The sequence below is a fragment of the Kribbella sp. NPDC031520 genome (assembly GCF_055580825.1).
Genome location: NZ_JBVIKS010000005.1, coordinates 469,457 through 524,748 on the forward strand (window position 1 = coordinate 469,457; position 55,292 = coordinate 524,748).

Here is a 55,292-nt window from a genome sequence, read left to right on the forward strand (position 1 = left end):
GTCACGCTGCTCGACCGACGCGTAGAACGCGTCCAGATCGGCATGCAGGATCGTCGCCGCGCCACCTGGGGACACGAACATATGTTCGCATACAAAGCCGACAATTCGGCGTGCGAGCCCCGCGTCGAAGGGACAACGAAGAAAGGAGGGGGGCGTGCGAGCCCCGCGTCGAAAGGAAACAAAAGAAAAGGAGGGGAGGGGGAGGTGGGAGATAGGGAGAATTCCTGAGGCGTCCGACATCGATGTCAGGAACAATGCACGTTATGGACCTGTCGGCGTACCGCGACCTGTGGAAGACCCGTGGCGTGATGGCGCTGCTCGGCTCGGCGCTGATCGCGCGGCTGCCGGTCCTGGCGACGATGGTCCCGTTGTCGTTCCTGGCCAAGGACGCCGCCGGCAACTTCGGCTGGGCCGGTGTGGTCGCCGGTGCCTACTCAGTGGGTACGGCCATCGCCAGCGTCGTCTGGTCCCGCATGGCCGACCGCAAGGGTGCTCGCAAGGTCGTTATCGGCACAGGTATGGCCTGGGGTGCCTCGATGGCAGTCGTAGCGCTCCTGCCGTACAGCTGGTACCGGCTCCTCCCTGTGGCAGCCGCCATCGCAGGAGTCTGCGTAGCTCCCGTCACCTCGGCCCTGCGCGCCAACTGGCCGCGGATCGTTCACGGGTCGCGGCTGCGCGCGGTCTACTCGCTCGACGCGACCGCACAGGAGTTGCTGTTCGTCATCGGCCCGATGTCGGGTGCGGTGATCGTCAGCTTCGCCAGCCCGCGTGCAGGTCTGCTCGTCTGTGCTGTGATCGCAGCCGCGAGCATCTGGTGGTTCGGCATCCTCCAGCAGTCGGGCACGGTCCACTACGACCACTCAGCACCACGGCCGACGGCCCGCGACCTCCTGTTCGATCAGCACCGTACGCCGCTACTCGTGGCGTGGGCCTGCCTCGTCATGGGGTTCGCCGCGATGTCTCTGGGCATGGTGGCTGTCGCCGACCAACACGGGAACCGGCTGATTGCAGGCGTACTCGAGATGGTCGCTGCGATCGGCAGTGTGAGCGGCGGCGTCGTCAACGGCGCGCTGCCGGGGAGGCGCAACTCGTACGTCTGGCGGCGCATGCTGGCCCTGGCGGTCCTCGTAGCGGGCTGCATCTTCGTGACGTCGTCTGTTGCCGCCCTTGCGGTCATGATGTTCGCAGCCGGCTGCCTGATTGCTCCCACGATCGCAGCCGTGTACGAGCGGATCGGTGAGCTCACGCCGCAGTCCGCGCACACCGAGATCTTCGGGTGGGCGCAGAGCGGCGGCATGGTCGGTGCCGCGGTCGGCTCGGCCGTTGCCGGTGCAGTGGTCGAGGCGTTCGGCGTTCGCTACGCGTGGGTCCTCGCGGCCGGTCTCGCCGTACTCGCGACCCTGTCCCTGCTCCGGGTGCCGCCCCACCGGCCGCTGGACATCAGCGTCGTCGACGGCAGTGCGGTCGCCGCGTAGCGCACGCGGTAGTTCGCCTCGAGGACGCCGCCGTCGCGCGCGCACATGGAGATCAGCCGGAGCTGACGGCGGTCCAGCAACGTACCGCGGCCTGCAGCGACCGGGTGGATCAGCAGCGACATCTCGTCGACCAGGCGCCACTTGAGCAGCGAGCGGACCAGGGTGAGGCTGCCGATCACCTGCAGGTCCTCACCCGGTACGGACTTCAGTGCGGTCAGGACCCGGCGGACCTCGCCCTGGAGCATCTCCGTGCCCGGGTGCGCGACCACGGGCCGGGAGCCCACGACGAGGTTCCTGGTGTACTCGAGCCCGCCGAGCGAAGCGGCGTACCGCTCGAACGTCCGCCGGCCGAACAGTACGGTCCCCCCAGCAGGCATCAGCTGACCGAGGGCGTGCCGCGGCAGCCACTGTTCCGGCCGCTCCACGATGCCGTCCTCGGACATGCACAGCCTGGCGACTATGTTCCGCATACCAATCAAGATGCAGACAGTGCGGCAAAGGTTATTCGCGTCGCCCGCGGTGCAGTTCCGTCTCCAGAGCGTCCAGCCGGTTCAGCCAGAACTTGCGGTACCGGTCCAGCCAGGTATCGATCTCCCGCAGCGGTTCGGGGTCGACCGCGTACAGCCTGCGGGTGCCGTCGACGGTGACGGTCGCGAAGCCGTTGTCCCGGAGCACCTTCAGGTGCTGGGAGACGGCCGGCTGGCTGATCCCGAACTCCGCGCCGATCGTGCCGGCGATGCTGCCGGCCGGCAGTTCGCCCTCGGCGAGCAGCTCCAGGATCCGGCGCCGGACCGGGTCGCCGAGGATGTCGAACGCGTGCATCCGCCAATTATTTCAGCGATGGCTTATATGAACAAGGACCATTTCCGGTGTGCGGCGTGTGCCGTCGGGGAACGTTCGGTGTGGGCGGTGATCTGCCGGACCGGGTGCTGGTCAGCCGGTAGGCAACAGTCAGGTCACGGCTAGAATGGCCGACGAGACTACGCCTGGTGCAACGCCGCACGGCGTACCGCAACCAGTGGTTTGAGGAGAGACAACTGTGGGACGCGTCGTACACAAGTACGGCGGTTCTTCGGTCGCCGACGCCGATTGCATCAAGCGCGTGGCCCAACGGATCGTCGCGACGAAGAAGGCCGGGAACGACGTGGTGGTCGTCATCTCAGCGATGGGTGACACCACCGACGAACTGATGGACCTGGCCCAGCAGGTCTCTCCGCTGCCGCCGCCCCGCGAGCTCGACATGCTGCTCACCTCGGGTGAGCGGATCTCGGCCGCGCTGCTGGCGATGGCGATCGCGAACCTGGGCTACGAAGCACGCAGCTTCACCGGCTCGCAGGCCGGCGTGATCACCACCTCCGCACACGGCAACGCGCGGATCATCGACATCACGCCGGGCCGGATCGAGGGAGCGCTGTCCGAGGGCCACATCGCGATCGTGGCCGGGTTCCAGGGCGTCGCCCAGGACACCAAGGACATCACCACGATGGGCCGCGGCGCCTCCGACACCACGGCGGTCGCGCTGGCCGCCGCGCTCGAGGCGGACTACTGCGAGATCTACACCGACGTGGACGGCATCTTCACCGCGGACCCGCGGATCGTGCCGGCCGCGAAGCAGATCCCGAAGATCTCCTACGAGGAGATGCTCGAGATGGCCGCCTGCGGCGCCAAGGTGCTGCACCTGCGCTGCGTCGAGTACGCGCGGCGTTACAACGTCCCTGTCCACGTGCGTTCCTCCTTCTCGCAGAAGGAAGGCACCTGGGTCGTCGATGCTAAGGAACTGGATGAGATGGAACAGGCGATAATCTCCGGCGTGGTCCAGGACCGCAACGAGGCCAAGATCACGGTCGTCGGCGTGCCGGACAAGCCCGGTGAGGCGGCCCGGATCTTCGAGACGGTCGCCGGTGCCGAGACCAACATCGACATGATCGTGCAGAACGTCTCGGCGATTGCCACCAACCGCACCGACATCTCCTTCACGCTGCCCCGCGTCGACGGCGCCCGGGCGATGTCCGCACTCGCCCGGATCAAGGACGAGGTGGGCTACGAGCAGTTGCTGTACGACGACCAGATCGGCAAGGTCTCCGTCGTCGGTGTCGGAATGCGCTCGCACCCGGGCGTTTCGGCGAAGTTCTTCTCCGCACTTGCCAACGCGGGCGTGAACATCGAGATGATCTCCACCTCGGAGATCCGGATCTCGGTGGTGGTGGACGAGAACCTGGTGGATGCTGCCGTGACCGCGGCGCACACCGCATTCGATCTGGACGACGAGCACACCCAGGCTGTCGTCTACGGAGGAACTGGACGGTGACCCCTGTGAGCGCTGTGGAGAACACGATCGAGGACCGGACGGGTCTGCCCTCGCTGGCGGTGGTCGGTGCGACCGGCGCCGTCGGTACGGTGATGCTGGCCCTGCTCTCCACCAGACAGAACGTCTGGGGCGAGATCCGGCTGATCGCCTCCGAGCGCTCCGCGGGCAAACAGCTCGTGGTCCGCGGCGAGACCGTCGAGGTGATCGCGCTCAGCGAGGAAGCCTTCGACGGTATCGACGTGGCGATGTTCGACGTACCGGACGAGGTGTCCGCGCACTGGGCGCCGATCGCCGCGGCCAAGGGTGCGGTCGTGGTGGACAACTCGGGTGCGTTCCGGATGGATCCCGACGTACCGCTGGTGGTTCCGGAGGTGAACGCCGAGGCGGCGCGGAACCGGCCGAAGGGCATCATCTCGAATCCGAACTGCACGACGCTGTCGATGATCGTGGCGATGGGTGCGTTGCATCATCGGTACGAGCTCGAGCAGCTTGTCGTCGCGTCGTACCAGGCGGCGTCGGGGGCCGGGCAGGCCGGGATCGACGCGCTGTACGACCAGCTGGCGAAGGTGGCCGGTAATCGTGAGCTCGGGAGTTCGCCGGGGGATGTCCGGCGGGTTGTCGGGAACGATCTCGGTCCGTTCGCGGCTCCGTTGGCGTTGAACGTCGTACCTTGGGCCGGCTCTTTGAAGGACGACGGGTGGTCCTCGGAGGAACTGAAGGTCCGGAACGAGTCGCGGAAGATTCTCGGGCTGCCGGATCTGAAGGTGTCCGCGACGTGTGTGCGGGTGCCGGTGGTGACTACGCACTCGTTGTCGGTGCATGCGCGGTTCGTGCAGGAGGTCGACGCCGACGGGGCTCGTGAGGTACTGCGGGACGCGCCCGGCGTGCTGCTGTTCGACAACCCGGCCGAGGGCGAGTTCCCGACGCCCGCGGACGTGGTCGGCACCGACCCGACCTGGGTCGGCCGGATCCGCAAGTCCCTCGACGACCCGAACGCGCTGGAGCTGTTCGTCTGCGGCGACAACCTGCGCAAGGGCGCCGCGCTGAACACCGCCCAGATCGCCGAGGTAGTCGCCAAGGAGTTCATCCCGGCGCAGGCATAGCCGGTGACGAGGGGCCTGCGAAGGCCCCTCGTGCAGTTAGAGCCAGTTTTCTCGGGCGGCGTGTAGGGCTAACTGGAAGCGGGTGCTGGCGCCGGTGCGGTTCATCAGGCGTTCCAGGTAGCGGAAGAATGTGCGGCGGCTGATGCCCAGGGTGCGGGCGATGGTGTCGTCGGCGGCGCCGGTGGCCAGCAGGGCCAGGAGGCGGCGTTCGATCGGCTCCAGGCGGTCGTCCTCGGTGCCTACCGACGCGTGCAGCGGCAACGCGTTGCGCCAGCACAGCTCGAACATGCCGACCAGGGCGGTCAGCAGGCTGCTCGGGCGGATGATCAGCAGCGAGCGGTTCACCTCGGTGTCGCGGACCGACATCGACACGTACGCGATCGAGCCGTCGATGATCGTCAGCTTCGCCGGTACGTCGGGCAGTACGCGCGCCTGCTCACCCGCCTCCACGCACGGGAGGATGTTCTCGGTCAGGTACCCCGGCACCTCGACGGACTCCGGCGAGTACACGACCCGGTAGGCGACGCCGCGCCTGAGGTGGTCGATCTCCTCCTGGTTCGGGCCGCCGATGTAGTACGGCGGGGAGTCGATGGCGAGGATCTCGCGCTGGGCGCTGCCCTTGATCTGATGGATCCGCTCGACGATCGCGCTACCGGTGACGACCTCGATCAGGTGCGTGGTCGACTCGTTGTGCACGGTCCGGCGGAACTCGTCGTACGCGTTCAGCACCTCGATCCGGGCCTGCTTCAGCTCGGACTCGCGGCGCAGCGTCATCGCCTCCAGGCCGGCGTCCGGCGGGACCGGCAGGTACCGGGCGTGGTCCGAGCCGGACCGCCGCGCCAGACCCGCCTGCACCAGCCCGCCGAGGATGCTGTCGATCGACGCCTTCCGGTCGGGGACGGCGTCGTCCAGTTCGGTGATCGACGACGGTCCGGTCCGCAGCAGGTGCTGGTAGACCTTGATCTCGTCGTCGTCGAGTCCGAGCACCCGCAAATGGTCGGCACGCTCCGTGTCCGTTGTGCTCACGACCCTCCCCTCCCTGCCGATTGCTGTCACCGCCCGCTACCGTCCCTCCAGGTTAGAGGGGCCGATCCAGCGCCGAAGCCACAGTCCGTGTCGGCGTATATGCACGCAGCGATATTTGTTGTCCTGTCAGCATTGTTGTGCCGTGTCACCATCTGGCCACCACTTCTGCGCAGTTGTGAGCGAGAATTGAGGTCCAGCAGCCCGGCGACGGACCACCTGAGCGCCGCCGGGCTGCTGTTCCAATTCTGGCCCGAGTTGGCTGTCCCGTCAGCGGAGCCTGTTTCGGTTGGGTCTCGATCCCGGCGTATCGGTGCCCTCGCACTTCCGTGCCATCACCGGCTGTGCCGGAGGGTGTACAAACTGTGGCATCTCCAATCGTGAGGCCGATGAGGAGGAGTGCCCGATGCGACCGGTTCCGCCATGTGCCGCCGCCTGTCGTGTCCGGTATGCCGTCCCCAGCGCGAAGGCATCTTTGCAGGGATCCCGCGTAGCGCTGTCCTCCACCGTCAACGGCCTCCGGTCCGTCCCCACACCTGCTGCGCGCTCCTGCCGGCGTCCGCAGCCGCTCTGGGGACGGGCTTCAGGTGCGATGACCGCCGCCCTGGTCATCGTGCCGGCTGATCCGGTGTCACCGTCTGCTACCGCCCAGAGCGGACGGACGGCCGGATCGACGGTGGAACCCCGGGAGGTGCCGGCGGGTGCTCCGTGGATGGTGAGGCTGTCCATGGGGAGTCCGGACGTGCTGTTGCGTGTCACGTCCGGCCCGCGTCCGCAGCTCCCGGGGTGCCGCTGCTGACCCCCACTGCTGAGCCATGGGTGTGCCGGGTCACGTCAACTTCACGTCGGCGCGTAGCGTCGTACCTGTGAATTGACCGCGATTTGACTTGCCTGGCAGGCGTTTTGGCCGTCGCTGGCTGTCAAATGTATATTCCGGATAACGATCGGCGAAGGACGACGCAGGTGTTGTGGATGCGGCGGGGAACGACGTTTGGTAGCCGTCCGTACGTCGTTGCTCACTAAGGAGGACCGCTGTGTCGTCGGCGTCCGAGCGGATCCGCTACTCTGCTTTCCGGTCTGCGCGGCACACCGCCGTACCCCGGCCGGCGACCGCCGAAACCCAGGTGATCGGCCAGCGTGGATCCAACTTCCGGCAGAGAGAGGCATCGCCTGAATGAACGCGACTAGCGTCGACGAGGAGTTCAACCCGTCGGTGCACGTGTACGAACCGCACAAGGTCGGACTGCCGGCACTGCGCCCGTACTTCAAGGCGCTCTGGCAGCGCCGGGAGTTCGCGGCGGAGATGTCCCGGACGAACATCCGGGGTGCGCACACGAACACCTTCTTCGGCCAGGTGTGGCTGGTGCTGAACCCGCTGCTCCTCGCCCTGGTGTACTACCTGCTGACCGACATCATCGCGGGCGGCGGCGCCCGGAAGGATGCCGGCCTTCGGTTCGCTCACATGTGCGGCGGCTTGTTCGCCTTCTACTACTTCTCCGGTGCGATGACGGCCGGGGCGGCCAGCGTGGTCGGCGGCGGCAAGCTGCTGATGAACCAGTCGTTCCCGCGGATGCTGCTGCCGCTGTCGGCGGTGCGGACCGCGTTCTTCCGGTTCGTGCCGACCCTGGTGGTCTACCTGGTCATCCACGTGCTGATGGGCCAGAAACTGCGCTGGCAGATGCTGCTGGCTCCGGCCTTCCTGGTCATGCTGACGGTGTTCGCCGCCGGCATGGGGATGATCTTCGCCGCCCTGCAGGTGTACTTCCGGGACACCGCGAGCTTCCTGCCGTACTTCGTGCGGATCTGGCTGTACATGTCCCCGGTGCTGTGGTTCATCGAGCAGGCTCCCCCGAGGTTCAAGGGCTTCATCCAGTACAACCCGCTGTACCCGCTGCTCGGCGGCTGGACCGACCTGCTCGTCAAGGGACACATCCCGCCCATGCAACTGTGGATCGCCGGCGCGTTCTGGGCGCTGCTGGCCTTCGTCGTGGGTTCGTTGTTCTTCATGTCGAGGGAGCGTGATTTCGTTGTCCGTCTCTGAGACCGAGAAGAAGCCGATGCAGAAGACTCCGTCCGCAATGCCCGCCGTCAAGGTGCAGGACGTCTCGATCACCTACCGGACCACGTTCGAGCGGGTGCCGACCTTCAAGAGCGCGATCGTCCGGCTCGGTCGCGGCGAGCGCGCGGTCCGCGAGGTCGAGGCCGTCCAGCACGTGTCCTTCGACGTCAACCACGGCACCACGATCGGCATCATCGGTGCGAACGGCGCCGGCAAGTCGACGCTGATGCGGGCGGTGGCCGGCATCCTGCCGCCGACGTCGGGCCGGATCGAGGTGCACGGCCGGGTCTCCACGCTGCTGTCGCTGGGCGTCGGCTTCAACGCCGCGCTGTCCGGCAAGGAGAACGTCGTACTCGGCGGGCTGGCGGCCGGCCTGAGCCGCAAGGAGATCGAGGCCCGGTACCAGGAGATCGCCGAGTTCGCCGAGCTCGGTGACTTCATGGAGATGCCGATGCGGACGTACTCGTCCGGCATGTTCAGCCGGCTGGCGTTCTCCGTCGCGGTGCACATGGACCCGGACATCCTGCTGATCGACGAGGCGCTGTCGGCCGGTGACGCATCGTTCAAGACCAAGGCCGCGGCCAAGATGTCGGAACTCGTCACGAACAGCCGCACGATGTTCCTGGTCAGCCACGCGATGAGCAGTGTCCGCGAGATGTGCAACGACTGCATCTGGCTGCACAAGGGCAAGCTGATGATGCGCGGCGAGCCCAACGAGGTCATCCAGGCCTACACCAAGTTCCTGCAGGTCGGGGAAGAAGAAGCTGTCTCACTCGAGGACCTCTGAGCGATGTCTCGCAGCACGGCGCCGGACGTGGGGATCATCACGACCGGCCACGACGTGGCCGATGCGCGCCTGCACAAGATCACCGCGGCCCTGCAGCACCGCGACCTGAGCGTCGAGCTGTGGGGCCTCGGTGATGCCGAGGGTGGTCCCGCGGGCGCGACGGTGCACGCCGGGCCGCGCGGCAACCTGGTGCAGCGGCTCGCCCGTACTGCCGTACTGCCCTGGCGGACCAAGGCCAAGGTGGTGATGACGGTCGACCCGGACATGATCCCGGTCACCCGTCTGGTCACCACCTTGCGGCGGCGCAAGCTCGTCGTCGACGTGCACGAGGACTACGAACGGCTGCTCGCCGACCGGGCCTGGGCGAAGGGACCGGCCGGGCTGCCGGCCCGGTTGATCGTTCGCGCGGGCTCGAAGCTGGCCGCCGGCGCCGACCTCACCGTGGTCGCCGACTCGCACCTCGCACCGCACCAGGCCAAGCACCGCCTGGTGGTGCAGAACCTGCCCGACCACGGCTTCCTGGCTCCGTCCCCGCCGACCGGCGCACCTCGTGCCGTGTACGTCGGGGACCTGCGCACCAGCCGCGGCCTGTTCGACATGGTCGAGACCGTCGCCGCGGCGCCGGAGTGGTCCCTGGACCTGGTCGGCCCGGTCGCACCGTCGGACCGGGACCGGATCGAGGCCCGGATCGCGCAGCCCGACCTGGGCGGCCGGGTCCGGTTGCACGGGCGCCAGCCACCGGCCGACGCCTGGCGGATCGCCCATGGCGCCTGGGCGAGCCTCGCGATGCTGCAGCCGACCCCGGCGTTCATCGAAGCGATGCCGTCGAAGATCTACGAGTACCTCGCCAGCGGTCTTCCCGTCCTCTCCACCCGGCTGCCCCGGCAGTCGAAGGTGATCGAGGAGTCCGGTGGCGGAGTCCTGGTGGACTCGGTGGCGGAGGCGTCCGAGACCCTGCGGCGCTGGTCCGCGGATCCCGGTGAGCTGGAGAAGCTGCGTGACCACGCACTGCAGTGGGCCGCCGAGCACCTGCCCACGACCACGCCGTACGACGAACTGGCCGACGCAATTCTCAATCTCTTAAGAGGGACTGCATGACCGACCGCCCACACCTGTTGTACGTCGCCTGGGGCTTCCCGCCCTGCCGAGGAGGTGGCGTGTACCGGGCCCTGGCCACGGCCAACCGGTTCGCCGCGCTCGGCTGGAAGGTGACCGTGCTGACGGCCGACCGCGACACGTTCTTCCGCTTCACCGGTGCGGACCTGACCCTGGAGGAGCGGGTGGACCCGTCCGTCGAGGTCGTCCGGGTGCCGTTCGAGTGGCCGATCCTCGAGGCCGACCTGCGCCGCTGGTCCAAGCGCCGCGCCGCGAACCCGAAGCTCTGGGCGAAGTGGCGCACCAAGCAGGACCAGATCCCGTTCCCGGAGAGCGGGTACGGCCCCTGGCGCTCGGTGATCGAGAAGGCCGCGGAGCGGATCCACAAGGCGAACAAGGTCGACCTGACGGTCGCCACGGCCAACCCGCACGTCGCGTTCACGGCGGCGTACCACCTGCACAAGAAGTTCCAGGTGCCGTACGTGATGGACTACCGCGACGCGTGGCTGCTGGACGTGTTCACCGGCGACCGGCTGCACGAGCCGAACAGCCGGGCCGCCCGCTGGGAGAAGAAGCTGGTCGAGTCCGCTCGCGAGGTCTGGTTCGTCAACGACCCGATCAAGGAGTGGCACGAGAAGCTCTACCCGGCACAGGCGTCGAAGATGCACACGGTCGCGAACGGGTTCGACCCGGACCTGGTGCCGGACACGCAGGACCGGGGCGCGGTCACCGACCGCCCGCTCGTCTTCGGGTACGTCGGTACCGTGTCGCCGAAGGTGCCGCTCAAGGAGTTCGTCGAGGGCTGGCAGCTGGCGAAGGAGCAGTCCGAGGAGCTGGCCGGCGCTCGCGCCAAGATCTACGGCTATCTCGGGTACTACGCGCAGCCGCGGGCGGACATGCTCGCGACGATCAACGCGGCCGCGGACGCCGGGGTCAGCTACGAGGGTCCGGTCGGCAAGGCCGAGATCGCGAAGGCGTACGACGAGTTCGACGCGCAGCTGCTGATGCTGGGCAAGGGCCGGTACGTGACCAGCGGCAAGGTGTTCGAGTACCTCGCGACCGGTTTGCCGGTGGTGTCGGTGCACGACCCGGAGAACGCGGCGTCCGACGTACTGCGTGGACACCCGTTGTGGTTCCCGGTCAGTGACGTGACGCCGGAGGCGATCGCGGCGGCGCTGGTCGAGGCGGCGCATGCGGCACGGACCGCGGACGAGGGGATCCGGGCGAAGGCGCGCGAGTTCGGTGCGTCGTACCGCCGGGACCTGCAGCTGGATCCGCGGATCGAAGCGCTGGCTGCGAGCGTGCAGGGGGTTGCGGCATGAGCAAGGTTGTTCTGCTGTCGACGCGGCGGCTTCCTCCGACGTATTTCGACCAGGTCCGTGAGGACCTCGGCGACCAGGACGTCACCATCGACGTCGTCGGCTGGGTGGCCCCGTCCGCGTGGGTCGACGACAAGGTCAACACCTTCACGCTGATCGGCCCGGGCCGGATGCCGTCGGCACCAGCTCCCGAGCCGGAGCCGGTCGAGCAGACCGAGCCGACGGACGAGGCGCCCGATGCGGTCGTCGCACCGGAGGCGGTCGCTGCCCCGGAAACCGTCGTCGAGGACGAGGCGAAGGTGGCTCCGGCAGCCTCCCAGGTAGCCGCGGCCGGCAGCGAAGCCACTGCCGCGACCACCACCACCGGCAGCACCTCCACCCCGGCTGCTGCGGCGAAGCCGCGGCCAACTGGCGCCAAGCGGGTCGTGAAGGCTGTCGAGTGGCGGGCCCGGCGGGCGCGCAAGGTGGCCGGGAAGATGTTGCCTCCGGCAATCAAGGGCTCGGCGCCGGTGAAGTTCCTGCGCGGGCAGCGGGCGACCAGCGACCTCGGGAAGACGTACTGGGAGCGCGTGCTGAGCCGCCGCGACGTGCTGAGCACCATCGACCAGGCCGACGTGGTGATCGCGCTGGACGCCGGTGCGATCTGGGCCGGCTGGAACCTCGGGCAGCGCAAGGCCAGCACCCCGGTGGTGCTCGGTCTGCCGGCCGCCCGGCGCGAGCTCGACATGATGAAGGTCCCGACTACGTAATGGGTGACACAGTGACGGTGACGCGTGCGATCCGCGAGCACCTGCCGGCGCCGTTGGCCCGGACCGCGGGAGCGGTCCGGCGGCGTCTGCGCGGCTTGCGGTACTCGTACGCGCAGCTCCCGGCCTTCCCGCCGGTAGCGACGACGCCCGTGCGGATGCTGGTCGGACCGACCAACTCCGCCGGGCAGGGGCACGCCTGGGCACAGGCCGCGAAGACCCTGCCGGACGTCGACGCCGTCTCGTTCGCCCTGCAACGCAAGGGCCAGTTCGAGTTCACGAACGACTACGGCGTACCGCTGGCCTGGTTCGGCCAGCCGCGCTGGCAGCGTGCCCAGCAGCAGTACGTCGAGCAGTACACGCACGTGATGGTCGAGTCGCTGCGCCCGCTGTTCGGCGCCCGTGGCTACACCGACGCAGTACCGGATATCGAGGCACTGCTCGGCAAGGGCATCAACGTCGCGCTGTTGTTCCACGGTTCCGACATCCGGCTGCCCAGCCGGCACGCGAAGCGCGAGCGCTGGTCGCCGTTCACCCCGGGTGACGAGCTGACCGACCGGCTCGAGCCGCAGGCCCGCCGGCACGCGGAGGTCGTGGAGTCGCTGGGCCTGCCGGTCTTCGTCTCCACGGTCGACCTGCTGGACGACGTACCGAACGCCCACTGGCTGCCGGTGGCGATCGACCCGGCGCCGTGGCAGCAGGCGGCCCAGCCGCTGTTCGGCACAACGAAGCCGGTCGTCGCGCACGTCCCGTCGAACGCGAAACTCAAGGGCACGCAGGAGATCGACGAGGTGCTCACCGGTCTGCAGGAGCGTGGCCTGATCGAGTACCGGCGGATCACCGGAGTCGCGCACCACGAGATGCCGGCCGTCATCGGCGCCGCGGACATCGTCGTCGATCAACTGCACATCGGCCTGTACGGCGTGGCGGCCGCCGAGGCCCTGGCGGCCGGGCGGATCGTGGTTTCGTACGTCGGTGAATCCGTGCGCCGGCGGGTGCGTAGTCTGGCCGGGCGAGAGGTGCCGATCGTGGAGGCGGATCCCGAAACGCTGGGTGATGTCGTCTCCGGTCTGCTCGCCGATCGTGAGGCCGCCGCGGCGCACGCGTCCGCCGGCCCCGGCTTCGTGGCGGAGTTGCACGACGGACGCCGCTCGGCCGAAGTACTGAGAAGTTGGCTCATCACTAAGGAGACCCTGTGACGTCCCGCATCGCGCCTTCCGCCGACGTCGACGACAGCGCCCAGATCGGCGACGGTTCGTCGGTCTGGCACCTGGCCCAGATCCGCGAGAACGCGGTCCTCGGCAAGAACTGCATCGTCGGCCGCGGTGCCTACGTCGGGACCGGGGTCCGGATGGGCGACAACTGCAAGATCCAGAACTACGCGCTGGTGTACGAGCCGGCGTCCCTCGAGGACGGCGTGTTCATCGGCCCGGCGGTGGTGCTCACCAACGACTACTTCCCGCGCGCGGTGAACCCGGACGGTACGCCGAAGAGCGGGCACGACTGGGAACCGGTCGGGGTGACGATGAAGGAAGGCTGCTCGCTCGGTGCGCGCAGCGTGTGCGTGGCGCCGGTCACCATCGGCCGCTGGGCGACCGTCGCCGCGGGTGCGGTGGTGACCAAGGACGTGCCAGACTTCGCGCTGGTCGCCGGGGTCCCGGCGCGCCGGCTCAAGTGGGTCGGCAAGGCCGGGGTTCCGCTGCTCTCCGTCGGGGACGGCGAGTGGAAGTGCCCGAACACGGGCGAGATGTACATCGAAACCGACGGGCGGCTGCGGCCGGCCGACGAAACACAGGAGGAGAACTGATGGTGCAGCCGATTCCGGCCGCGAAGCCGATCATCGGGAAGGAGGAGCGCGAAGCCGTCGACCGGGTGATGCAGTCCGGCATGCTGGCCCAGGGCCCCGAGGTGGCGGCGTTCGAGCAGGAGTTCGGCGCAGCGCTGGTCTCCGGCCGGGCGTGCGTCGCGACCAACTCCGGGACGTCCGGCCTGCACCTCGGCCTGCTGGCCGCGGGTGTCGGCCCGGGTGACGAGGTCATCGTCCCGTCCTTCACCTTCGCCGCGACCGCGAACAGCGTCGCGCTGACCGGTGCCACGCCGGTGTTCGTCGACATCGAGCCGACGTACTTCTGCCTGGACCCGGCCGCGGTCGAGGCCGCGATCACCGAGAAGACCAAGGCCGTCATGCCGGTGCACCTGTTCGGTCACCCGGCGAACATGACCGCCCTGCAGGCGATCGCCGACAAGCACGGCATCCAGATCTACGAGGACGCCGCGCAGGCGCACGGCGCGACCTGGAACGGTGCCCCGGTCGGTACCTTCGGCGAGTTCGCGATGTTCAGCCTGTACCCGACCAAGAACATGACGTCCGGTGAGGGCGGCATGAACTCGGTCGCGAACGCCGACCTCGAGCGCCGGATGCGGCTGTTCCGCAACCAGGGCATGCTCAAGCAGTACGAGAACGAGGTCGTCGGCCTGAACAACCGGATGACCGACCTGCACGCCGCCATCGGCCGGGTGCAGCTGACCAAGGTCGGCGGCTGGACGAAGCAGCGGCAGGAGAACGCGGCCTTCCTGGACGCGAACCTGCAGGGTGTCGGCGTCCCGGCGGTGGCCACCGAGGCGACCCACGTGTACCACCAGTACACGATCCGCGTCACCGAGGACCGCGACGGCTTCGCGAACGCGCTGCGGACCGAGTACGGCGTCGGCTGCGGCGTGTACTACCCGATCCCGAACCACCGGCTCCCGTCGTTCCAGCGCGAGCTGGACCTGCCGGAGACCGAGAAGGCCGCGGCCGAGGTGCTCTCGCTGCCGGTCCACCCCTCGCTGTCCGAGGACGACCTGAACCGGATCGTGGCCGCGGTGAACACCGTGGCGAAGGCGGGTGCGTGAGCATGGCGAACCTGCGTGCGGGCCTGATCGGCCTGGGCATGATGGGGCGGCACCACGCCCGCGTCCTGGCGTCCCTCGAGGGCGTCGACCTGGTCGCGGTGGCCGACCCGGGTGGTGACAAGTTCGGTGTCGCCGGCGGCCGTCCGGTGCACGAGAACATCGACCAGCTGATCGCCGAGAAGCTCGACTACTGCATGGTCGCCGTACCGACGCAGTACCACGCCGAGATCGCGAAGGCGCTGGCCGAGGCCGGCGTGCACGCGATGATCGAGAAGCCGCTGGCCGGTTCCTCGGCCGAGGCGACCGAGATCGCCAAGGCGTTCGAGGCGGCCGGTCTGGTCGGCGCGGTCGGTCACATCGAGCGGTACAACCCGGCGCTGCAGGCGCTCCGGGTGCGGCTGGAGAACGGCGAGCTCGGCGACATCTACCAGATCACCACCCGCCGCCAAGGCCCGTTCCCGGCCCGGATCGCCGACGTCGGCGTGGTGCTGGACCTGGCCACCCACGACATCGACCTGACCGCGTGGGTGACGCAGTCGCCGTTCGTCACGGTGGCGGCGCAGAGCGCCCACAAGTCCGGCCGGCAGTACGAGGACCTGATCGCGGTGACCGGCAAGCTGGCCAACGGCACCGTCACCAGCCACCTGGTCAACTGGCTGTCCCCGATGAAGGAGCGGCTCACCGTCGTCACCGGTGAGAAGGGCGCGTTCATCGCCGACACCCTGACCGCCGACCTGACCTTCCACGCCAACGGCACCGTGCAGACCGCGTGGGACGACGTCGCGCACTTCCGTGGTGTCAGCGAGGGCGACATGGTCCGCTACGCGATCAGCAAGCCCGAGCCGCTGAAGACCGAGCACGAGCAGTTCCGCGACGCGGTGCTCGGCAAGGAGGCGGACATCGTCACGCTGCAGCAGGGTCTGACCACCGTCAAGGTGGCCGAGGCCGTTCTGCAGTCGGCGTCCGAGGCCCGGACCGTCGCCGTTGCCGGGGAGACCCTGTAGCGATGAAGGTTCTGAGCGTTGTCGGTGCGCGCCCGCAGTTCGTGAAGCTGGCGCCGGTCGCGGAGGCGTTCGCCGCCGCGCAGCAGGAACACGGCCACCAGCACGTGATCGTGCACACCGGGCAGCACTACGACAAGAACATGTCCGACGTGTTCTTCGCCGACCTGCGGATCCCGGACCCGGACGTCCACCTGGGCGTCGGGTCCGGCAGTCACGGTGTCCAGACCGGCGCGATGCTGGCCGCGATGGACGCCGTACTGGACGAGCACAAGCCGGACTGGGTGCTCGTGTACGGTGACACCAACTCGACGCTGGCCGGTGCGCTGTCCGCGGTGAAGATGCACCTGCCGGTCGCGCACCTCGAGGCCGGGCTGCGATCGTTCAACCGGCTGATGCCGGAGGAGCACAACCGGGTGCTTACCGACCACGCGGCGGACCTGCTGCTGGCCCCGACCCAGGTGGCGATGGACCACCTGGCCAACGAGGGCCTGAAGGACAAGTCGCGGCTGGTCGGTGACGTGATGACCGACGTGTGCTTCCGGGTCCGCGACGCCGTCCAGGGCAAGCCGCTGGACGGACCGTTCAAGCAGGGCGAGTACGTCGTCTCGACGATCCACCGGGCCGAGAACACCGACGACCCGGAGCGGCTGGCCGCGATCGTCGACGGTCTCGCCGCCGCCGGTACGCAGGTCCTGCTGCTCGCCCACCCGCGGCTGGTCGCGAAGTGCGCGGAGCACGGCATCAAGCTGGAGCGCCCGGACGGTTCGCTGCACGTCCGCGAGCCGCTGGCGTACCCGGAGATGGTCCAGGCAGTGCTCGGTTCGGCCGGTGTGGTCACCGACTCCGGCGGTCTCCAGAAGGAGGCCTTCCTGCTCGGCCGGGTGTGCACCACGCTGCGCACCGAGACCGAATGGGTCGAGACGCTGGACGACGGATGGAACGTGTTGACATCCGACGTGAGTAAGCTTCCCGAGTTGGCCGCACGGCCCGCTCCCACGGGGGAACGACCGATGCCGTACGGCGACGGTCACGCTGCAGAGCGTGTCGTCGCCACACTCGCGGAGTAACCACATGACGAAGGCCGCCGAAGAGAACCAGACGCCGTCGACCCAGGAGCTGCCTGGGTCGACAGATGTGGGGACCCCGCCGCCCGGCGCGCCTGTCAGTACCTTCCCCGGGGAGTCCGGCAGACCGCCGGCCTCCCGCGGCGGACGGTTGCCACGAGTCGAGTCGCTCACCGGCCTTCGCTGGTGGGCGGCCTTCTTCGTGTTCTGCCATCACATGACGAACCTGGCGCCGCTGCCGATCTGGGACTTCCTGAAGTACGGCACCTCCGGCGTCACGTTCTTCTTCGTCCTGTCCGGTTTCGTGCTGACCTGGTCGGCGCAGCCGGGGACCAAGATCCGGACCTTCTACCGGCGCCGGTTCGCCCGGATCTTCCCGCTGTACATCCTCACCCTGGTGGCGGCGTTCTTCGTCTTCTACCGGGTCGACCCGCCGGCCGGGATGGGCTGGATCAAGCCGATCTCGGTCACCGTGCTGGTGCTTTCGGCGCTGCTGCTGCACGGCTGGTCGAACAACCCGACCGTCCTGTACGGCGGCAACCCGGCGGGCTGGACGCTGTCGGTCGAGGCGTTCTTCTACGCCTACTTCCCGTTCGTCTGGCGGGCCACCCAGCGGCTGAAGGTGGCCGGCGGCCTGATCCTGTGCGTCGCGGTCCTCGTGATCGGCGGTGCCTACCGGCTGGCGCTGTTCCACTACAAGGCCGACGTACCGGTGCTGCCACAGCCGATCCTGCACTCGGTCGCGTTCCTGTTCGGTATCGGCCTGGCGATCGCCCTGCGGTCCGGGTGGAAGCCGCGGATCCCGGTCTGGTTCGCGTTCCTGGTCACCGGCGGCGGTCTGTACGTGCTCTGGTACTCCGGTAAGCACGCGGCCCAGTTCCCGGGCGCGGTCACCATGGGCCTGTGCCAGAAGGAAATCCTCACGCTGCTGTACGGCTTCCTGATCTTCGCCGTCGCCGCGCGCGACATCCGCGGCGGCCGGTCAGTGCTGCGGAGCAAGCCGCTGGTCGCGCTCGGCCAGTGGTCGTACGCGTTCTACCTGGTCCACGCGACCATCCTGTACGCGATCAAGGAGTACCACGGCGTCGCCGGCCCGATCGGCTGGTCGAACCTGACCTGGTACGCCGGCGTACTCGTCCTTTCGATCTTCGCCTCGGCGGTGCTCTACAAGTTGGTCGAGCACCCGATGGAGCGGCTGCTCCGAGGCCCCCGATGAAGAATCACTACCTAGTGGAGTTCCTGTGCGTGTCAGTGTTGTTGCCTTAGGCAAGATCGGACTGCCGTTGGCGGTCCAGTTCGCGGCCAAGGGCCATCAGGTCGTCGGCGTCGACATCAACGAGAAGTTCGTCGAGCTGGTGAACGCCGGCCAGGAGCCGTTCCCGGGTGAGGCCCACCTGCAGGAGCTGCTCGCCGAGACTGTGGCCGACGGCCGCCTGCGGGCGACCACGGACTACGCGGACGCGATCCCGAACAGCGACGCGGTCGTCGTGGTCGTGCCGCTGTTCGTGGACGAGCAGACCGGTCAGCCCGAGTTCGGCTGGATGGAGAACGCGACCCGTTCGCTGGCCCAGCACCTCACCCCGGGCACCCTGGTCAGCTACGAGACCACGCTTCCGGTCGGCACCACCCGGAACCGGTGGAAGCCGATGATCGAGGAGATCTCCGGCCTCACCGAGGGCACCGACTTCCACCTGGTGTTCTCCCCGGAGCGGGTGCTCACCGGCCGCGTCTTCGCGGACCTGCGCAAGTACCCGAAGCTCGTCGGCGGCCTGTCCGAGGAGGGCGCGAAGCGCGCCACCGCGTTCTACGAGGCCGTACTGGACTTCGACGAGCGTCCGGACCTGGACCGCGCGAACGGCGTCTGGGACCTGGGCTCGGCCGAGGCGGCGGAGCTGGCGAAGCTGGCCGAGACGACCTACCGGGACGTGAACATCGGCCTGGCGAACCAGTTCGCCCGGTTCGCCGGCCAGAACGGTATCGACGTACACGCCGTCATCGAGGCGTCGAACTCGCAGCCGTACAGCCACATCCACCGGCCGGGGATCGCGGTCGGCGGGCACTGCATCCCGGTGTACCCGCGGCTGTACCTGTACACCGACCCCGACGCCACCGTCGTGCGCGCCGCCCGCGAGGCGAATGCCGGCATGCCGGACTACACCATCGGTCTGCTCGAGGGCGCGTTCGGTGAGCTCAAGGACGCCAAGGTCGTCGTGCTCGGCGCGTCGTACCGTGGTGGTGTGAAGGAGACCGCTTTCTCCGGCGTGTTCCCGGCCGTCGAGGCGCTGAAGGCGCGCGGCGCCGAGGTCTTCGTGCACGACCCGATGTACACCGACGAGGAGCTCCAGGGGCTCGGCTTCACGCCGTACACGCTGGGCACGCCGGTGGACGCGGCGGTGCTGCAGGCCGACCACGCGGAGTACGCGCAGCTCGGCCCGGCGGACCTGCCGGGTGTGCAGGTGCTCGTCGACGGTCGTGACCGGACCGACCCGGCCAAGTGGGCGGGCGTTCGGCGGATCGTGATCGGAAGGTCGGTCAGCCAGTGACACATGCCGACCTGCGGGTCGTGATGATGGTCGCCAACGACGTCACCAACGACAGCCGGGTCCGCAAAGAGGCCGCAGCACTGGCCGAGACCGGAGCAGAGGTAACTGTGCTCGGTGTCTCGGCCAGCGGCCTCCCGTCGAGGGAGATGCTCGACGGTGCGCTGATCGTCCGGGTGGCGGTGCCCTTCGCACTGCGTGAGGAACGGAAACGAAGCCGGAAGGCGCGCCGCGACTGGCGGCCGCCGCTGGTGGGCTATCGGTACCGCTCGACCTATGTGGCGCGCAGCCAGCGGATCGCGGCCGAGCTGAAGGAGCTCAAGGCCGACTCCGGGCACGCGATCGTACGGGCCAAGGCGGGCCAGGGGAATCCGCTCAAGTTCAAGGCCGGCGTGGCTACCCGTCTGCTCCGCCGGGCGCGCTGGAAGGCGGCCGAGCGGGCCGCCTGGGTGCGCAAGGGCGTCGGCAACAAGGCCGACGTACCGTTCAAGTTCAGCTGGCGCGCGTACGACGGTGTCCTGCACCGGATGCCCTGGCCGGCGCCGTGGCGCAAGCTGCACCCGGAGGCGCTGGACCTGGAGATCGCGTTCGGCGACCTGATCGACCGGCTCGAGCCGGACGTGGTGCACGCGCACGACATGCACGTGATCGGCGTCGCCACCCGCGCGGCCGGCCGGGCGAAGCTGCGCGGCCGGGACCTGAAGGTCGTGTACGACGCGCACGAGTACGTCGCCGGACTCTCGCAGTACGGCGCCCGCACCCGGCGTTCGATCGCGGCCTGGGCCAACCACGAGGCCGAGTACATCGGTGAGGCGGACCGGGTGATCACCGTCAGCCCGGCGATCGCGACCCGGCTGCGCGCCGAGCACAAGCTCGACCACGAGCCGGCCGTGGTGATGAACACGCCGAACCCTGCTGACGTGTCGGTCGAGGTGTCCGACATTCGCAGCCAGCTCGGCCTCGCCTCCGACGTACCGCTGATGGTCTACAGCGGCGGCGTCACGCGGGCGCGCGGCATCCACACCGCCGTACAGGCACTTGTAGACCTGCCGGACGTGCACCTGGCCGTTGTGTGCGTGCCCGGTGTCGCGAACGACGCGGTCCGGGAGCTGCAGGCGCAGGCCGTGCAGTTGGAGGTGCAGGACCGCCTGCACTGCCTGGACCCGGTGAAGCCGGACGAGGTGGTCGCGTTCCTGCGGACCGCCGACATCGGGCTGATCCCGATCCTGCGCTACCCGAGCCACGAGATGGCGCTGCCGAACAAGCTGTTCGAGTACGCCTTCGCCGGGCTGCCGGTGGTGGTCAGCGACATGCCGAGCATGAAGGAGTTCGTCGACCGCACCAAGATCGGCGAGGTCTTCACCGCGGCGGACGCGCACGGTCTGGCGGCCAAGGTCCGTACGGTGCTCGGCGATCTGGACAGCTACCGCGAGCGGGTCGCCGATCCGGCGTACCAGCAGGAGGTGTCCTGGGCCGGGCAGAAGGTCAAGCTACGCGAGCTGTACGGCGAGCTGACCGGGCGCGAGCTCGAGGTCATCCGGCCGGGCGGCAAGATCAAGAAGACCGGGCGGCATCTGCTGGTCGGTCCGGTGAACACGGCCGGCCAGGGCTGGCTGTGGGCGACCGCGCTCGAACGCGAGGTGCCGGACCTCAAGGCGGAGTCGCTGACCACGGGCAGTGGCGCGTTCGACTTCCGCGTGCACCGGACGGGTACGTACCGGCAGTACCGGTCGGACCTGCGCTGGCAGCTCGAGCTGACGGCGTACGCGTTGCGCGAGGTCACCCACGTGCTGTTCGAAGCGGGCCGGCCGATGTTCGGCCAGCAGCGCGGGCAGATGTGGACGACCGACGTACCGATGCTGGACTCGGCCGGGATCCGGCACGGGCTGGTGTTCCACGGCTCCGAGATCCGGGATCCCGCGCAGCACCGGGCGCAGTACCAGTACTCGCCGTTCCGCAACCCGGAGGACGAGCTGACCAAGCGCCTGCAGGCCGCGAACAACCTGATGCGCCAGCACCTCGAGGGCTACCGCGGGCCGGTCTTCGTGACCACGCCCGACCTGCTCGAGTTCGTCGACAACGGCATCTGGTTGCCGCTGGCCGTCGACGTCGAGAGCTTCGCGTCCACGCAGCCGGTGCTCGAGCGTGAGATCCCGGTGGTGCTGCACGCGCCGTCGGCCTCGGCGCTGAAGGGATCGGCGTACGTCGACCCGGTGCTGACCGATCTGGATGCGCGCGGGCTGATCAAGTACAACCGGGTCCAGGGCCTGCCGCATGCGGAGCTCGCCGAGATGGTGAAGAGCGCCGACATCGTGGTCGACCAGTTCCTGCTCGGTTCGTACGGCGTCTTCGCGTGTGAGGCGATGGCCGCCGGGCGGGTCACCGTCGGGCACATCGCCGACCCGGTCCGGGACCTGCTGCCGGCCGAGTTGCCGATCGCCGAGGCGACGCCGGACAACCTGGCGGAGGTGATCGAACGGCTGGTCGCGGAGCGCGACACGGCCCGGAAGATCGCCGACGCCGGACCGTCGTACGTGCGCGACCTGCACGACGGGCGGAAATCGGTCGCGGAGCTGCTGCCGTTCCTCAACAACGAACTGCCGTACGAGGACGAGAGCGAGTAAGTGCGGATTCTGATGATCGCGCAGTCCCCGATCGCCGGGGACTCGCGGATCCTGCGGGAGGCGACGGCGCTCGCCGCGGCCGGTCACACGCTGCACGTGATCGGCCGGGACGTTCCGGACGGCTTCGAGGTCGGGCCGGGCGTCACGGTCGAGTCCGTCTCCCGCTCCTCCGGCCTGCGGGCCGGGAACGGCGGGCTGACCGTCGGGCACGGTCATACCGGCCCGAAGGTGCTCGCCAAGCGCTTCGGGCGGTGGTTGTTGCTGCCGGAGCACCGGTCGCGTACCGAGAAGCAGTGGCGGATCGCCGCGGCTCCTCGGGTGGCCGCGGCTGGGCCGGTTGATGTGGTGCATGCGCACGACTTCAACACGTTGGAGCTAGCCGCGGAGTACGCCGCTCGGTGGTCGGCGAAGTTGGTGTACGACAGCCACGAGCTGTGGTTCGACCGGGCGTTGCCGGGTCGTCCGACGCCGTTGTGGCGGGCGCGTGGCCGTCGCTACGAGGTCTCGCTGGCGTCCCAGGCGCGGGTCGTCTTCACGGTGTCGGACGGGATCGCCGCGCGGCTGCGGTCCCGGGGGTTGGCGGACGTGCGCGTCGTACGGAACACGTTCCCGCGCGCGGACGACGTACCTGCGGCGCCTTCACAACCCGAGGGCCTGCTGTACGCCGGCCGCATCGGCGCCGGCCGAGACCTGCCGACCGTTGTCGCGGCGGCTCGCCAGCTGGCGCCGTTCCGTACTGTCCTGATGGGCTCGGTCGATCCGAACTACCGGCTGGACCTGGGCCCGGTGGAAACCGTGCCGGAACGCTCCATCGACGAGGTCGACGACACGCTCCGCACGTACGGCATCTCGCTGGTGACACTCACCAACACCTGCGAGAACCACCGCCTCGCCCTCCCCAACAAACTCTTCCACGCGGTCCGGGCGGGCGTCCCGGTGGTTGCCGCTGATCTCCCGGAACTCCGCGCCGTGGTAACGGGTTACAAACTCGGCGGCTTGTACGAGCCGGGCAACGCAGTGTCCCTCACGGCCGCAGTCCGCTCGGTGATCGACAACTACCCCACCTACACCGACGGCGTCCGCACCGCCGCCGCGGAACTCAACTGGGAACACGACGCCGCCACCCTGGTGGCTGCTTACGCCGAGCTCTGAACGACCGCAACTTTCTGCCGTCGCCCGGTATCAAGGGTTCTGAAAGGGGGCGATGACATGAACCGACGACTGACTGCCCTGACCGGAAGTGCCGTACTCGCACTGACCGCTCTGCTACCGGCCGCCGCACACGCACAGGCGGCCGCCAAACCGGACCCGACCAAGCCCGGGGCGACCGTGCCCGGCACCAACAAGAAGATCACCGCCGCACAGGCCGCGGCCTGCTTCGTCTGGCAGGGCGGGGTGACCGCGACCGGCGGCCACCACTTCGCCGACCCGACCGCGACGACACCGCCGCAGGTGCCGGACAACTGGACCACCGCCGGGGTGTACAAGCCCGGGCAGATCCGGCTGAGCGCCCGCCAGGCGATCGAGCCGGACATCTCCGGCACCGACCGTTACGGGTACGTCGTGATCGGCGACGCGCTCTATTACAGCTACTACCAGGTGTACGACGACGGGACGATCGACAACCGCTTCCTCTCCCGCGTCGGCGGCGGCTGGGGCAGCTTCACGTTCCTGGAGACCTCGGAGTACGAGACGCTGGACGGCAAGTCCAACCGGTCGACGTCGTACGCGCTGCGCAACGACGGCGTCCTGTTCCGCTGGAACATGGGGTCGAAGGGGTGGCAGTCCACCGGGTCGTACAAGGGCTTCTCGGCCGTCAAGACGATGACCCTGATCGCCAAGACGCCGACGTACGACACCTTCCTCGCGAACACGCGGGGCGGGGCGCTGTACACGATCCGCATCCCGTCGGCGTCCCCGATGAAGCCGATCGTGAAGCAGGTCCGCACCCGCACCTGGCAGGGCTTCGAGACCCTGTCCGCGATGGGCTGCGGCAACTACGGCAACCTGCTGCTCGCCGTCGACAAGGACACCAAGAAGTCCTACCTGTACGCCGTCGGCCACGCGAATGGTCTGTCGACAGTCATCCAGTACCGAGGCGAGGTCCCCGCAACCCTCGATGACCCCGTCTCCTTCCGCTGGACAACCGTCCCCATCTACGACACCGCCAACGGCGACTGAAACCCGCGGCCGGCCTAACCACCCCGGGACCGCCTCGGTCTGGCGAGTGATCTGGAGACCTGCGACGGGGTCTGGGGACATGCAATAGCTTGTTCCCAGACCCCGACGGGGTGCTCAGTAACACGAGGTCGCCCGCCACGCCACGATTCAGAGCACCAGGTGCAGCTTGACGGCTGCGACGGCGACCTCGACGCGTTGACCCCAGCTGATGCTCAAGGTGTCGGACTCCATCCCGTCGCCGAACACGACCAGGTCCGACTCGGCCGTGATCGACAGGGAGTCCGGTGCCTTGAGCAACCCTTCGGTGTGGTCGGTACCGGTGGCAGGCGACGGCCAGGCCTCGCGGACGAACCAGCACAGGACCGGGTCCGTTGGTGTTGGTAGCGCCAACGGACTGCGCCGTTCCTGCCACGCGGACCGGCACCACCCGGTGGCGCCGGTACCCGTACCGACCAGGATCCCGGACGACGATTGCCGCTCGGGTTGGCTGTCCGGTGAGGCGAGCCGGTAGCGCGCGGACTGGTGGGTGCGGTGGCCGACGTACGCCTCGTTCAACGCGAGCAGCTGCTGGTCGTCATCGGTGCTCGCAGCAACCATCGTGCGTTCGGCGATCTGCTTTGTTTTCAAGAGGTCTGTGATCGCGGCCGGTTCGTGCGGGACGAGTACGCCGGGATTGCGCGACGGCTCCGGGTTGATCCCGATCACCGGCTGGCCGTCGAGGTACTTCGCCACGTTCGCGACCAGGCCGTCCTGGCCGACCGCGATCACCACGTCCTCCGGTCCGAATCCGAACCGGTCGAGGTCGTTGCGCTCGGCAACCGCGCGCCGCCAGTCCAGCGGGATCGCGGCCGACACCGTCGCCAAGGCGTCCTGTTGCGCCTGATGCCGGGCGTCCAGCTCAGCCAGGTCGCGCCCTCGCCCGGCGAGAAAGAATCCCGCCTGCTGCCGCGTCCCGTGCCGGGCGATCAGCTCGGTGAGCTCGGTCGCCCGGTGCACGATCACCGCCCTCGGAGGAAGGCTCATCGCTGATCGGCCAGCCTGGTGAGCAGTGGGGTGATCAGGTCCGGGGTCAGGTTGAGCGTGCCGATCTCCGGGAGGGCGCCCTGCTTGATCGCCAGCGCGAGGATCGTGCCTTGGTCGAGTTCGGTGTACGCGTCCAGCAGCGCCTTCTCGGCCGCTGCCTCCGCGGCGCCGATCACGCGCTTCGCGTCTGCTTCGGCCTCGGCCATCGCGCGCTGCCGGCCGGCCGCGGCCTGTGTCTCGATCTGACCGGCCGCCGCGGCTTCGGTCGCGCGGGTGCGTTCGTTCTGTCCGCGCTGGTTGACCAGCTGCTCCTCGCGGCGGGCGAGCTCGATCTGGTTCTGCAGTTCGTTCTCCGCGATCGACCGTTCCCGCTCGACCGCCATTGCACGCCGTTCGTACGTCGCCTTGTCCGCGGCCTGCTGCACCATCTCGCGGGTCGGTGTCTGGAGCGCCTTCTCCACGTCCCGCTCCGCGCGTACGGCGACCACGCGGACGTCCTCGACGCCGATCCCGAGCCCGGTCAGCCGCTGGTCCTCGCGCAGCCCGGTGCCGACCGTCGTACGCAGCGCAGTCATGCCCTCGGACAGGGCCTCGGTCAGCGTCATCCGGGCGAGCAGGTCGAGCGCGGTCTGCTGGGCGAGCTCGGTCAGCAGACCGCCGAGCTGCTCGAGCGGGGTGGACCGCCACTGCCCGGTGTCCGGGTCGATACCGAAGTCGAGCCGGCTCGACGCCAGCGCCGGGTCGGTCACGCGGTACGTCACGGTCGCCTGGACGACGACGTCCTGGAAGTCCTGCGTCCGTCCGTGGAACAGCAGCGGCTGCTCGCGGTCGTCGACCGGGATCTCGCTCAGCGACGAGTTCAGCGCCCGGAACCAGAACGCCTGGGCGGTGCCGTCGTGCGCGACCTTGCCGTTGCGCAGGTGCCGCACGTGGGTGGTCGGGTTGGCCCGCAGGTGACTGATGAAGCGGAACCGGGTGATGTCTGCCATCTCTTGCTCTCCTTGTCGTCATCTTGACGATAAGGGTCGAGGTGACTTCTCGTCAAGGTGACGATTAGGATGTGTCGCATGGACTTCGTGCCGCTCGGACTGGCCGCCGACCTGGTCATCCTGACCGTCCGCGACGGACGCCTGCAGGTGTTGCTGATCCGCCGCGGCATCCCGCCGTACCAGGGTCAGTGGGCGCTGCCCGGCGGATTCGTCCGGCCCGACGAGGACCTGGAGGCGACGGCCCGCCGCGAACTCTCGGAGGAGACCGGCCTGGCCGCGGAGCGCATCCACCTCGAACAGATCGCGACGTACGGCGCCCCCGACCGCGACCCGCGCGGCCGGGTCGTCAGCGTGGCGTACCTGGCCCTGGTCCCCGACCTACCGTCCCCGGTCGCAGGCTCCGACGCCGCATCCGCGAGCTGGGTAGCTGTCAGCGACATACTCGATGAGGAAGGTCTGGCGTTCGACCACCACCGGATCCTCGCCGACGGGGTGGAACGGGCCCGCGCGAAGCTGGAGTACTCACCCCTGGCAACCGCGTTCTGCCCCCCTGAGTTCACCATCTCCGAACTCCGCGGCGTCTACGAGGCCGTCTGGGGAACTCCGCTCGACCCCCGCAACTTCCACCGCAAGGTCACCAAAACCCCCGACTTCGTCGCCCCGGTAGGCACCAGCACAACCCGAGACGGCGGCCGCCCCGCCCAACTCTTCCACCGCGGCACCGCCACCACCCTCCACCCCCCAATGACCCGCGCCTGACCCCACGAGCGCCGAGTCGTGGCGTTCGGCTCTCCACCCCCACGCCGACTCGTGAGATCCGGTCGGATTTCTCGACCGATATCCACGACTCGACGGCGGGTCAGGGCAGCTGGCGGGTGAGGAGGGCGAGGGACTCGGCGGTGATCAGGTTGGTGTGGGTGCCGGGGGTGGTGCAGGCCCAGGAGGCGGCTATGGTGGCGGCTCGGGCGGCTTCTGGCCAGGGGGCGCCGTCCAGGTAGCGGGCCAGGAAGGCGGCTACGTACGCGTCGCCGGCGCCGTTCGTGTCGACGATCGGGCGGTCGGGGAGGTCGACGGCGGGGAAGTGCTGCACCTTCTCGCCGCGGACGTGCAGGTAGCTGCCGTCGGCGCCCGCCATCGCGACCACGACGTCGGCGCGGCCGTTGGCGAGGATCCACTCGACGCCGTCGTCCGGGAGCGCGGCCTTCGAGACGAAGACGATGTCCGACGCGGTGGCGAAGTCCTTGTGGTGGTCGTTGCGGCCGTCCCAGTCGTGCAGGTCGGTGGAGATCGAACGATCCGCGGCGATCGCGTCGCCGAGGGCGTCCCGGGCGAAGTCCATGATCGAGACGTGCACGTGTTCGGCGCGGCGGACGAACGGGCGCCACAGGTTCGGGTCGACCCGGAGTCCGTCCGGGTGCCGGCCGTCGTACATCGAGAGCCGCCGGCCGTCCGGGGCGACCAGGTTGACCGATCTGCGGGTGCCGCTCGGGTGCAGGACGACGCGCAGCGGGATGCCGAGTTCGTCGTACGCCCGGCGGATCCGCGCGCCCTCCGGGTCGTCGCCGATCACGTCCACCAGCGCGGCGTTCAGCCCGAGCAGGTGGCAGCCGAGCGCGACCCCGTGCCCGGTGTGCGCCAGGTACGTCTCGATCGGCCGCACCGGAACCGTGTCCACATCCTCCAACGGCAGGCTCGGCACCCGCACGATCGTGTCGATGCCTACTCCGCCGACCACCACCACGTCCAACTCCACGGGTCCCGTCATACCCGACTTTCGCCAAGGATCACAGGTGTCTTTCGCCAGCTGACGGACAGTCCACACTCGTGCACAGTCAGTCGATGACCAACCGCCGAGGGCGGGCAAGGTACTGCGTGCCCCTGGCGCGTGCGTGCCGGCGTTCCTCGGCCAGCACCTGCGCCGGCGTCCGCATCCCGTCGACCGGCTGCCGGCGTCCGTAGCCGGGCGAGCTGAGGCAGTACTCCTTGCTCTCGGCGTACGGCCCGTCGGTCAGCACCGGCGGCGAGCAGATACCCGCCGCCGGACGAGTGTGCGGTTCGGACCCGATGTGGTTCACCATGGTGTGCGGCCTCCTCGAACTCGGTCGAGTTCGAGCGTCGCCGCACCCGGTGGGTCGGCACGTCCCCAGATCTGATGACTTCCGGCCCGGGGCGATGGTGACTACTGCTTGATCGGCGCTCCGGTCTTCGACTGCAGTTCGTCGAAGGTGACGCCGTCCGCGAGCTCGACCAGTCGCAGGCCGTCGGGGGTGACGTCGAGGACGGCGAGGTCGGTGATGATCCGGTTGACCACGCCGCGACCGGTGTAGGGCAGGTCGCACTCGGTGAGGATCTTGTGCGAGCCGTCCTTCGCGACGTGCTCCATCAGTACGATCACCTTCTTGGCGCCGTGCACCAGGTCCATCGCGCCGCCCATCCCCTTGACCATCTTGCCGGGGATCATCCAGTTCGACAGGTCGCCGGTCGCGGACACCTGCATCGCGCCCAGGATCGCGGCGTCGATCGCACCGCCGCGGATCATCCCGAAGGACAGCGACGAGTCGAAGAAAGATGCCCCGGGCAACGTTGTGACGGTCTCCTTGCCGGCGTTGATCAGGTCCGGGTCCTCGTCGCCCTCGACCGGGTACGGTCCGACGCCGAGGATCCCGTTCTCGCTCTGCAGGACCACGGTGACGCCGTCCGGGATGTAGTTCGGGACCAGGGTCGGCAGGCCGATGCCCAGGTTCACGTACGAGCCGTCCTCGAGCTCGGCGGCGGCGCGGGCAGCCATCTGCTCACGGGTGAGGGGCATCTCAGGCCTCCATCTTCTCGCGCTGGGCCTCGTAGGCCTCGCGCGGCTGCACCGTACGCTTCTCGATCCGCTTCTCGATGTCCTTGCCGACGACAACGACACGCTGGACGAACACGCCCGGTAGGTGGATCGAGTCCGGGTCCAGCTCACCAGGCTGGACCAGCTCCTCGACCTGGGCGATCGTCACCCGGCCGGCCATCGCCGCCAGCGGGTTGAAGTTCCGGGCGCTCCGGTCGAACACCAGGTTGCCGTGGGTGTCGCCCTTGAGCGCGTGCACCAGCCCGAAGTCCGTGGTGATCGACTCTTCCAGCACGTACGTCGTGCCGTTGATCTCCCGGGTCTCCTTGGCCTCGGACGCCTTCGCGACCGTCCCGTCGGAGTTGTACCTCTGCGGCAGCCCGCCCTCGGCGACCTGCGTACCGACGCCGGCCAGCGTGTAGAACGCCGCGATCCCGCAGCCGCCCGCGCGGAGCTTCTCCGCCAGCGTGCCCTGCGGGGTCAGCTCGACCTCCAGCTCGCCGGACAGGAACTGCCGGGCGAACTCCTTGTTCTCCCCGACGTACGACGAGGTCATCTTGGCGATCCGCTTGTCGGCCAGCAGGATGCCGAGCCCCCAGTCGTCGACGCCGCAGTTGTTCGACACGACGCTGAGCCCGGACACCCCCTTGTCGTGCAGCGCGGTGATCAGCTGCATCGGGTTGCCGCACAACCCGAAACCGCCGACGGCGAGGCTGGCCCCGTCGCCGATGTCCGCCACCGCTTCCTGCGGCGACCCGTACGTCTTGTCCATCAGCTGCTCCGTTGCAGTCGGTGCCGGATTCGTTCCCGACTCTAACCAGCCGTACGCCGTCTCGCGATGTGGGCGGCACCACAGGGTGGAGCGGTGTACCACCCCGCTATGTGCTGGGGTCCTACGCCGACGCCTCGGACGCGTTCAGGGCGGCCAGTTCGTGCAGGGCCTCGAAGTGCGCGTCGTCCAGTTCAGGGATCGTCAGTACGGCGGCCAGGTGCGCCCGCGCCGCCGGGAGGTTGCCTGACCCGCGCGCAGCACGCCCCAGGCCGATCCGGGCCGCCGCTACCGTCTCCGGCAGGTCTGCGCTCTCTCCGATCGACAGAGCCCGGCTGTAGTCCTCGTGGGCGTCCTCCAGCTTGCCGAGCCTCCGGTAGAGGTCAGCGCGCTCACACAGCAGCAGTGCGGTCTCCTCAGCAAGGCACAGCTGCTCAGCCAGCTCCAGGGCCTCGGTCGTCAGGTCCAGAGGCTCGTCAACGACCTGCCGGAGCCCGCTGAGGGCCAGGAACATGCCCCAGCGGTCCTCCAGCATCCGGAAGCGGCCCAGCGCCGTACGCAACGACTGTGCGGCCTCACCGGGGGCTGACGGCACGGTCAGACCCGGGTAGCCCCGGCAGAGCTCTACAGCTGCCCGTGTCCACGCGTCACCGCTCTCGTTCCGTACGAGCACCTCTTCGACGACCGTGGCCGGCTCGAAAGGCCCGAAGACGACTGACCACAGCAGGACGGTCACGGAGTACCGGAACGGACCCGTGGTCGTCAGAACGATGTGCTGGGCCAGCTCGATCTGCTCCTGCTCAGCGGACGCGGCGCCGTGGATGACGGCGAGCAGGTACTCCTCGTCGAGGCCGACCGGGACCGTCCGGCCGAGCATGCTGAGCACCCGCTCGGCCGCTGCCGCAGCCTCGTCCTGGAGCCCGTTCGACCACCAGTACGCGGAGTAGCGCGCAACGAGCCGCAGGGCGGTTCGCAGGTCGCTCTCACACGCGCGCTCGATCGCGCTGACGACCTGGTCCGCCTCCAGACCGTGTGGTTCGCCGGAGCCCCCCAAGTTCACGTACCTCATTGTCTCCCGGTCGTGTTAACGCCGTGTCACGGGGTCAGAAACGGAGCACGCCCCAAGTAGCCGGCCTGTGCATGTCCTCGATGCCTTGCGGTGACCAGACCCAGAACTCGCTCTCCTCGCCCTTGACGTACGCGCCGTCGACCACCTCGTGCGGCCACTCGCAGCGCATCAGGTTCATCCGCCACTCGTCGCCCGGGTTCGGCGCGGTGGCGTGACCGGCGTTGTACGGCGCCAGGTCGGCCCACGGTACGGCGAGCTCGACCGTCCAGCCGGTGTCGGTGTCCGACGGGTCGTTGAGCGTGCCGTCGACGTGGATCGCGGTCCGCAGCCCGGGCAGGTTCGTCGGGTCGATCGGGACGCCGCCGTCGACGTACGGCTTCGGCATCGTCAGCTCCCAGATCGTGCCGAGCGCGTTGATCTCGAACTCGTAGTAGTTCAGCCCGTCGCCGTCCGGGTCGAGGAACAGCTCGAAGTTGTTCTCGTTGTACAGCCGGCTGTTGTGCTCGGTCATCGTCGACCAGACGTGCGGCTCCTCGAGCTCACCACCGACGTACAGGTACCGGTCGTCGTACATCAGCTTGGCCCGGGTCCGGAACCGCGGCGCCGGGCCGTCGTGGATCGGGACGAAGTCGGTGGTCCACGGCGCGGACTCCCAGGCCGGGTCGGTCAGGGTGCCGTCGAGGTTCGGGGTGGTCGCGGTCCGCGGGCACTCGTAGACGGGCAGGTCAGGCATCGGCACGCTCCAGCAGTCGGGCGACGAGATTGGCGAGCAGGAAGGTGACGGCGGTCAGCGCCGGTACGACGGCCAGGATCCACGGCGAGTCGAGGTGGCCGGTCAGGAACGCGACCACCAGCGCGACCATGAAGGCGACACCGAGGAACGGGACCAGCTGTGGATGCGGCATCGCGAGCCGGCTCAGCGCGAGCCCGCCGAGGATCATCGTGACCGCCACGATCAGCACCAGCAGCGGCAGCCCGAGCGCACCGCAGTTCGTGGTGTCGCGGAACCGCTCGCAGCCGCGTTCGCTCAGCCAGATCCCGGCAATCGTGGCGAACCCGCAGAGCAGCCCGACCACGGCCAGAATCAGGGCCGGCGGCAACGGTGGGGCGTCGTACCGCCCCGGCCGGCGGGCCTCCTCCGCCTCGTCGTCGGCGGCCTCCAGCACAGCTTCCAGATCGTCCGGCATTCGGTCGCCGTCGTCCTCCTGGCTCATTGCCGCAGGCTACCGGGCTCCCAAAGAGTTAGCGATGGCATCGCGTACGTCGGTTTCGGTCGGCGCGGCCTTGCCCTGCTCGGCGGCGAGTTCGGCGAGGGAGACCATGGTCATGTCGTGCAGGCCGCAGCTCGTGAACGTGTGAAACACGGTCATGTCCGGGGCGACGTTCACCGAGAAGCCGTGGCTGGTCACGCCGCGCCGGATCCGCATGCCGATCGAGCACAGCTTCCGGCCGTCCTCGGTCCACACCCCGACCAGGCTGCTCGCGCCCTTCGGGGTGTCCCGCCGGACCAACGGGAAGCCGAGTGAGCCGAGCGCGTCGATCAGGCCGTTCTCGACCCAGCGCACGATGTCGACCGGGCCACGCTCGTGCAGGTCGATGACGAGGTACCCGACCAGCTGGCCGGGGCCGTGGTACGTCGCGAAACCGCCACGGTCGACCGCCACCGTAGAGATCCCGGCCGCCTCCACCGGCAGGTCGTCGAGGACCGTACGTGGGCCGTACGTGATGACGGGCGGGTGACTCAGCAGGAACAGCCGGTCCTCGGCCTTCCCTTCGATCCGCTCCTCCACCCAGCCGCGCATGTCCTTCGCCGCGACGTCGTACCCCACCTCACCGAGATCAACCCGCTGCACACGTTCACCTTATGCCGTACGGCGCGCGCCTCAGGATGTCGTACAGCACCTTGCGGTCGACCTTGCCGCCCTCCGGCTCGAGCCACGCGGTCAGCTCCCGGGCGGCGTACTGCGCCGAGAGGCACGTCACGGCTGCGCCGGGGCGGGTCGGCGCCGAGATCCGGCCGGACGGCTCCGGGTGGACGATCAGGAATCCGCGCACGTCGACCGGCCGCAGCCGTCCGCGCCAGGCCTCGACGGCACCTTCGAGCGCGGGCGCCGCGCTGTCGACGGGGTGACCGTTCAGCTGGAGCCCGCCGTACGGGTCCACGGCGTACGTCCCGGGCGGGCCGACCTGCGAGAGGATCAGTGCGGCCCGGTGACCGTTCAGCAGCAGGTGGTCGACGACCATCCCTCCGAGTTGCGCCCCGTGGACGAGTTTCGCCGCGGGCAGTGCGTTGAGCACCGGGTCGAGCAGGTTCGCCGTACGCCGCTGGAGCAGGACGTCGTACGGCGAGATCGGCGCGGACAGCGCATCGCTGACGAGTGGCTCGCCCGGACGCCCCCAGAGGTTGAACTCGAACGAGGCGTCCCGGTCGATCGCCACGTCCAACGCGTGGTTCTTCGACCACAGGCCGGTGAGGATCCGAACGACGACCAGACCTGCGGCCAGCGAGATGACGAGCGCCCGGCCCGGTCCGTTCATGTCGGAGTCCACGAACAGCGTGACCAGGTAGCCGGCGGCGGTCAGGACGCCGATGACCTTGAACAGGCGGTGCAGCGGGATCCGGCGGCTCCAGTACGGCGGGAGGGCGACCACGAGCATCGCCGCGGTCGCGACGCCGAATGCGTAGTCCCAGAAGCCGTGGTAGCTGCTGGTGGCGAGGATCGTGACGACGAGGCCGGTGTACGCGAGAAGGGCGACGAGTCCGGGGATCCGCCAGTGGCCGAACGTCGGGTAGATCAGGACCGGGCCGACAGGGCCTGTCAGTACCGGTTCTTCTGGCTCTGAGCGGTCGTTGGACCACGGCTGATCGGTCGACCACGTCCACTGGGGTTCAGGCTGCGGCTCAGGCTGTGGCTCTGGCGGCGGCGGGGCGGAGCGGTTGGAGGAGCGGTCGAGGGAACGGTCGTACGCGGCCCGCTTCGCCGGATCCGACAGTGTGTTCCAGGCCTCCTGTACGAGCCGGAAGAGCGCCGCGTTTCCGCCCTGGTCCGGGTGCACCTGGAGGGCGAGCTTGCGGTACGCCGACTTGATCTCCGCGGCGCTCGCCGTACGTTCGACGTTCAGCACCTCGTAGTGGTCGGCCCCGCTCACCACCCGCACCTCCGAACCAGTCCGAAACGCATCGAGGGTCAGTCACCGCAGTGACTGACCCTCAATGGTGGTCGGGCTGACAGGATTTGAACCTGCGACCTCTTCGTCCCGAACGAAGCGCGCTACCAAGCTGCGCCACAGCCCGAAGTCGCGAGTAGCTTACATGGGCTCAGCGTCCGGACGAAATCGGGTTAATCCGTGGGACGAGGGTGAGCAGCGTCGCCTCCGGCCGGCAGGCGAAGCGGACCGGTGCGTACGGCGACGTACCGAGGCCGGCCGAGACGTGCAGAGCGGCCTGGCGACCCTCGTGGCCCCACGTCGACAGGCCCTTCACGCGGGACGTGTCGAGGTCGCAGTTCGTCACGAGGGCGCCGTAGAACGGGACAGCCAGCTGACCGCCGTGCGTGTGGCCCGCGAGTACGAGCGGATACCCGTCGCCGACGAAGCCGTTCAGCACCCGCTGGTACGGCGCGTGTGTGACGCCGATCGACAGGTCCGCGGACGGGTCGATCTCGCCGGCGATCTCGTCGTACCGGTCGCGCTTGATGTGCGGGTCGTCCGTGCCGGCGAAGTCCAGCCGCAGGCCGTTCACCTTGAGGGTGGCCTTCGCGTTGTTCAGGTCCGTCCAGCCGGCGCCGGTGAACGCGCGGCGCATCTCCTCGTACGGGAGATCGGGGCCGTGCGGCTTGTGCCGCTGCTTGTTCGCGGGCAGCAGGTACTTCCCCGGGTTCTTGAAGTGCGGCTTCCAGTAGTCGTTGGAGCCGAACACGAACACGCCGGGCATATCGAGGAGCTCGCCGTACGCGCGGAGCAGCGGGGGAACCGAGTCCTCGTGCGAGAGGTTGTCGCCGGTGGTGACGACCAGATCGGGCTCGAGCGCCGCGAGATCGTTGACCCAGCGGATCTTCCGCTCCTGGGTGGGCATCAGATGCAGGTCGGACAGGTGCAGCACCCGGAGCGGTGCCGTGCCCTCCGGCAGCACCGGTACGGTGAGCCGGCGTAGGGTGAACCAGCGCACCTCGATGCCGGCCGCGTACGCGACACAGGCGGCGCCGACAGCCGTGACCGCCGCTGCGGTCTTCAGGGCGGTCCTCGCGATACTCATTCCACCAGCCTGCCACAATCATGGTCATGTCCAACTCCGGAATGAAGCAGCGCCTGCACGACGACATGACCGCCGCCCTCAAGGCGCGCGACGAGATCCGCAAGTCGACCCTGCGGATGGCGCTCACCGCGATCACCAAGGCGGAGGTGGCCGGCAAGGAGGCCCGTGAGCTCAGCGACACCGAGATCGTCGACGTACTGAGCTCCGAGGCCAAGAAGCGCCGCGAGTCCGTGGTCGCCTACCGCGACGCCGGCCGCGCCGAGCTCGCCGACAAGGAACAGGCCGAGGCGGACATCCTCGCCGAGTACCTCCCCGAGCAGCTGACCGAGGACGAGATCAAGGCCCTGGTCACCGAGGCGATCGCCGCCACCGGCGCCGCCGAACTCGGCCCCCGCGGCATCGGCAAGGTCATGGGCGCCCTCCAGCCCAAGGTCAAAGGCAAGGCCGACGGCGCCGTCGTCTCCGCCGAAGTGAAGCGCCAACTCGGCGCCTGATCCAACAGCGAAGGGCCTCGTCCGGATCGGACGAGGCCCTTCGCTGTTAACCGTGGCCGCGGCCACCACCACAGTTCGGGTACTTCGGGTTCCAGGGCGGACAGTTCGGGTTGATGGTCACCGTGGTGGGCGGCGGCTTCGGGGTGTTCGTCGTGGTCGGCTGGTTCTTCTTGCTGCCGTTGGAGATGTAGATCGTTACCAGCGAGCCTTCGGGTGCGCCGTCCCGCTGCCGCGGGTCGGTGTACGCGACGGTCCCGGCGGTCTCCTCGGAGTTCACCGTCCCGGAAGCAATCGCCACCTGGAACCCCATCTGCTTCAGCTTGTTCGCCGCGTCGTCGGGGTTCATGCCGTTGACGAACGGCAGATCCTTCACGTCACCACGGACCGTCTTGTCCGACGGCGCCACGAAGTGCGTGGTCGGGTAGCCCTGCAGGGCGGCCTTCATCGCCGCTTCCCAGATCGGACCGGCGGTGCCGGAACCGGTCGGGTCGTCGATGTGATTGCCGTTGAGCGTCTGGCCCTGCAACCGCGTGTACGGAAGCGACGCGTCAGCCACCGTTGCGGCCGCAGCGAGCTTGGTCGAGTAGCCTGCGTACCAGACAGCCTTGGCATCGTTGATGGTTCCGGTCTTGCCCGCCAGGTCGCTGTTGCCGAACTTCAAGTGCTGGCCCGTGCCGCCCGTTTCCATCACTTGGTGCAGGACCGCGTTCACGCCATCGGCGACTTCCTGCGTCAGCGCCTGCTTGCAGTTCGCGCCGGGGATGTTGACCGGCTTGCCGGCCGAGTCCTTGACCGAGGTAACCACCCACGGCGCGCAGTACATGCCGCGTGCGGCGAAGGCGGCGTACGCGCCGGCCAGCTGCACCGGTGAGATGTTGTCGATGCCCAGCGTCATCGACGGCACCTGCTGGAGCGGGCCGAGGTCCTGGGCGTTGTACATCCCCAGAGAGGCCGCGATCTTCGCGATCGGGCACAGGCCGGTGCGCTGCGAGAGCTGCAGGAAGTAGGTGTTGGTCGACTTCTGCGCCGCCTGGATCATGGTCGGATCCGGGACGTTCTTGGTCGAGTTCTGCGGGTCGTAGTTGCCCATGATCTTGTACGGGCCGTTGCAGGTGCTGTACGTCAGTCCGCCCAGGTGGACGGGGCTCGGCGAGTTGATTTTGTACGTGAGCGGGATGCCCTTCTGGATCGCCGCTGCGATTGTGAAGGCCTTCATGGTCGAGCCGTTCTGCCAGCCGCCGTAGCCGCCGGGGTAGGTCTTCGGCGCGTTGTAGTTGTACGCAGTCTGGCCGCGTTTGCTGCCGTACTTGCGGCTCTGGGCCATGGCCTTCACCAGACCCGTGCCGGGCTCGACGATCGTGATCGCCGCGATCGCCTGGTCGGTCGGCTTCGAGTGGGTGTCGATCGAGCGCTGCGCGTCCGCCTGGATCTTGGGGTCGAGCGACGTCCTGATGGTCAGGCCGGCGGTCTTCAGGTAGTTGACACGGTCGGTCTTCGTCTTCCCGAACGCCGAGTTGTTCTCGAGCTCGCCGAGGACGTACTCGCAGTAGAAGGGGTACGGACCGTTCCCGCAGCCGAGTTTGTTGGGGCGGACCTTGTTGGGGTCGATGACCGGGGTTTTGAGGGCCGAGTTGGCCTGGGCGACCGAGATGACGTTGAGCTGGAGCATCCGGCGGATGACCACGTCGCGGCGCTCCTTGGCGCGGTTGGCGTTGTTCGTCGGGTCGTAGCCGGTCGGGTTCTTCACCAGGCCGGCCAGCATCGCGGCCTGCGGGAGCGTCAGGTCCTTCGCGTTCACCGAGAAGTAGTGCTGCGCGGCGGCCTGGATGCCCCAGGCGCCGTCGCCGAAGTTCGCCAGGTTGAGGTACTTCTCGAGGATCTCGTTCTTCGAGTACTGCTTCTCGACGGCGATCGCGTACCGCAGCTCGGCGACCTTGCGCTGGTAGTTGTCGGCGGTCGCGGCGGCGACCTCGGCCGGCGTCTTCGCCTTCTCGACCAGGCTGATCTTCACCATCTGCTGGGTGATGCTCGAACCGCCCTGCTGGATGCCGCCCGACGACTGGTTCTGTACCAGTGCGCGCAGCGTGCCCTTGAGGTCGAGCGCGCCGTGCTCGTAGAACCGGTCGTCCTCGATCGCGACGATCGCCTTCTGCATGATCGGCGCGACGTCCTTCAGCTTCACCGGCACCCGGTTCTGCTCCGCCAGCGTCGCGATCACCGAACCGTCCGCGGCCAGGATCGTGCTCTTCTGCTTCAGCGGTACTTCGTCGAACTGCTGCGGCAGGTCCTGCAGCGTCGTGGAGGTCTTCTCCGTGGTGAAACCGGCGAGGCCGGCGAACGGGATGGCGAGACCGGCAGCCAACGCCCCCGACAGCACGCTCACCCCGAGAAACAGAACCACAGATTGGACGACTCCCCGGTCACCCTTCTCCCTGCTGCGCATGGTTATAGAGACTACGGGATCGCCGATTTGGGTTACCGCGGCGCTTATGAGTTCGGTCACACCCGCTGGACAAAGTTCATCCGAAAGGAGGAAAAGGGCCCGGGCGACACGCCCGGGCCCTTCTCTCCTGCGGTGTTATGCGGCGTACTGGTGCCTCTGAACCTCGGCCGGTTCCAGCGCCAGGTCGAGCACCTCGCGGACGTCGCTCACCGGGTGCACGGTCAGCTCCGCGAGCACGGACGCCGGTACGTCTTCCAGGTCCGGCTCGTTCCGCTTCGGGATCAGGATCGTGGTCAGCCCGGCACGGTGTGCCGCGAGCAGCTTCTGCTTCACGCCACCGATCGGGAGTACGCGCCCGGTCAGCGACACCTCACCCGTCATCGCGACCTCCGAACGGACCGGCCGTCCGGACAGCAGCGACGCCAGCGCCGTTGTCATCGTCACACCCGCCGACGGTCCGTCCTTCGGGACGGCACCGGCCGGTACGTGGATGTGTGCGTTCCGCTCGGCCAGGTCGCCGACGGGCAGCCCCAGCTCCGCGCCGTGCGAGCGCAGGTACGACAGGGCGATCTGCGCCGACTCCTTCATCACGTCACCCAGCTGCCCGGTCAACGTGACTCCGGTCGGGCCGGTCTCCTTGTCGGCCAGCGAAGCCTCGACGAAGAGCACGTCACCACCCGCACCGGTCACAGCCAGTCCGGTCGCCACGCCGGGCAGCGCCGTACGCTCGGCCGACTCCGGCGTGAACTTCGGCGAACCCAGGTACTCCTTCAGATCGGTCCCACCGATCGTCAGGCTGCCCAGGTCCTCACCCAGGGCGAGCTTCGCCGTCACCTTCCGCAGTACGCGGGAGATCGACCGCTCCAGCTGCCGTACCCCGGCCTCCCGGGTGTACTCACCCGCGAGCAGGCGCAGCGCCGAGTCTTCGATGGTCACCTCGTCCGCCGTCAGGCCTGCCCGCTCCAGCTGACGCGGGAGCAGGTGGTCACGGGCGATGACGACCTTCTCGTCCTCGGTGTACCCGTCCAGCTGCACCAGTTCCATCCGGTCCAGCAGGGGCGCCGGGATGGAGTCCAGTACGTTCGCCGTGGCCAGGAAGACCACGTCGGACAGGTCCAGCTCGACCTCCAGGTAGTGGTCCCGGAAGGTGTGGTTCTGCGCCGGGTCGAGGACCTCCAGCAGCGCGGCCGTCGGGTCACCCCGGTAGTCCGCACCGACCTTGTCGATCTCGTCCAGCAGTACGACGGGGTTCATCGAACCCGCCTCGGTGATGGCCCGGACGATCCGGCCCGGCAGCGCACCGACGTACGTCCGCCGGTGACCGCGGATCTCTGCCTCGTCCCGGACACCACCCAGCGCGACCCGGACGAACGTCCGGCCCATCGCCCGCGCCACGGACTCACCCAGCGAGGTCTTACCCACACCAGGCGGACCGACCAGGGCCAGTACGGCGCCACTGCGGCGACCGCCGACGACACCGAGACCACGGTCCGCACGACGACGCCGTACGGCCAGGTACTCCGTGATGCGCTGCTTCACGTCGTCAAGACCGGCGTGGTCCGCGTCCAGCACGGCCCGCGCCTCACGGATGTCGTAGCTGTCCTCGGTCCGCTCGTTCCACGGCAACTCGAGGACGGTGTCCAGCCAAGTGCGGATCCAGCCGACCTCGGGGGACTGCTCGGAGGTGCGCTCCAGCTTGTCGACCTCGGCGAGCGCGGCCTTGCGGACGTGCTCCGGCAGGTCGGCGGCCTCGACGCGGGCCCGGTAGTCCTCTTCCTCGGACTCGGCCTTGCCGTCGAGCTCGGCCAGCTCCTTGCGGATCGCGGCCATCTGCTGGCGCAGCAAGAACTCCCGCTGCTGCTTCTCCATACCCTCCTGGACGTCCTTCTGGATCGTCTCGGAGACCTCGAGCTCGGCCAGGTGGTCCTTCACCCAGCCGATCAGCTTCTCCAGCCGCTCGCTGACGTTGGCGTTCTCGACCAGCCAGGACTTCTGGTCGTTGGTCAGGTACGACGCGTAGCCGGCCAGGTCGGACAGCTCCGACGGGTCGTCCACCTGCTTGATCGAGTCGATCACCTGGTAGGCGCCGCGGCGCTGCAGCACGGAGGTGGTCAGAGTCTTGTACTCGCGGGCCAGCTCGGCGGAGCGGTTGTCGGTGATCTCGTGCATCACCGTCGCGCCCACCCAGAGCGCCGCACCCGGACCGGTCGTCCCGGCGCCGATGCGGACCCGCTGGGTCCCGCGGATCACGGCCGCCCGGTCTCCGCCCGGCAGCCGGCCGATCTGCTCGATCTCGCCGAGCGTTCCGGCCTTTGCATATTTCCCGTCCAGTCGCGGTACCAGGAGCACCTGGTCCTGACCCGCGGCCTGCGCGGCTTCGATCGCCGCCCGGGCCTCGCTGTCGGCGAGCCGGACCGGCACGACCATCCCCGGCAGGACCACGACGTCGTCCAGCGGCAGAACAGGAAGATTCAACGTATCGGTCACGCTGTCACACCCTTAATCCAAGATTGAGTCTGACAGGCTCAACCAAGGGTGTAAGCAAGTAATTCCCAGGCCCGCAAGCGTTCGCTGACGGTGAAATCAGGGAAATCAGGCGGTGAGCAGCTCGCCGATCTGACGAAGACCGGTCAGGTCGTGGACGTCGTCGGCCAGGGCCGGCACCTCGACGGTCCGGATCGCGCGGTGACCCCGGCGGAAACGCTCCGCGCGTTTGTGGTCGCCGACCACCTGCTGCATCTTGTCCGCGTGCAACCGCAGTACGGCGGCCGTCAGCGGCGACTTGTCCGCCTCCTCGAGCTTCTCGGCCGCGGCGAGTGACCGCTCCGCCGACAGCTCCGGGGCCTGCGAGTTCGTCACCCGGTTGAGCACGACGCCGGCCAGCGGCATTCCCTCCGCCCGCAGCCGTTCGGCGAAGTACGACGCCTCGCGCAGGGCATCGTTCTGCGGGGCGGCGACGACGAGGAACGCGGTGTGCGGCTCCCGGAGCAGCGCGACGGTCTGTTCGGCCCGCTGCCGGAACCCGCCGAAGAGCGTGTCGAACGCGGCCACGAACGTCTGTACGTCGGTCAGCACCTGGGCGCCGAGGACCTTGTTCAGTACCGACATCGCCATGTTCACGCCCGCCGACATCAGCTTGAACGGACCTCTTGCGGGCGCCAGGAGGAGGCGGAGGAATCGTCCCTCCAGGAGCGAGGCCAGCCGCTCGGGCGCGTCCAGGAAGTCGAGTGCGGAGCGCGACGGCGGGGTGTCGACGACGATCAGGTCCCAGTCGCCGGTCCGCTCGGCCTGGTGGTGCAGCTGGCCGAGCTTCTCCATCGCCATGTACTCCTGGGTGCCCGCGAACGACGAGGAAAGCGCTTGGTAGAAGGGATTCGCGAGGATCTGCTCGGCCTTCTCCGGCGTCGCGTGCTGCAGTACGACGTCGTCGAACGTCCGCTTCATGTCCAGCATCATCGCGTCCAGCCGGCCGCCGTTCTTCGGGTTCGCACCGGCCACGGCCCGTGGAGTGTTGTCGAGCTCGGTCAGCCCGAGCGACTGCGCCAGCCGCCGAGCCGGGTCGATGGTCAGTACGACGACCTTCCGCCCGCGCTCCGCCGCGCGCAGCCCGAGGGCCGCGGCCGTCGTCGTCTTGCCGACACCGCCCGCGCCGCAGGTGACGACGATCCGGGTCTTCGGGTCGTCGATCAACGCGTCCAGATCGAGCTCGCTCACCGGCCGAGCTCCTCGCCCGCTCGCCACTGCTCTCGCATCCACAGCACTCCTCGGCGCGTCTCCCTCATGCCCGGAACTCCTCTGCCAGATCGAGCAGGGCGCCTTGGTCGATCCCCTCCGGCTGGAGCGCCAGCTCCGTCACCTGCTTGCCGAGGGCATCGATCCGGTCGCGGTTCTCGCGTTCCAGGCCGACCCGGATCGCGTGGTCGTGGGCCTCGGTCGCGAGAGTTTCGACCAGGTCGTCGCCGATCGTTATCCCGGCCGCCTTCAGGCCGCGAGTGAGTTCCGCGGTGGGCAGTTTGTCCTTCACCGCAAGGGCGAGCGCGTCGTCGTCGAGCGGGCTGTTGCGGACCATGTTCACCACGATCGACCCGATCCGCAGGTCCAGCTTCTCGAGCAGCTCCGCGGCGTCGAGCGTCTCCTGGACGGGCATCTCCTCGAGCAGCGTGACCAGGTGGATCCGGGTGACGTCCGAGCGGAGCATGCCCATGATCGCGTCCGCCTGGTTCCGGATCGGCCCGACCTTGGCGAGGCCGGCGACCTCGTGGTTCACGTTCAGGAACCGCCCGATCCGGCCGGTCGGCGGGGCGTCCAGCACGACGGCGTCGTACGCGAGTTTGCCGTGCGCCTTGCGGCGGGTCGCCTCGTACACCTTGCCGGTCAGCAGTACGTCCCGGAGCCCGGGGGCGATCGTAGTGACGAAGTCGATCGCGCCGACCTTCTCGAGCGCCTTCCCGGCGCGGCCGAGGTGGTAGTACATGTCGAGGTACTCGAGCAGGGCGGCCTCGGCGTCGACGGCCAGCGCGTACACCTCGCCGCCACCGGGGCCGTGCGCGATGCGGCGTTCGACGTACGGCAGGGGAGGTACGTCGAAGAGCTGGGCGAGGCCCTGGCGGCCCTCGACCTCGCAAAGCAGCACCCGCTTGCCCTGCTCCGCCAGCGCGAGCGCCATGGCGGCCGCGACGGTGGTCTTCCCGGTGCCGCCCTTGCCGGTCACCACGTGCAGTCGCGCCATACTCACCAGGGTAGGGCGTGCTCTACGACACACCGTTAGAGTCCCGTTCTATGAAGAAGTTCGAGTACTTCACCGCGCCGCTGCTGGTCCACTCGACCAAGGAGATCCTGGACAACTTCGGCCAGGACGGCTGGGAGCTGGTCCAGGTCGTCCCGGGCCTGAACCCGGAGAACCTGGTCGCCTACTTCAAGCGGGAGATCGAGGACAAATGAGCCACCCCGAGGAGAAGCTCGCCGAGCTCGGCCTGAAGCTGCCCGACGTCGCGAAGCCGGTCGCCGCGTACGTGCCGGCGGTCCGTACCGGTGACCTCGTGTACACGTCCGGTCAGCTCCCGCTCCGCGAAGGCACCCTGATCGCCACCGGCAAGGTCGGCGACGCCGTCACGCCCGAGGTCGCCAGCGAGTGCGCGCAGCAGTGCGCGCTGAACGCGCTGGCCGCCGTCAAGGCGGAGATCGGCGACCTGGGCAACGTGAAGCGGATCGTCAAGGCGGTCGCCTTCATCGCCTCCACGCCCGACTTCACCGGCCAGCCGCAGGTCGCCAACGGCGCCTCCGAGCTGTTCGGCCAGGTCTTCGGCGACGCAGGCGCCCACGCCCGCAGCGCGGTCGGCGTACCGGTCCTTCCGCTGGACGCCCCGGTCGAGATCGAACTGATCGTCGAGGTCAGCTGACCAGCTCGTGCGGAACCTGACGTCGGAGTTGATGACGGGCCGGATGGCCGAGGTAGCCCTCGAGTACGTCCGCGGTACCCGGATGCCGGCTGAACCTCGGCCGGCGTCCACCGTCGTACTGCTCCGCGGCCCGGCAACTCCTGAGGTGTATTTGTTGCGGCGGCAGCGGACGATGGCGTTTGCGGCGGGGATGACGGTGTTCCCGGGTGGGCGGGTCGACGCGACGGACTCCACGGTGGCGGACTCGTGGTCCGGGCCTTCGCCTGAGTGGTTCGGCGAGCGGCTCGGGTGCACCGCGGCGACAGCGGCCGCGTACGTCGCGGCGGCGGTGCGGGAGACGTTCGAGGAGTCCGGTGTACTGCTGGCCGGCCCGTCACCCGACGCCGTGGTCGCGGACACCACCGGCGCCGACTGGGAGGCCGATCGGGTCGCGTTGGAGAGCCGGGAGCTCGGGTTCGCCGACTTCCTGCACCGGCGCGGTCTGCTCCTCCGGGCGGATCTGCTCGGCCCGTGGGCGCACTGGATCACCCCGGAGTTCGAGCCGAAGCGCTACGACACCGCCTTCTTCGTCGCGGCCCTTCCCGCCGGGCAGGTGACCCGGGACGTGACGAGCGAGTCCGACCAGGTCATGTGGATCCGTCCCGCGGACGCGGTCCGGGCTGTCGACGCGGGCGAGGTCCTGATGCTGCCCCCGACGTACGTCTGCTGCCACGAGCTCGCGCAGTACGGCGACGTACCGGCGATCCTGGCCGCGGCCGGCGAACGCAAGATCCGGGCGATCATGCCCACGGTGCGCGTCGACGGCGACCAGGCCTATCTGGAGACCACGTGAAAGTCACCGAGTACGCCACCCTCGTCCGCGCCGACAACCCCGGCCTGATGACGCTCGACGGTACGAACACCTGGATCCTCCGCGCCCCGGACAGCGAGCGGTCCGTCGTCGTCGACCCAGGACCCCTGCTCGAGGACCACCTCCGCGCCGTACTCGAAGCAGCCGGCCAGGTAGCCGTCGTACTGCTCACCCACAAGCACCCCGACCACTCCGAGGGCGCGGCGTGGTTCGCGAACCAGGCGAGCTGCGGCGTCCGCGCGGTCGACCCGGAGTTCCGGATCCCGACCGACCACGCGCACGGCCTGTCGGAGGGCGACGTGATCACCGCCGACGGCCTGCGTATCGAGGTACTCCCGACACCCGGCCACACGATGGATTCGGTCTGCTTCTGGCTCCCGCAGGACGGCTCGCTGCTCACCGGCGACACGGTCCTCGGCCGCGGCACGTCCGTCGTCGCGCACCCCGACGGCGCCCTCGGCCCGTACCTGGACTCCCTGGAGCGTCTCCGCGCCTTCGCGAACTCTCCGGCCGACGTACTCCGCCTGCTCCCCGGCCACGGCCCAGTGATCGACGACCCGACCGCCGTCCTCACCTACTACCTCGAGCACCGCGAAGAACGCCTCAACCAGGTCCGCGCCGCGCTCGCCGAGGGCCGCACCACCCCCGAAGCAGTCGTCCAACACGTCTACGCCGACGTGGACAAATCCCTCTGGCCCGCCGCCGAACGCTCGGTGCGGGCTCAACTGGAGTACCTCGCCCACTAACTGCAATTGCCCTGGCAGACCCACCCATTTGGCTGGCAAACCCACGAAGGTGGGGGTTCCTGACCGTGACTCCGGGTCACGGACCCCCACTTTGATGGGTTTGCCAAGCAAATGCGGTTGTCCACAGATGTCGCGGAAGGCGGTACCTCCCGGGGCGACTCGACGGATCCTGGAAGCATGAACCAGAGACTCACGGCGGTAGCCGGCAGGCAGGGCGGCGTGTTCAGCCGTCGTCAGGCGATCGAGGCCGGATACACGCCCGAGCAGATCCAGGAGCGGCTGCGGGACGGCCGGTGGGATCGGGTCCGCCGTGGTCAGTACGCCGAGCGCATCGATCTGAGCCATCTGCCTCCTTGGGAACGCCGACTCAAGCTGCATCGACGACTGGTACATGCCGCTGTGAACTCGATGAATCCGGGTACGGCCGTGGTCAGCCACCATTCCGCCCTGGTCCTCCACGACATCCCGGTCTGGGGCGTCGACCTCAATGAGGCGCAACTGACCAGGTCGAACGGGACACGCACCGGCTCGGCGGCTCGGGTCAGGCACCATCGCGGCGTACTGATGGCTGCCGATCTCGACGAGGTCGACGACCTGGCCGTCACCTCAATTGCTCGAGCGCTGGCCGAGACCGCGGCCGTCTCGTCCTTCGAGGCCGCCGTGGTGAGTGCGGACGCCGTACTGCGAGCCGGACGCGTCAGCGAAGCCGAACTGCGTAGGGTGCTCGAACAGACGGAGTTCTGGCCGGGCGGGCCGAACGTGCGGTCCGTCTTCGGTTTCGCCGACTCGTTGGCAGGGTCGGTGGGTGAGTCCCGGCTGAGGGTGCATATGCATCAGCAGGGATTGCCGGAGCCGATGCTCCAGGTGGAGTTCACCGACGCGGACGGTTACATCGCCAAGGTCGACTTCTATTTTCCTGAGTACCGCACGGTGGTCGAATTCGACGGTCTGTTGAAGTATGCCGACGGGTCGAGAACGGTACTGGTCGCCGAGAAGTATCGGGAGGACCGACTGCGCGCTCGAGGGCTACAGGTGGTCCGTACCGGTTGGTCGGATCTCGAACATCCGGCTCGTACGGCGATGCGCATCCGGCAGGCATTCGCACGGTCCGAGGCGGCTCAGCAGGCTGGCTGACCGACGAAGTCATGGGTTCCACACCTCTAATGACGGTGTGGAACCCATGATCTGGCTGGCCAACCAGGCAAGCTGCCGGGTTAGCCAAGCAAATCGGGACCGAGCCGGGGCCGGGCCGGAGCTGAGGCCTGGGAGTGGGTCAGCGGGCGCGGCGCTGGAGGCGGTCCACGTCGAGGAGGACGACGGAGCGGGGCTCGAGGCGGACCCAGCCGCGGGAGGCGAAGTCGGCGAGGGCCTTGTTGACGGTCTCGCGGGAGGCGCCGACCAGCTGGGCGAGTTCCTCCTGGGTGAGGTCGTGGTGGACGTGGACGCCGTCGTCGGCGGTCCGGCCGAACCGGCTGGCCAGGTCCAGGAGGGCCTTCGCGACCCGGCCCGGTACGTCGGAGAAGACCAAGTCGGCGACCACGTCGGAGACCTTGCGGAGCCGGCCGGCCAGCTGCAGCAGCAGGCCGCGGGCGACCGCCGGGCGGCCGTCGAGCCAGCGGAGCAGCTCGTCGTGGGTCAGCGACATCAGCGTGGCGTCGGTGACCGCGGTCACGGTCGCCGACCGCGGGCCCGGGTCGAACAGCGACAGCTCACCGAACATCTGGCCCGGCCCGAGGACGGCGATCAGGTTCTCCCGGCCGTCGGCGGAGGTCCGGCCGAGCTTGACCTTGCCCTCGACGACGACGAAGAGCCGGTCACCGGAGTCGCCCTCGTGGAACAGCACCTGGCCGCGGCGCAGCCGGCTCTCGGTCATCGAGGCTGCGAGCGCGTCGGCCGCCTCGTCGTCGAGCTGACTGAACAGCGGTGCCTGTCGGAGCACTGCGGCATCCACTTTTGGCCTCCTAGGACCTTCGACCACGACTCCGGACGTGGGATCCGCCACGTCCGTCGACCGATATGTGTACACCCGGTCGCCACAAAACCGTAGCCCCTCGGGTGTCGGGACCGCCACGTAGGCTTGCCTCCATGCCATCCCCGCGTGTCGCGGAGCCGCTTCAAGTGGTCCCGCTCAAGCTGCCCCGTAAGGCCCCGGTGTACGTCGACGAGACCCACACCCAGCTGGTCCGCCGGGCCCGCAAGATGCACAAGGTGCTGACCGAGACGTATCCGGACGCACACTGCGAGCTGGACTTCACCACGCCGCTCGAGTTGCTCGTGGCCACCATCCTGTCGGCTCAGACCACCGACGTCACGGTGAACAAGGTGACCCCGACGCTGTTCGCGAAGTACCCGACCGCGCAGGCATACGCCGAGGCCGACCGGGACGAGATGGAGGCGATCCTCAAGCCGACCGGCTTCTTCCGGGCGAAGACGAACAGCGTGATCAAGCTCGGCCAGGCGCTCGTCGACGACTACGACGGCGTCGTACCAGGCAAGCTCGAGGAGCTGGTGAAGCTCCCCGGCACCGGCCGGAAGACCGCGAACGTGGTGCTCGGCAACGCGTTCGGCGTGCCCGGGATCACGGTCGACACGCACTTCGGCCGGCTGGTCCGCCGGTTCGGCTGGACCGCGGAGGAGGATCCGGTCAAGGTCGAGCACATCATCGGGGACCTGTTCCCGAAGAAGGACTGGACGATGCTGTCGCACCGGCTGATCTTCCACGGCCGCCGCCGCTGCCACGCGAAGAAGCCGGCCTGCGGCGCCTGCCCGATCGCCCAGTGGTGCCCCTCGTACGGGGCCGGCCCCACCAACCCCGAAGCCGCCGCGAAACTGGTGAAGACCCCGGCATGACATCCCGTACGGCGTCCCGCAGCACGCGCAGGCTCCTCGTCGGAGTTGGCGCGTTCGTGCTGTCGGCGACCCTGGCGGCGTGCGGATCGGAGCAGGCCGACGGGACAGCCAAGCCGTCGGCCGGTCGGAGTGTCGCGGCCGGGGCGGACCAGCTGAAGGCCTGTCCGACGACTGACTCGAAGCCTCCGGTCAGCAACGGGTTGCCGGACATCAGCCTTCCCTGCCTCGGGAGCGGTCCCGACGTCCGGCTCGCGGACCTTCGCGGGCCGCTGGTGATCAACGTGTGGGCACAGTGGTGCGGCCCGTGCCGCGCGGAGGCGCCGTACCTGGCGACGCTGGCGAAGTCCGGCAAGGTGAAGATGCTCGGAATCGACTACGACGACCCGCGGCCGGAGCTCGCGGTGAAGTTCGCCGGCGAGGAGGGCCTGGCGTATCCGCACGTCGTCGACACGGACAAGTCGATCCAGCGGCCGCTGAAGGTGGGCGGTCCGCCGCTGACCGTGTTCGTCGACGCGAACGGCGCGGTCGCGTACGTCCACCGCGGCGTACTCATCTCCCAGCAGCAGCTCGACCAACTGCTGAAGGACAAGCTCGGAGTGACCCGGTGACGGACATCGACATCCCGGACTGGCTGCGTCCGCTGCGGAAGGCGTCCGAGGACGTCGACCCGAACCTGCTGTCCCGGTTCCTGCCCCCGGACGACCCGTCGGTACGCAAGTCCGCGGTCCTGATCTTGCTTGCTGACGGCAACAACGGCCCGGAGGTGCTGCTCACCGAGCGGGCCTGGACGTTGCGCAAGCACGCCGGCCAGATGGCGTTCCCGGGCGGCGGCGCCGACCCGGCGGACGGTACCGGCGACACCGGTCTGGTCCGGACGGCGTTGCGGGAGGCCGAGGAGGAGACCGGCCTGGACCCGGACGGCGTCGTACCGTTCGCGATCTGGCCGGCGCTCTGGGTGCCGGTGAGCAACTTCGGCGTGTCGCCGGTGCTGGCCTGGTGGCGGGACCCGTCGCCGGTCGCGGTGGTCGACCCGGCCGAGGTCGCGTCGGTGCACGAAGTACCGATCAGCGCGCTCGCCGACCCGGCGAACCGGATCAGTTGCCTGCACCCCAGCGGTTTCACCGGACCGGCGTTCACCATCGGCGACCTCTACATCTGGGGGTTCACCGCCGGTCTGCTCGACAAATTGCTGCTGCTCGGCGGTTGGTACCGAGACTGGGACCCCTCGAACGTCGTACCGTTGCCCGACCGGCTGGTCGAGGCGGCCTGGCGCAGTGAAGGGCGCCGGCCCGAGGACGTCCGCCGGATGACGGCGATCGAGCACGACCTCGGCCGAGCGCAGGGGCCTGAGCCGGAGGATGCGGAGTGAGCAAGCTCGACTGGGCGTTGGTGATCGTCACCGCGCTGGTGGCGATCTCGGGGTACATCGAGGGCTTCGTGCTGGGTGCGTGCGCCACCGCCGGCCTGCTCGTCGGCGCCGGGCTCGGCGTCTGGGGTGTGCCGAAGGTGCTGGACCACTTCTCCCCGAGCGTGTCGGTGTCGTTCGCGGCGCTCGTACTCGTCGTCGTGCTGGCCGCGATCGGGCGAACTCTCGGGGCGATGATCGGCTCCAGGGTGCGGAACCGGCTGTCCTGGAAGCCGATCCGGTTCCTGGACGCGCTCGGCGGTGCCGCGCTGGCGGCCGCGTCGGTGCTGATCGTCGCCTGGGTGCTCGGCGTCGCGGTGAGCGGCGCGCGGATCCCGAGTGTGACCTCGGCGGTCCGCGGTTCGCAGGTGCTGGCGAAGGTCGACGAAGTACTGCCGGCCAGCGCGGACCGGGCGCTGCAGTCGTTCAACGACGTGGTGAACACGGACCTGTTCCCGCGGTTCCTCGACCCGTTCGTACCGGAGCGGATCCGCGAGACGCAGCCGCCGGACGGCGCGATCTCCCGGCAGCAGCCGGTCCGGGACGCGTACTCGCGGATCGCGAAGGTGACCGGTGTCGCGAACTGCTCGCGCGGTCTCGAGGGCAGCGGATTCCTGTACGCCCCCAAGCGCGTGATGACGAACGCGCACGTCGTCGCCGGGGTCAGCTCACCGCAGGTCGAGCTGAACGGTAAGAAGTACGAAGCCAAGGTCGTCGTCTTCGATCCGGAGACCGACATCGCGGTGCTGTACCTTCCCAACCTGAACGACCCGAAGGTCACGCCGCTCACCTTCGACCTGGGCGGTAAGGCGGACGCGTCCGCGGTCGTCCTCGGCTACCCGGAGAACGGTCCGTTCGACGCGGAGCCGGCCCGGATCCGCTCCGAGGAACGGCTCCGCGGCCCGGACATCTACGGCGACAGGACGGTCACCCGCGACGCGTTCTCGATCTGGGCCTCGGTCCGCCCGGGCAACTCCGGCGGCCCACTGCTGTCCGCGAGGGGCACGGTGTACGGCGTCGTCTTCGCGGCTTCCGTCGAGGACAACCGCACCGGCTACGTCCTGACCGCCCAGCAGGTCTCCGCCGACGCCCGCACCGGCACCACCGCCACCCAGGACGTCTCCACGCAATCCTGCACCTGATGCAGCAGCCCGCCGCGATCGCCGCGTTGAGGTGGTGTGACGGTGATGATGACGAGTGATCTGGAGCCGGCGCTCTCCTACGTCGATGTGGTGCGTGCGACCGAACGCCGGCTGTTGTGCCTGGGCGTGATGCTGACCGGGAACGAGCACACCGCGGAGGACCTGGTCCAGACAGTGCTGGCCCGCGCGCACCGCAAGTGGGCGCGGATCAGCAGCGTCGAACGGCCGGAGGCGTACCTGCGGACGATGGTGGTCAACGAGTTCCTCGGTTGGCGGCGCCTGCTGAAGAACAACGAGGTACTGCTGGCCGAGCCGATCGAGCGGCCGACCCACGACGACCTGGGCCTCCGGCAGGCGCAGCGCGACGCGACGTGGCAGTTGCTGGCCAAGTTGCCGCGCAAACAACGCGCCGTTCTGGTCCTGCGGTACTACGAGGACCTCCCGGACGCCGAGATCGCCGAACTGCTCGGCGTCGCGGCCGCGACCGTCCGATCGAACGCCGCCCGCGCGCTGGCGACCTTGCGCGAACATCTGACTGCCGAGGAGGCGAGCTGACATGCCTGATCCGACCGACGAAGAGCTCGGCATCTTGCTCCGGGAGACGTTCGCGGACCGCGAGGCACTGCTCGGCCGCGTGCTGCCGGACGACCACTACGTGCCGAAGGCAACAAAGCACCGCAGCGTGATGCCTGTCCTGCTCGCAGCGGCGATGGTCCTGGTGGTGCTCGCGGGAGTTCTGTACGGCGTCCAGCGCGTGCGTCCGGCTGACACCGCCGAACCGGCGGCCACGGTGACCGCATCGCCTGCTACCTACCCGAGCAGGGACGCCGATGTCTGGGGCCTGGCGATCGGGGTGATGCTCCGGTCGTTCCAGCTGCCGGGGAAGCCGACAGGCTTCAGCCCGTTCACGCGGGCCATCGTGGTGGACGGCCCGACCACCGCGGCAGACGGGATGCGACCCGGGCCGCGGTTCTCCTCGGCCCAGCGCGTGATTGTGTTCTCGCACACGCTCCGGATCATGCCGGTGACGATTCTCGACCGGTCGCTGCCGGCCGGCGCGAGCTGTACGGCATACCCCAAGACCGCGATCATCCGGGTCGGTGACGTGCTCGACAAGGGCGACCATCTGGAAGTCGGCGTGGCGCTGTCGATGCCGGTCGGATGCCGCGGAGCGACCTCGGCCAGGTACCGGGTTGAGCCCAGAGGCGCGCACTGGGTCATCACCCAGAACCTGGGCCCATGGAACCGCTGATCATCGGCCGGCGGTCAGCCAGTCCACCAGGAGCGTGTTGAACACGTCGGGCGTTTCCTCGTGCGGGAAATGCCCTGCGGTGGTGATCAGTTCGTGTCGCAACGGCGCCGAGACCAGACTCGGCGGCGTGACCGCGGTGGGCGACACCCCCGAGTCCTGCGCGCCCTGGATCTGCAGTACGGGGACGGCGACCGGCGTACGCATCCGGGCCGAGTACTTGCGCCCGTCCGGCCGCAGCCGGGACCGAGCGAACCACCGGTGGTACTCGAGCGCGCAGTGCGGCGCCGGCCAGACCTGCAGCGCCGCGCGGTACCGCCGCGAGACGTCCGCGTCCGGGAACGTACCGCCCGGCGCGGCCCAGGCCCGGAGCAGCCGCTCGATGTGTACGCCGTCCTGCGCGAGCAGCCGGCGCTCGGGCAAGATCGGCAGCTGGAACCACGCCGTCCGGGTCACCGCCTTCGTCCGCCCGGACCGGGTCAGCAGCAACGGGTGCGGTGCGGACACCGCGGCGAGCGCGCGTACCTGACGAGGCGCCAGTACGGCCGCGGACCACCCGATGAACCCGCCCCAGCCGTGTCCGACGACCACGGCATCCTTCGCGCCGAGCGACCTGATCACGCCGGACACGTCGGCGGCCGCGGTGTACGGGTCGTAACCACGGGGCGTCTTGTCGCTGGCGCCGTACCCGCGCAGGTCCATCGCGACGGCGCGGTACCCGGCGGCCGCGACCACCGGCAGCTGGTACCGCCACGCCCACCAGAACTCCGGAAAGCCGTGCAGGAACAGGACGAGTGGATCGTCCGCCGCGCCACACTCGGCGACGTGGAACCGGGCCCCGTTGGCCGCGACCAGTGAGTGCGACCAGGGCCCGTCGACCAGCAGGTCGACGACTCCCGCCGGGCTCAGCGCCGTACGCCCGGCTCGGGTAGCGCGTACGTGGTGTTCTCGTCGCGGCCCTTGCCGATCGCCTTCAGCGCCTCGACGGACGCCTTCGAGGTCTCGATCGTCCGGGTCGGGCCCTTCGCGCGCTTCAGCGCCCGGATCCCGATGAACACCAGGACCGCGCCGATCAGCAGGAACGCGCCGGCCACGATCAGGAACGCGATCGCGGGGTGCAGCCCGGCCGCGACCAGGCCGTACGCCGCGGAGATGCACAGCAGGATGACCGCGAGCAGCGCGAGGAACGCGGCCGCCGCGAACATGCCCGCGCCGGTCCCGGCCGCGACCGCGGTCTTCTTCAGCTCGGTCTTCGCGAGCTCGACCTCGCTCCGGACCAGGCTGGACAGTTCCTTGCTGACGTTCGCGACCAGTTGGCCGACCGTGGGCTCGTCGTCGGTGCTCATCGACATCGCAACTCCTTCCGGACAGCCCCGACCCTACCGTCAGTTGCCCGGGTCAATCGGCGTACGCGCGGTTGCGGCGAGCCAGCAGCAGGGTGGCGAGCAGCGCGGCGAGTACCGAGGCAACCAGGACGGCGGCCTTCGCGCGTTCGATCTGGGCTGCGTCGGAGCCGAACGCGAGCTGGGCGATCAGCAACGCGACGGTGAACCCGATCCCGGCGAGTACCGAGACTGCGCCGACGTCGCGCCAGGCCAGGTCCGAGTTCAGCTCGGCCCGGGTGAACCGCGCGGTCAGCCACGACCCGCCGAACACGCCGATCGCCTTCCCGAACAGCAGCCCGGCGGCCACCCCGATCGCGACCGGGTCGGTCAGCATCTGCCGTACGGCGCCGCCGCTCAACGTGACGCCCGCGGCGAACAGGGCGAACAGGGGTACGGCGACGCCCGCCGACCACGGCCGCAGCCGGTGCTCGATCCGCTCGGCCGGCGCCTCCTTCTCGTCCGGGTCCGCGACCACCCGGGTGACCAGGCCGAGCGCGACGCCCGCGATCGTCGCGTGGATCCCGGACTCGTGCATGAACCACCACGCGCCGATCGCGATCGGGATGTGGAGGAACGGCGTACGGACGCGGCGGCGCTGGAGGACGTACCAGAGCGCGATCAGGACGAACGAAGCCAGCAGCGACAGCAGGTGGAAGCCGTGCGAGAAGAACACCGCGATGATCAGGATCGCGCCGAAGTCGTCGACCACCGCGAGCGTCAGCAGGAACGCCCGCAGCGCACTCGGCAGCGACGAGCCGACGATCGCCAGGACGGCCAGCGCGAAGGCGATGTCGGTCGCGGTCGGCACCGCCCAGCCGTGCGGGTTGCCGTGTTTCGCGACCAGGTTGGTGATCACGTAGATGATTGCCGGAAGCACCATTCCGGCCAGCGCCGCGACCACCGGGACGACCGCCTCGCTGAGCTTGGACAGGGAGCCGACCACGAGCTCACGCTTCAGCTCGACCCCGGCCAGGTAGAAGAACAGCGTCAACGCGCCGTCCGAGGCCCAGCCCTCGACGCTCAACGGACCGAGGTGCACGTCCCGCACGTGGTGATACGCGTCCTGCCAGGGAGAGTTCGCCCAGATCAGCGCCGCCGCGGCCGCCGCGAGCAGCAGCAGGCCGCCGGTCGTCTCGGCGCGCAGTACGTCGGCGAGGAACGCGCGTTCCTTGCCGAGTACACGAGGAAAGGCGCGCTTCTTCTGCCGGATCCGTGGGTGCTGGCTCATGGGTCGGCCCTTCGTTTCGGGGTCGGTCGGACGGAGCCGACCAGACTTCCCGGCGCACCGTCGTCCATTCTAACGGTTCGCGTTTGCCCGGGCGGCCGGTTTGCGGCAGGGTTGGGCGCGGTGCGCCGGGAAGTCTGGTCGGCAGAACTCGTGCCCACGATCGGGTTGCGAGCTGGTCTGTCGTTTCCCGGGAGGTGCCGTGCGCTGTCAGAGCCCTGTGAGGGACGTCACCGAGGTCCTCGGTTCCGGCGTACGCTCGCAGCGTGCACGGAGAGCAGATGGCCGAGGACTTCCCGGTCGTGAGCCTGGACGACGACGCCCTGGAGGCCGCCAGGCTGCTGGCCACCCGGCGGTTGCCGGGCCTGATCGTGACCCGGCCGGACGGATCGCCGTACGCCGTCCTGCCGGCGTCGCAGGTGGTGCGGTTCCTGGTCCCGAGCTACGTGCAGGACGACCCTTCGCTGGCCCGGGTGATCGACGAGCCGCTGGCGGATCGGGTCGCCGACAAGCTGGGTGGCCTGAGCGTCCGCAAGCTGCTCCCGGACGAGCCCCGGGAGATCCCGGTGGTCGCGTACGACGACACGCTGCTGGAGATCGCCGCGACGATGGCCCGGCTGCGCTGCCCGCTGGTCGCCGTGGTGCGCGACGGGCAGATCATCGGCGCGATCACCGCGTCCCGGCTGCTGGAGCTGGCGGTCACTCCGCACTAGGACCTGCCGCATGACGGTGGTTGCCGTCGCGGTCTTCGTGGTCGCCTATGTGCTGATCGCGACCGAGTGGACGCACAAGCTGCTCGCCACGCTCGGCGGCGCCGGCATCCTGCTGGCCCTCGGCGTGACGGATTCCGACCACGCGTTCTACTCGCCGGACACCGGGATCGACTGGGACGTCGTGTTCCTGCTGTTCGGGATGATGGTGATCGTCGGCGTGCTCCGGCGTACGGGTG

The 55,292-nt window shown here is 69.0% G+C and carries 57 protein-coding genes and 1 tRNA gene (2 of these 58 running past the window's edge); 33 read left to right on the plus strand and 25 right to left on the minus strand.

Translation table 11 applies throughout. The features are described from left to right. On the minus strand, positions 1-81 hold the start of the coding sequence (gene dinB / locus ACZ5BU_RS27580) for a DNA polymerase IV (RefSeq protein ID WP_465703327.1). Its footprint begins 1,122 nt before the window's first position; 81 of the gene's 1,203 nt are visible here — the first part of the coding sequence; the start codon lies at positions 79-81; the stop codon falls past the left edge of the window. Between the two features lie 182 nt (positions 82-263). Here dinB and ACZ5BU_RS27585 point away from each other — a divergent pair, with 182 nt between their 5' ends. Continuing rightward, the gene (locus ACZ5BU_RS27585) at positions 264-1,475 is read left to right on the plus strand and encodes an MFS transporter (RefSeq protein WP_465703328.1); all 1,212 of its coding nucleotides are present in this window, start codon (positions 264-266) and stop codon (positions 1,473-1,475) included. Here the strand turns inward: ACZ5BU_RS27585 and ACZ5BU_RS27590 are convergent. Beyond that, positions 1,358-1,945 carry a dihydrofolate reductase family protein gene (locus tag ACZ5BU_RS27590; RefSeq protein ID WP_465703329.1) on the minus strand — a complete coding sequence of 196 codons (588 nt, stop codon included), beginning with the start codon at positions 1,943-1,945 and terminating at the stop codon, positions 1,358-1,360. The two genes, ACZ5BU_RS27585 and ACZ5BU_RS27590, sit on opposite strands and share 118 nt — an antisense overlap. A 31-nt stretch (positions 1,946-1,976) precedes the next feature. After that, positions 1,977-2,297, minus strand: a complete 321-nt coding sequence (locus tag ACZ5BU_RS27595) for an ArsR/SmtB family transcription factor (protein ID WP_465703330.1) — start codon at positions 2,295-2,297, stop codon at positions 1,977-1,979. A 217-nt stretch (positions 2,298-2,514) separates the two neighbouring features. Here ACZ5BU_RS27595 and ACZ5BU_RS27600 point away from each other — a divergent pair, with 217 nt between their 5' ends. Then, positions 2,515-3,783 carry an aspartate kinase gene (locus ACZ5BU_RS27600; protein ID WP_465703331.1) on the plus strand — a complete coding sequence of 423 codons (1,269 nt, stop codon included), beginning with the start codon at positions 2,515-2,517 and terminating at the stop codon, positions 3,781-3,783. Next, positions 3,780-4,886: an aspartate-semialdehyde dehydrogenase gene (locus tag ACZ5BU_RS27605; RefSeq protein ID WP_465703332.1), complete on the plus strand. Its 1,107-nt coding sequence runs from the start codon at positions 3,780-3,782 to the stop codon at positions 4,884-4,886. Before ACZ5BU_RS27600 ends, ACZ5BU_RS27605 begins: the two co-directional genes overlap by 4 nt. A gap of 36 nt (positions 4,887-4,922) precedes the next feature. Here the strand turns inward: ACZ5BU_RS27605 and ACZ5BU_RS27610 are convergent, their stop codons facing one another. Next, positions 4,923-5,912 (minus strand): TrmB family transcriptional regulator, encoded by a 990-nt coding sequence (locus ACZ5BU_RS27610; RefSeq protein ID WP_465703333.1) that lies wholly within the window; start codon positions 5,910-5,912, stop codon positions 4,923-4,925. A gap of 1,171 nt (positions 5,913-7,083) precedes the next feature. On the opposite strand from ACZ5BU_RS27610, the gene ACZ5BU_RS27615 reads away from it, so the two are divergent. The 15 genes from ACZ5BU_RS27615 to ACZ5BU_RS27685 are packed head-to-tail and all read left to right on the plus strand — an operon-like array spanning position 7,084 to position 24,223. Continuing rightward, a complete protein-coding gene (locus ACZ5BU_RS27615) occupies positions 7,084-7,950 on the plus strand; it encodes an ABC transporter permease (protein ID WP_465703334.1) in 867 nt (288 codons plus the stop codon). After that, the gene (locus ACZ5BU_RS27620; RefSeq protein WP_465703335.1) at positions 7,937-8,755 is read left to right on the plus strand and encodes an ABC transporter ATP-binding protein; all 819 of its coding nucleotides are present in this window, start codon (positions 7,937-7,939) and stop codon (positions 8,753-8,755) included. The genes ACZ5BU_RS27615 and ACZ5BU_RS27620 overlap by 14 nt, the downstream gene beginning before the upstream one ends. Positions 8,756-8,758: 3 nt before the next feature. Then, positions 8,759-9,853, plus strand: a complete 1,095-nt coding sequence (locus tag ACZ5BU_RS27625) for a glycosyltransferase (protein ID WP_465703336.1) — start codon at positions 8,759-8,761, stop codon at positions 9,851-9,853. Further along, a complete protein-coding gene (locus ACZ5BU_RS27630; protein ID WP_465703337.1) occupies positions 9,850-11,172 on the plus strand; it encodes a glycosyltransferase in 1,323 nt (440 codons plus the stop codon). The genes ACZ5BU_RS27625 and ACZ5BU_RS27630 overlap by 4 nt, the downstream gene beginning before the upstream one ends. Beyond that, positions 11,169-11,918 (plus strand): hypothetical protein, encoded by a 750-nt coding sequence (locus ACZ5BU_RS27635; protein WP_465703338.1) that lies wholly within the window; start codon positions 11,169-11,171, stop codon positions 11,916-11,918. Before ACZ5BU_RS27630 ends, ACZ5BU_RS27635 begins: the two co-directional genes overlap by 4 nt. Further along, a complete protein-coding gene (locus ACZ5BU_RS27640) occupies positions 11,918-13,114 on the plus strand; it encodes a hypothetical protein (RefSeq protein ID WP_465703339.1) in 1,197 nt (398 codons plus the stop codon). Before ACZ5BU_RS27635 ends, ACZ5BU_RS27640 begins: the two co-directional genes overlap by 1 nt. Further along, positions 13,111-13,722, plus strand: a complete 612-nt coding sequence (locus tag ACZ5BU_RS27645) for an acyltransferase (protein WP_387657066.1) — start codon at positions 13,111-13,113, stop codon at positions 13,720-13,722. The genes ACZ5BU_RS27640 and ACZ5BU_RS27645 overlap by 4 nt, the downstream gene beginning before the upstream one ends. Beyond that, a complete protein-coding gene (locus ACZ5BU_RS27650) occupies positions 13,719-14,810 on the plus strand; it encodes a DegT/DnrJ/EryC1/StrS family aminotransferase (RefSeq protein WP_465703570.1) in 1,092 nt (363 codons plus the stop codon). Before ACZ5BU_RS27645 ends, ACZ5BU_RS27650 begins: the two co-directional genes overlap by 4 nt. 2 nt (positions 14,811-14,812) lie before the next feature. Then, positions 14,813-15,814 carry a Gfo/Idh/MocA family protein gene (locus tag ACZ5BU_RS27655; RefSeq protein WP_465703340.1) on the plus strand — a complete coding sequence of 334 codons (1,002 nt, stop codon included), beginning with the start codon at positions 14,813-14,815 and terminating at the stop codon, positions 15,812-15,814. A 2-nt stretch (positions 15,815-15,816) separates the two neighbouring features. After that, entirely contained in the window at positions 15,817-16,881 is a 1,065-nt protein-coding gene (gene wecB, locus ACZ5BU_RS27660; RefSeq protein ID WP_465703341.1) for a non-hydrolyzing UDP-N-acetylglucosamine 2-epimerase, read from the plus strand. A gap of 4 nt (positions 16,882-16,885) precedes the next feature. After that, the gene (locus tag ACZ5BU_RS27665; RefSeq protein ID WP_465703342.1) at positions 16,886-18,094 is read left to right on the plus strand and encodes an acyltransferase family protein; all 1,209 of its coding nucleotides are present in this window, start codon (positions 16,886-16,888) and stop codon (positions 18,092-18,094) included. 25 nt (positions 18,095-18,119) lie between these two features. Then, positions 18,120-19,421: a nucleotide sugar dehydrogenase gene (locus ACZ5BU_RS27670; protein WP_465703343.1), complete on the plus strand. Its 1,302-nt coding sequence runs from the start codon at positions 18,120-18,122 to the stop codon at positions 19,419-19,421. Beyond that, positions 19,418-22,042, plus strand: coding sequence for a glycosyltransferase family 4 protein (locus ACZ5BU_RS27675; RefSeq protein WP_465703344.1), 2,625 nt, complete (start codon positions 19,418-19,420; stop codon positions 22,040-22,042). The genes ACZ5BU_RS27670 and ACZ5BU_RS27675 overlap by 4 nt, the downstream gene beginning before the upstream one ends. Further along, positions 22,043-23,194 carry a glycosyltransferase gene (locus ACZ5BU_RS27680; RefSeq protein ID WP_465703345.1) on the plus strand — a complete coding sequence of 384 codons (1,152 nt, stop codon included), beginning with the start codon at positions 22,043-22,045 and terminating at the stop codon, positions 23,192-23,194. Positions 23,195-23,251: 57 nt separating this feature from the next. Continuing rightward, positions 23,252-24,223, plus strand: coding sequence for a hypothetical protein (locus tag ACZ5BU_RS27685; RefSeq protein WP_465703346.1), 972 nt, complete (start codon positions 23,252-23,254; stop codon positions 24,221-24,223). A gap of 147 nt (positions 24,224-24,370) precedes the next feature. On the opposite strand, the gene ACZ5BU_RS27690 is transcribed toward ACZ5BU_RS27685, so the two are convergent. Further along, the gene (locus ACZ5BU_RS27690) at positions 24,371-25,246 is read right to left on the minus strand and encodes an NAD(+)/NADH kinase (RefSeq protein ID WP_465703347.1); all 876 of its coding nucleotides are present in this window, start codon (positions 25,244-25,246) and stop codon (positions 24,371-24,373) included. Then, positions 25,243-26,235, minus strand: coding sequence for an SPFH domain-containing protein (locus ACZ5BU_RS27695; RefSeq protein WP_465703348.1), 993 nt, complete (start codon positions 26,233-26,235; stop codon positions 25,243-25,245). Before ACZ5BU_RS27695 ends, ACZ5BU_RS27690 begins: the two co-directional genes overlap by 4 nt. A 78-nt stretch (positions 26,236-26,313) precedes the next feature. Here ACZ5BU_RS27695 and ACZ5BU_RS27700 point away from each other — a divergent pair, with 78 nt between their 5' ends. Next, positions 26,314-26,994 (plus strand): NUDIX hydrolase, encoded by a 681-nt coding sequence (locus ACZ5BU_RS27700; protein WP_465703349.1) that lies wholly within the window; start codon positions 26,314-26,316, stop codon positions 26,992-26,994. Positions 26,995-27,094: 100 nt separating this feature from the next. Here the strand turns inward: ACZ5BU_RS27700 and ACZ5BU_RS27705 are convergent, their stop codons facing one another. The 11 genes from ACZ5BU_RS27705 to ACZ5BU_RS27755 all read right to left on the minus strand — a co-directional run bounded on the left by ACZ5BU_RS27705 (position 27,095) and on the right by ACZ5BU_RS27755 (position 35,155). Then, on the minus strand, positions 27,095-28,000 hold the full coding sequence (locus ACZ5BU_RS27705) for a carbohydrate kinase family protein (RefSeq protein WP_465703350.1): 906 nt from the start codon (positions 27,998-28,000) through the stop codon (positions 27,095-27,097). Between the two features lie 67 nt (positions 28,001-28,067). After that, positions 28,068-28,313: a hypothetical protein gene (locus ACZ5BU_RS27710; protein WP_465703351.1), complete on the minus strand. Its 246-nt coding sequence runs from the start codon at positions 28,311-28,313 to the stop codon at positions 28,068-28,070. A 101-nt stretch (positions 28,314-28,414) separates the two neighbouring features. After that, the gene (locus tag ACZ5BU_RS27715) at positions 28,415-29,044 is read right to left on the minus strand and encodes a CoA transferase subunit B (protein ID WP_465703352.1); all 630 of its coding nucleotides are present in this window, start codon (positions 29,042-29,044) and stop codon (positions 28,415-28,417) included. 1 nt (position 29,045) lies between these two features. After that, positions 29,046-29,834 carry a CoA transferase subunit A gene (locus tag ACZ5BU_RS27720; protein WP_465703353.1) on the minus strand — a complete coding sequence of 263 codons (789 nt, stop codon included), beginning with the start codon at positions 29,832-29,834 and terminating at the stop codon, positions 29,046-29,048. A gap of 121 nt (positions 29,835-29,955) precedes the next feature. Beyond that, the gene (locus ACZ5BU_RS27725; RefSeq protein ID WP_465703354.1) at positions 29,956-30,891 is read right to left on the minus strand and encodes a tetratricopeptide repeat protein; all 936 of its coding nucleotides are present in this window, start codon (positions 30,889-30,891) and stop codon (positions 29,956-29,958) included. Positions 30,892-30,934: 43 nt separating this feature from the next. Then, entirely contained in the window at positions 30,935-31,633 is a 699-nt protein-coding gene (locus tag ACZ5BU_RS27730) for a carbohydrate-binding family 9-like protein (protein WP_465703355.1), read from the minus strand. Further along, positions 31,626-32,114: a hypothetical protein gene (locus tag ACZ5BU_RS27735; RefSeq protein ID WP_465703356.1), complete on the minus strand. Its 489-nt coding sequence runs from the start codon at positions 32,112-32,114 to the stop codon at positions 31,626-31,628. Before ACZ5BU_RS27735 ends, ACZ5BU_RS27730 begins: the two co-directional genes overlap by 8 nt. A 9-nt stretch (positions 32,115-32,123) precedes the next feature. Further along, positions 32,124-32,753 carry a lipoyl(octanoyl) transferase LipB gene (gene lipB / locus ACZ5BU_RS27740; RefSeq protein WP_465703357.1) on the minus strand — a complete coding sequence of 210 codons (630 nt, stop codon included), beginning with the start codon at positions 32,751-32,753 and terminating at the stop codon, positions 32,124-32,126. Positions 32,754-32,757: 4 nt separating this feature from the next. Then, positions 32,758-34,050, minus strand: coding sequence for a J domain-containing protein (locus ACZ5BU_RS27745; RefSeq protein ID WP_465703358.1), 1,293 nt, complete (start codon positions 34,048-34,050; stop codon positions 32,758-32,760). Positions 34,051-34,118: 68 nt separating this feature from the next. Further along, positions 34,119-34,195 (minus strand) — tRNA-Pro (locus ACZ5BU_RS27750). 24 nt (positions 34,196-34,219) lie between these two features. Further along, complete coding sequence (locus ACZ5BU_RS27755) at positions 34,220-35,155, minus strand: metallophosphoesterase (protein ID WP_465703359.1); 936 nt, start codon at positions 35,153-35,155, stop codon at positions 34,220-34,222. 26 nt (positions 35,156-35,181) lie between these two features. Between ACZ5BU_RS27755 and ACZ5BU_RS27760 the strand changes: the two genes are divergently transcribed. Next, positions 35,182-35,649, plus strand: coding sequence for a GatB/YqeY domain-containing protein (locus ACZ5BU_RS27760; RefSeq protein WP_465703360.1), 468 nt, complete (start codon positions 35,182-35,184; stop codon positions 35,647-35,649). 46 nt (positions 35,650-35,695) lie between these two features. Here ACZ5BU_RS27760 and ACZ5BU_RS27765 read toward each other — a convergent pair whose 3' ends face one another. The 4 genes from ACZ5BU_RS27765 to bagA form a co-directional block, all read right to left on the minus strand. Continuing rightward, a complete protein-coding gene (locus ACZ5BU_RS27765) occupies positions 35,696-38,050 on the minus strand; it encodes a penicillin-binding protein (RefSeq protein WP_465703361.1) in 2,355 nt (784 codons plus the stop codon). Between the two features lie 177 nt (positions 38,051-38,227). Continuing rightward, positions 38,228-40,579 (minus strand): endopeptidase La, encoded by a 2,352-nt coding sequence (gene lon / locus ACZ5BU_RS27770; RefSeq protein ID WP_465703362.1) that lies wholly within the window; start codon positions 40,577-40,579, stop codon positions 38,228-38,230. Between the two features lie 105 nt (positions 40,580-40,684). Then, positions 40,685-41,806, minus strand: coding sequence for an ATPase BagB (gene bagB / locus ACZ5BU_RS27775; RefSeq protein WP_465703363.1), 1,122 nt, complete (start codon positions 41,804-41,806; stop codon positions 40,685-40,687). A 64-nt stretch (positions 41,807-41,870) separates the two neighbouring features. Further along, positions 41,871-42,821: an ATPase BagA gene (gene bagA, locus ACZ5BU_RS27780; RefSeq protein WP_465703364.1), complete on the minus strand. Its 951-nt coding sequence runs from the start codon at positions 42,819-42,821 to the stop codon at positions 41,871-41,873. A 50-nt stretch (positions 42,822-42,871) separates the two neighbouring features. Between bagA and ACZ5BU_RS27785 the strand changes: the two genes are divergently transcribed. The 5 genes from ACZ5BU_RS27785 to ACZ5BU_RS27805 all read left to right on the plus strand — a co-directional run bounded on the left by ACZ5BU_RS27785 (position 42,872) and on the right by ACZ5BU_RS27805 (position 46,221). Further along, positions 42,872-43,033 carry a DUF4177 domain-containing protein gene (locus ACZ5BU_RS27785; protein ID WP_165553378.1) on the plus strand — a complete coding sequence of 54 codons (162 nt, stop codon included), beginning with the start codon at positions 42,872-42,874 and terminating at the stop codon, positions 43,031-43,033. Then, positions 43,030-43,491 carry a RidA family protein gene (locus ACZ5BU_RS27790; protein ID WP_465703365.1) on the plus strand — a complete coding sequence of 154 codons (462 nt, stop codon included), beginning with the start codon at positions 43,030-43,032 and terminating at the stop codon, positions 43,489-43,491. Before ACZ5BU_RS27785 ends, ACZ5BU_RS27790 begins: the two co-directional genes overlap by 4 nt. A gap of 7 nt (positions 43,492-43,498) precedes the next feature. Next, on the plus strand, positions 43,499-44,323 hold the full coding sequence (locus tag ACZ5BU_RS27795) for an NUDIX hydrolase (RefSeq protein WP_465703366.1): 825 nt from the start codon (positions 43,499-43,501) through the stop codon (positions 44,321-44,323). Positions 44,324-44,370: 47 nt separating this feature from the next. Further along, on the plus strand, positions 44,371-45,087 hold the full coding sequence (locus tag ACZ5BU_RS27800) for an MBL fold metallo-hydrolase (protein ID WP_465703571.1): 717 nt from the start codon (positions 44,371-44,373) through the stop codon (positions 45,085-45,087). 177 nt (positions 45,088-45,264) lie between these two features. After that, entirely contained in the window at positions 45,265-46,221 is a 957-nt protein-coding gene (locus ACZ5BU_RS27805) for a type IV toxin-antitoxin system AbiEi family antitoxin domain-containing protein (protein WP_465703367.1), read from the plus strand. A 139-nt stretch (positions 46,222-46,360) separates the two neighbouring features. Here ACZ5BU_RS27805 and ACZ5BU_RS27810 read toward each other — a convergent pair whose 3' ends face one another. Further along, on the minus strand, positions 46,361-47,038 hold the full coding sequence (locus tag ACZ5BU_RS27810) for a Crp/Fnr family transcriptional regulator (RefSeq protein ID WP_465703368.1): 678 nt from the start codon (positions 47,036-47,038) through the stop codon (positions 46,361-46,363). A 134-nt stretch (positions 47,039-47,172) separates the two neighbouring features. Here ACZ5BU_RS27810 and nth point away from each other — a divergent pair, with 134 nt between their 5' ends. Genes nth through ACZ5BU_RS27840 form a run of 6 tightly spaced genes read left to right on the plus strand, consistent with a single transcriptional unit; the run spans position 47,173 to position 51,736 of the window. Then, positions 47,173-47,937 carry an endonuclease III gene (gene nth, locus ACZ5BU_RS27815; protein WP_465703369.1) on the plus strand — a complete coding sequence of 255 codons (765 nt, stop codon included), beginning with the start codon at positions 47,173-47,175 and terminating at the stop codon, positions 47,935-47,937. Beyond that, entirely contained in the window at positions 47,934-48,545 is a 612-nt protein-coding gene (locus ACZ5BU_RS27820) for a TlpA family protein disulfide reductase (protein ID WP_465703370.1), read from the plus strand. Before nth ends, ACZ5BU_RS27820 begins: the two co-directional genes overlap by 4 nt. After that, positions 48,542-49,306, plus strand: a complete 765-nt coding sequence (locus ACZ5BU_RS27825) for an NUDIX hydrolase (protein ID WP_465703371.1) — start codon at positions 48,542-48,544, stop codon at positions 49,304-49,306. Before ACZ5BU_RS27820 ends, ACZ5BU_RS27825 begins: the two co-directional genes overlap by 4 nt. Then, the gene (locus ACZ5BU_RS27830; protein ID WP_465703372.1) at positions 49,303-50,484 is read left to right on the plus strand and encodes a MarP family serine protease; all 1,182 of its coding nucleotides are present in this window, start codon (positions 49,303-49,305) and stop codon (positions 50,482-50,484) included. The genes ACZ5BU_RS27825 and ACZ5BU_RS27830 overlap by 4 nt, the downstream gene beginning before the upstream one ends. Before the next feature lie 45 nt (positions 50,485-50,529). Next, positions 50,530-51,039, plus strand: coding sequence for a SigE family RNA polymerase sigma factor (locus ACZ5BU_RS27835; RefSeq protein ID WP_465703373.1), 510 nt, complete (start codon positions 50,530-50,532; stop codon positions 51,037-51,039). A gap of 1 nt (position 51,040) precedes the next feature. Further along, positions 51,041-51,736 carry a hypothetical protein gene (locus ACZ5BU_RS27840; RefSeq protein ID WP_465703374.1) on the plus strand — a complete coding sequence of 232 codons (696 nt, stop codon included), beginning with the start codon at positions 51,041-51,043 and terminating at the stop codon, positions 51,734-51,736. On the opposite strand, the gene ACZ5BU_RS27845 is transcribed toward ACZ5BU_RS27840, so the two are convergent. The 3 genes from ACZ5BU_RS27845 to nhaA are packed head-to-tail and all read right to left on the minus strand — an operon-like array spanning position 51,737 to position 54,346. Then, a complete protein-coding gene (locus tag ACZ5BU_RS27845; protein ID WP_465703572.1) occupies positions 51,737-52,642 on the minus strand; it encodes an alpha/beta fold hydrolase in 906 nt (301 codons plus the stop codon). After that, positions 52,639-53,085: a phage holin family protein gene (locus ACZ5BU_RS27850; protein WP_465703375.1), complete on the minus strand. Its 447-nt coding sequence runs from the start codon at positions 53,083-53,085 to the stop codon at positions 52,639-52,641. The genes ACZ5BU_RS27845 and ACZ5BU_RS27850 overlap by 4 nt, the downstream gene beginning before the upstream one ends. 46 nt (positions 53,086-53,131) lie before the next feature. Next, complete coding sequence (gene nhaA, locus ACZ5BU_RS27855) at positions 53,132-54,346, minus strand: Na+/H+ antiporter NhaA (RefSeq protein WP_465703376.1); 1,215 nt, start codon at positions 54,344-54,346, stop codon at positions 53,132-53,134. A gap of 263 nt (positions 54,347-54,609) precedes the next feature. Here nhaA and ACZ5BU_RS27860 point away from each other — a divergent pair, with 263 nt between their 5' ends. Both ACZ5BU_RS27860 and ACZ5BU_RS27865 read left to right on the plus strand, forming a co-directional pair. After that, entirely contained in the window at positions 54,610-55,056 is a 447-nt protein-coding gene (locus ACZ5BU_RS27860) for a CBS domain-containing protein (protein ID WP_465703377.1), read from the plus strand. A gap of 10 nt (positions 55,057-55,066) precedes the next feature. Then, positions 55,067-55,292 carry the beginning of an ArsB/NhaD family transporter gene (locus ACZ5BU_RS27865; protein ID WP_465703378.1) on the plus strand. 1,064 nt of this gene lie beyond the right edge of the window, so the window shows 226 of its 1,290 coding nt (coding positions 1-226); it begins with the start codon at positions 55,067-55,069; its stop codon lies off the right edge, out of view.

What these genes read in the sequence shown, in the direction of transcription:
- ACZ5BU_RS27585 (WP_465703328.1), top strand. Translation starts at nt 264, where the DNA reads ATGGACCTGTCGGCGTACCGCGACCTGTGGAAGACCCGTGGCGTGATG.
- ACZ5BU_RS27590 (WP_465703329.1), bottom strand. Translation starts at nt 1,945, where the DNA reads ATGCGGAACATAGTCGCCAGGCTGTGCATGTCCGAGGACGGCATCGTG.
- ACZ5BU_RS27595 (WP_465703330.1), bottom strand. Translation starts at nt 2,297, where the DNA reads ATGCACGCGTTCGACATCCTCGGCGACCCGGTCCGGCGCCGGATCCTG.
- ACZ5BU_RS27615 (WP_465703334.1), top strand. Translation starts at nt 7,084, where the DNA reads ATGAACGCGACTAGCGTCGACGAGGAGTTCAACCCGTCGGTGCACGTG.
- ACZ5BU_RS27625 (WP_465703336.1), top strand. Translation starts at nt 8,759, where the DNA reads ATGTCTCGCAGCACGGCGCCGGACGTGGGGATCATCACGACCGGCCAC.
- ACZ5BU_RS27630 (WP_465703337.1), top strand. Translation starts at nt 9,850, where the DNA reads ATGACCGACCGCCCACACCTGTTGTACGTCGCCTGGGGCTTCCCGCCC.
- ACZ5BU_RS27635 (WP_465703338.1), top strand. Translation starts at nt 11,169, where the DNA reads ATGAGCAAGGTTGTTCTGCTGTCGACGCGGCGGCTTCCTCCGACGTAT.
- ACZ5BU_RS27640 (WP_465703339.1), top strand. Translation starts at nt 11,918, where the DNA reads ATGGGTGACACAGTGACGGTGACGCGTGCGATCCGCGAGCACCTGCCG.
- ACZ5BU_RS27655 (WP_465703340.1), top strand. Translation starts at nt 14,813, where the DNA reads ATGGCGAACCTGCGTGCGGGCCTGATCGGCCTGGGCATGATGGGGCGG.
- wecB (WP_465703341.1), top strand. Translation starts at nt 15,817, where the DNA reads ATGAAGGTTCTGAGCGTTGTCGGTGCGCGCCCGCAGTTCGTGAAGCTG.
- ACZ5BU_RS27665 (WP_465703342.1), top strand. Translation starts at nt 16,886, where the DNA reads ATGACGAAGGCCGCCGAAGAGAACCAGACGCCGTCGACCCAGGAGCTG.
- ACZ5BU_RS27685 (WP_465703346.1), top strand. Translation starts at nt 23,252, where the DNA reads ATGAACCGACGACTGACTGCCCTGACCGGAAGTGCCGTACTCGCACTG.
- ACZ5BU_RS27690 (WP_465703347.1), bottom strand. Translation starts at nt 25,246, where the DNA reads ATGAGCCTTCCTCCGAGGGCGGTGATCGTGCACCGGGCGACCGAGCTC.
- ACZ5BU_RS27695 (WP_465703348.1), bottom strand. Translation starts at nt 26,235, where the DNA reads ATGGCAGACATCACCCGGTTCCGCTTCATCAGTCACCTGCGGGCCAAC.
- ACZ5BU_RS27700 (WP_465703349.1), top strand. Translation starts at nt 26,314, where the DNA reads ATGGACTTCGTGCCGCTCGGACTGGCCGCCGACCTGGTCATCCTGACC.
- ACZ5BU_RS27705 (WP_465703350.1), bottom strand. Translation starts at nt 28,000, where the DNA reads ATGACGGGACCCGTGGAGTTGGACGTGGTGGTGGTCGGCGGAGTAGGC.
- ACZ5BU_RS27710 (WP_465703351.1), bottom strand. Translation starts at nt 28,313, where the DNA reads ATGGTGAACCACATCGGGTCCGAACCGCACACTCGTCCGGCGGCGGGT.
- ACZ5BU_RS27715 (WP_465703352.1), bottom strand. Translation starts at nt 29,044, where the DNA reads ATGCCCCTCACCCGTGAGCAGATGGCTGCCCGCGCCGCCGCCGAGCTC.
- ACZ5BU_RS27720 (WP_465703353.1), bottom strand. Translation starts at nt 29,834, where the DNA reads ATGGACAAGACGTACGGGTCGCCGCAGGAAGCGGTGGCGGACATCGGC.
- ACZ5BU_RS27730 (WP_465703355.1), bottom strand. Translation starts at nt 31,633, where the DNA reads ATGCCTGACCTGCCCGTCTACGAGTGCCCGCGGACCGCGACCACCCCG.
- ACZ5BU_RS27735 (WP_465703356.1), bottom strand. Translation starts at nt 32,114, where the DNA reads ATGAGCCAGGAGGACGACGGCGACCGAATGCCGGACGATCTGGAAGCT.
- ACZ5BU_RS27755 (WP_465703359.1), bottom strand. Translation starts at nt 35,155, where the DNA reads ATGAGTATCGCGAGGACCGCCCTGAAGACCGCAGCGGCGGTCACGGCT.
- ACZ5BU_RS27760 (WP_465703360.1), top strand. Translation starts at nt 35,182, where the DNA reads ATGTCCAACTCCGGAATGAAGCAGCGCCTGCACGACGACATGACCGCC.
- bagA (WP_465703364.1), bottom strand. Translation starts at nt 42,821, where the DNA reads ATGGCGCGACTGCACGTGGTGACCGGCAAGGGCGGCACCGGGAAGACC.
- ACZ5BU_RS27785 (WP_165553378.1), top strand. Translation starts at nt 42,872, where the DNA reads ATGAAGAAGTTCGAGTACTTCACCGCGCCGCTGCTGGTCCACTCGACC.
- ACZ5BU_RS27790 (WP_465703365.1), top strand. Translation starts at nt 43,030, where the DNA reads ATGAGCCACCCCGAGGAGAAGCTCGCCGAGCTCGGCCTGAAGCTGCCC.
- ACZ5BU_RS27800 (WP_465703571.1), top strand. Translation starts at nt 44,371, where the DNA reads ATGACGCTCGACGGTACGAACACCTGGATCCTCCGCGCCCCGGACAGC.
- ACZ5BU_RS27805 (WP_465703367.1), top strand. Translation starts at nt 45,265, where the DNA reads ATGAACCAGAGACTCACGGCGGTAGCCGGCAGGCAGGGCGGCGTGTTC.
- nth (WP_465703369.1), top strand. Translation starts at nt 47,173, where the DNA reads ATGCCATCCCCGCGTGTCGCGGAGCCGCTTCAAGTGGTCCCGCTCAAG.
- ACZ5BU_RS27820 (WP_465703370.1), top strand. Translation starts at nt 47,934, where the DNA reads ATGACATCCCGTACGGCGTCCCGCAGCACGCGCAGGCTCCTCGTCGGA.
- ACZ5BU_RS27835 (WP_465703373.1), top strand. Translation starts at nt 50,530, where the DNA reads ATGATGACGAGTGATCTGGAGCCGGCGCTCTCCTACGTCGATGTGGTG.
- ACZ5BU_RS27840 (WP_465703374.1), top strand. Translation starts at nt 51,041, where the DNA reads ATGCCTGATCCGACCGACGAAGAGCTCGGCATCTTGCTCCGGGAGACG.
- ACZ5BU_RS27850 (WP_465703375.1), bottom strand. Translation starts at nt 53,085, where the DNA reads ATGTCGATGAGCACCGACGACGAGCCCACGGTCGGCCAACTGGTCGCG.
- nhaA (WP_465703376.1), bottom strand. Translation starts at nt 54,346, where the DNA reads ATGAGCCAGCACCCACGGATCCGGCAGAAGAAGCGCGCCTTTCCTCGT.